The organism is Pseudomonas sp. NFACC43, from assembly GCF_900119645.1.
Lineage (GTDB): Bacteria > Pseudomonadota > Gammaproteobacteria > Pseudomonadales > Pseudomonadaceae > Aquipseudomonas.
In genome coordinates, this window is record NZ_FPKK01000009.1 from 113,463 (window position 1) to 171,133 (window position 57,671).

General features: G+C 62.1%; 48 protein-coding genes, 2 tRNA genes and 1 pseudogene (2 of these 51 cut by a window edge). 11 read left to right on the forward strand and 40 right to left on the reverse strand.

What is annotated here, in order from left to right; all coding sequences use genetic code 11:
- Positions 1-985, forward strand: the 3' portion of a protein-coding gene (locus tag BT179_RS17000) for an AGE family epimerase/isomerase (protein WP_072431703.1). The gene continues 149 nt to the left of window position 1, outside the view; the window shows 985 of its 1,134 coding nt (coding positions 150-1,134); its start codon lies off the left edge, out of view; it ends in the stop codon at positions 983-985.
- A 285-nt stretch (positions 986-1,270) separates the two neighbouring features.
- Here BT179_RS17000 and BT179_RS17005 read toward each other — a convergent pair whose 3' ends face one another.
- The 8 genes from BT179_RS17005 to BT179_RS17045 all read right to left on the reverse strand — a co-directional run bounded on the left by BT179_RS17005 (position 1,271) and on the right by BT179_RS17045 (position 11,247).
- Positions 1,271-2,035, reverse strand: coding sequence for an SDR family oxidoreductase (locus BT179_RS17005; protein WP_072397881.1), 765 nt, complete (start codon positions 2,033-2,035; stop codon positions 1,271-1,273).
- Between the two features lie 826 nt (positions 2,036-2,861).
- Entirely contained in the window at positions 2,862-3,578 is a 717-nt protein-coding gene (locus BT179_RS17015; protein WP_072397882.1) for an ABC transporter ATP-binding protein, read from the reverse strand.
- On the reverse strand, positions 3,575-4,447 hold the full coding sequence (locus BT179_RS17020) for an ATP-binding cassette domain-containing protein (protein ID WP_072431702.1): 873 nt from the start codon (positions 4,445-4,447) through the stop codon (positions 3,575-3,577). Before BT179_RS17020 ends, BT179_RS17015 begins: the two co-directional genes overlap by 4 nt.
- Positions 4,444-5,724 carry a high-affinity branched-chain amino acid ABC transporter permease LivM gene (gene livM, locus BT179_RS17025; protein WP_072397884.1) on the reverse strand — a complete coding sequence of 427 codons (1,281 nt, stop codon included), beginning with the start codon at positions 5,722-5,724 and terminating at the stop codon, positions 4,444-4,446. Before livM ends, BT179_RS17020 begins: the two co-directional genes overlap by 4 nt.
- Positions 5,725-5,726: 2 nt before the next feature.
- Positions 5,727-6,641, reverse strand: coding sequence for an ABC transporter permease subunit (locus BT179_RS17030; protein ID WP_072397885.1), 915 nt, complete (start codon positions 6,639-6,641; stop codon positions 5,727-5,729).
- A 161-nt stretch (positions 6,642-6,802) separates the two neighbouring features.
- The gene (locus tag BT179_RS17035) at positions 6,803-7,939 is read right to left on the reverse strand and encodes an ABC transporter substrate-binding protein (RefSeq protein WP_072397886.1); all 1,137 of its coding nucleotides are present in this window, start codon (positions 7,937-7,939) and stop codon (positions 6,803-6,805) included.
- A gap of 364 nt (positions 7,940-8,303) precedes the next feature.
- Positions 8,304-9,587 carry an L-pipecolate oxidase gene (locus BT179_RS17040; protein WP_072397887.1) on the reverse strand — a complete coding sequence of 428 codons (1,284 nt, stop codon included), beginning with the start codon at positions 9,585-9,587 and terminating at the stop codon, positions 8,304-8,306.
- A 169-nt stretch (positions 9,588-9,756) separates the two neighbouring features.
- Positions 9,757-11,247 (reverse strand): L-piperidine-6-carboxylate dehydrogenase, encoded by a 1,491-nt coding sequence (locus BT179_RS17045; protein WP_072431701.1) that lies wholly within the window; start codon positions 11,245-11,247, stop codon positions 9,757-9,759.
- A 175-nt stretch (positions 11,248-11,422) separates the two neighbouring features.
- On the opposite strand from BT179_RS17045, the gene BT179_RS17050 reads away from it, so the two are divergent.
- From BT179_RS17050 to nadE, 3 genes are all read left to right on the forward strand, one after another.
- Complete coding sequence (locus BT179_RS17050) at positions 11,423-12,331, forward strand: LysR family transcriptional regulator (protein WP_072397889.1); 909 nt, start codon at positions 11,423-11,425, stop codon at positions 12,329-12,331.
- Between the two features lie 236 nt (positions 12,332-12,567).
- Positions 12,568-13,794 carry a nicotinate phosphoribosyltransferase gene (pncB, locus tag BT179_RS17055; RefSeq protein ID WP_072431700.1) on the forward strand — a complete coding sequence of 409 codons (1,227 nt, stop codon included), beginning with the start codon at positions 12,568-12,570 and terminating at the stop codon, positions 13,792-13,794.
- A 4-nt stretch (positions 13,795-13,798) separates the two neighbouring features.
- Positions 13,799-14,626, forward strand: coding sequence for an ammonia-dependent NAD(+) synthetase (nadE, locus tag BT179_RS17060; RefSeq protein WP_072397891.1), 828 nt, complete (start codon positions 13,799-13,801; stop codon positions 14,624-14,626).
- Positions 14,627-14,727: 101 nt separating this feature from the next.
- On the opposite strand, the gene azu is transcribed toward nadE, so the two are convergent.
- Entirely contained in the window at positions 14,728-15,174 is a 447-nt protein-coding gene (gene azu / locus BT179_RS17065; protein ID WP_072397892.1) for an azurin, read from the reverse strand.
- A 342-nt stretch (positions 15,175-15,516) separates the two neighbouring features.
- On the opposite strand from azu, the gene BT179_RS17070 reads away from it, so the two are divergent.
- Positions 15,517-16,104: an LOG family protein gene (locus BT179_RS17070; RefSeq protein WP_072397893.1), complete on the forward strand. Its 588-nt coding sequence runs from the start codon at positions 15,517-15,519 to the stop codon at positions 16,102-16,104.
- Positions 16,105-16,172: 68 nt separating this feature from the next.
- Positions 16,173-16,358, forward strand: a complete 186-nt coding sequence (locus BT179_RS17075; protein ID WP_072431699.1) for a hypothetical protein — start codon at positions 16,173-16,175, stop codon at positions 16,356-16,358.
- Between the two features lie 73 nt (positions 16,359-16,431).
- Here the strand turns inward: BT179_RS17075 and BT179_RS17080 are convergent, their stop codons facing one another.
- The 14 genes from BT179_RS17080 to rnr form a co-directional block, all read right to left on the reverse strand.
- The gene (locus BT179_RS17080; protein ID WP_072397895.1) at positions 16,432-16,809 is read right to left on the reverse strand and encodes an NUDIX hydrolase; all 378 of its coding nucleotides are present in this window, start codon (positions 16,807-16,809) and stop codon (positions 16,432-16,434) included.
- 62 nt (positions 16,810-16,871) lie between these two features.
- Entirely contained in the window at positions 16,872-17,765 is an 894-nt protein-coding gene (locus BT179_RS17085) for a transglutaminase family protein (protein WP_072397896.1), read from the reverse strand.
- Positions 17,765-20,251: a circularly permuted type 2 ATP-grasp protein gene (locus BT179_RS17090; protein WP_072431698.1), complete on the reverse strand. Its 2,487-nt coding sequence runs from the start codon at positions 20,249-20,251 to the stop codon at positions 17,765-17,767. Before BT179_RS17090 ends, BT179_RS17085 begins: the two co-directional genes overlap by 1 nt.
- 270 nt (positions 20,252-20,521) lie before the next feature.
- Positions 20,522-23,815, reverse strand: a complete 3,294-nt coding sequence (locus BT179_RS17095; protein ID WP_072431697.1) for a transglutaminase family protein — start codon at positions 23,813-23,815, stop codon at positions 20,522-20,524.
- A gap of 170 nt (positions 23,816-23,985) precedes the next feature.
- Positions 23,986-24,447, reverse strand: coding sequence for a hypothetical protein (locus BT179_RS17100; protein WP_072397899.1), 462 nt, complete (start codon positions 24,445-24,447; stop codon positions 23,986-23,988).
- The gene (locus tag BT179_RS17105; protein ID WP_072397900.1) at positions 24,444-25,370 is read right to left on the reverse strand and encodes an Ssp4 family T6SS effector; all 927 of its coding nucleotides are present in this window, start codon (positions 25,368-25,370) and stop codon (positions 24,444-24,446) included. The genes BT179_RS17100 and BT179_RS17105 overlap by 4 nt, the downstream gene beginning before the upstream one ends.
- 169 nt (positions 25,371-25,539) lie before the next feature.
- Positions 25,540-27,840 (reverse strand): YgiQ family radical SAM protein, encoded by a 2,301-nt coding sequence (locus BT179_RS17110; protein WP_072397901.1) that lies wholly within the window; start codon positions 27,838-27,840, stop codon positions 25,540-25,542.
- A gap of 203 nt (positions 27,841-28,043) precedes the next feature.
- Positions 28,044-29,441 carry a replicative DNA helicase gene (dnaB, locus tag BT179_RS17115; protein WP_072397902.1) on the reverse strand — a complete coding sequence of 466 codons (1,398 nt, stop codon included), beginning with the start codon at positions 29,439-29,441 and terminating at the stop codon, positions 28,044-28,046.
- Positions 29,442-29,562: 121 nt separating this feature from the next.
- Positions 29,563-30,009, reverse strand: a complete 447-nt coding sequence (gene rplI / locus BT179_RS17120) for a 50S ribosomal protein L9 (protein ID WP_072397903.1) — start codon at positions 30,007-30,009, stop codon at positions 29,563-29,565.
- A gap of 22 nt (positions 30,010-30,031) precedes the next feature.
- Positions 30,032-30,925, reverse strand: coding sequence for a YybS family protein (locus BT179_RS17125; RefSeq protein ID WP_072397904.1), 894 nt, complete (start codon positions 30,923-30,925; stop codon positions 30,032-30,034).
- A gap of 36 nt (positions 30,926-30,961) precedes the next feature.
- Positions 30,962-31,192 carry a 30S ribosomal protein S18 gene (gene rpsR / locus BT179_RS17130; RefSeq protein WP_002551829.1) on the reverse strand — a complete coding sequence of 77 codons (231 nt, stop codon included), beginning with the start codon at positions 31,190-31,192 and terminating at the stop codon, positions 30,962-30,964.
- Positions 31,193-31,220: 28 nt separating this feature from the next.
- On the reverse strand, positions 31,221-31,649 hold the full coding sequence (gene rpsF, locus BT179_RS17135; RefSeq protein ID WP_053155628.1) for a 30S ribosomal protein S6: 429 nt from the start codon (positions 31,647-31,649) through the stop codon (positions 31,221-31,223).
- Between the two features lie 303 nt (positions 31,650-31,952).
- Positions 31,953-32,714 carry a 23S rRNA (guanosine(2251)-2'-O)-methyltransferase RlmB gene (gene rlmB, locus BT179_RS17140; RefSeq protein ID WP_072431696.1) on the reverse strand — a complete coding sequence of 254 codons (762 nt, stop codon included), beginning with the start codon at positions 32,712-32,714 and terminating at the stop codon, positions 31,953-31,955.
- Positions 32,711-35,311 carry a ribonuclease R gene (gene rnr, locus BT179_RS17145; protein WP_072397906.1) on the reverse strand — a complete coding sequence of 867 codons (2,601 nt, stop codon included), beginning with the start codon at positions 35,309-35,311 and terminating at the stop codon, positions 32,711-32,713. The genes rlmB and rnr overlap by 4 nt, the downstream gene beginning before the upstream one ends.
- 225 nt (positions 35,312-35,536) lie before the next feature.
- Between rnr and BT179_RS17150 the strand changes: the two genes are divergently transcribed.
- A tRNA-Leu gene (locus BT179_RS17150) sits at positions 35,537-35,623 on the forward strand.
- A 177-nt stretch (positions 35,624-35,800) separates the two neighbouring features.
- Positions 35,801-35,887: transfer RNA gene (locus BT179_RS17155), tRNA-Leu, on the forward strand.
- A 187-nt stretch (positions 35,888-36,074) separates the two neighbouring features.
- On the opposite strand, the gene BT179_RS27235 is transcribed toward BT179_RS17155, so the two are convergent.
- From BT179_RS27235 to BT179_RS17215, 13 genes and pseudogenes are all read right to left on the reverse strand, one after another.
- Positions 36,075-36,959 carry a methyl-accepting chemotaxis protein gene (locus BT179_RS27235; protein ID WP_371264407.1) on the reverse strand — a complete coding sequence of 295 codons (885 nt, stop codon included), beginning with the start codon at positions 36,957-36,959 and terminating at the stop codon, positions 36,075-36,077.
- 21 nt (positions 36,960-36,980) lie between these two features.
- Positions 36,981-38,078: pseudogene (locus tag BT179_RS27240) on the reverse strand (methyl-accepting chemotaxis protein); the annotation flags it as partial.
- 80 nt (positions 38,079-38,158) lie between these two features.
- Positions 38,159-39,451: an adenylosuccinate synthase gene (locus BT179_RS17165; RefSeq protein WP_072398497.1), complete on the reverse strand. Its 1,293-nt coding sequence runs from the start codon at positions 39,449-39,451 to the stop codon at positions 38,159-38,161.
- Between the two features lie 54 nt (positions 39,452-39,505).
- Entirely contained in the window at positions 39,506-40,693 is a 1,188-nt protein-coding gene (locus BT179_RS17170) for an ATP phosphoribosyltransferase regulatory subunit (RefSeq protein ID WP_072398498.1), read from the reverse strand.
- A 314-nt stretch (positions 40,694-41,007) separates the two neighbouring features.
- Complete coding sequence (gene hflC, locus BT179_RS17175; protein ID WP_072398499.1) at positions 41,008-41,877, reverse strand: protease modulator HflC; 870 nt, start codon at positions 41,875-41,877, stop codon at positions 41,008-41,010.
- Positions 41,877-43,043, reverse strand: coding sequence for an FtsH protease activity modulator HflK (hflK, locus tag BT179_RS17180; RefSeq protein WP_072398500.1), 1,167 nt, complete (start codon positions 43,041-43,043; stop codon positions 41,877-41,879). Before hflK ends, hflC begins: the two co-directional genes overlap by 1 nt.
- Before the next feature lie 85 nt (positions 43,044-43,128).
- Positions 43,129-44,430 carry a ribosome rescue GTPase HflX gene (hflX, locus tag BT179_RS17185; protein ID WP_072398501.1) on the reverse strand — a complete coding sequence of 434 codons (1,302 nt, stop codon included), beginning with the start codon at positions 44,428-44,430 and terminating at the stop codon, positions 43,129-43,131.
- A gap of 12 nt (positions 44,431-44,442) precedes the next feature.
- Positions 44,443-44,703, reverse strand: a complete 261-nt coding sequence (gene hfq / locus BT179_RS17190; RefSeq protein WP_072398502.1) for an RNA chaperone Hfq — start codon at positions 44,701-44,703, stop codon at positions 44,443-44,445.
- Between the two features lie 91 nt (positions 44,704-44,794).
- The gene (miaA, locus tag BT179_RS17195; protein ID WP_072398503.1) at positions 44,795-45,766 is read right to left on the reverse strand and encodes a tRNA (adenosine(37)-N6)-dimethylallyltransferase MiaA; all 972 of its coding nucleotides are present in this window, start codon (positions 45,764-45,766) and stop codon (positions 44,795-44,797) included.
- A complete protein-coding gene (gene mutL / locus BT179_RS17200; RefSeq protein ID WP_072432314.1) occupies positions 45,766-47,676 on the reverse strand; it encodes a DNA mismatch repair endonuclease MutL in 1,911 nt (636 codons plus the stop codon). Before mutL ends, miaA begins: the two co-directional genes overlap by 1 nt.
- A complete protein-coding gene (locus BT179_RS17205) occupies positions 47,673-49,103 on the reverse strand; it encodes an N-acetylmuramoyl-L-alanine amidase (RefSeq protein ID WP_072398505.1) in 1,431 nt (476 codons plus the stop codon). The genes mutL and BT179_RS17205 overlap by 4 nt, the downstream gene beginning before the upstream one ends.
- Positions 49,103-49,573: a tRNA (adenosine(37)-N6)-threonylcarbamoyltransferase complex ATPase subunit type 1 TsaE gene (tsaE, locus tag BT179_RS17210; protein WP_072398506.1), complete on the reverse strand. Its 471-nt coding sequence runs from the start codon at positions 49,571-49,573 to the stop codon at positions 49,103-49,105. The genes BT179_RS17205 and tsaE overlap by 1 nt, the downstream gene beginning before the upstream one ends.
- Positions 49,561-51,060: a bifunctional ADP-dependent NAD(P)H-hydrate dehydratase/NAD(P)H-hydrate epimerase gene (locus tag BT179_RS17215; protein WP_072398507.1), complete on the reverse strand. Its 1,500-nt coding sequence runs from the start codon at positions 51,058-51,060 to the stop codon at positions 49,561-49,563. Before BT179_RS17215 ends, tsaE begins: the two co-directional genes overlap by 13 nt.
- Positions 51,061-51,123: 63 nt before the next feature.
- Between BT179_RS17215 and queG the strand changes: the two genes are divergently transcribed.
- Positions 51,124-52,203, forward strand: coding sequence for a tRNA epoxyqueuosine(34) reductase QueG (gene queG, locus BT179_RS17220; protein WP_072432313.1), 1,080 nt, complete (start codon positions 51,124-51,126; stop codon positions 52,201-52,203).
- Here queG and BT179_RS17225 read toward each other — a convergent pair.
- Both BT179_RS17225 and orn read right to left on the reverse strand, forming a co-directional pair.
- Positions 52,185-52,796 carry a trimeric intracellular cation channel family protein gene (locus BT179_RS17225; protein ID WP_072398509.1) on the reverse strand — a complete coding sequence of 204 codons (612 nt, stop codon included), beginning with the start codon at positions 52,794-52,796 and terminating at the stop codon, positions 52,185-52,187. The two genes, queG and BT179_RS17225, sit on opposite strands and share 19 nt — an antisense overlap.
- A gap of 136 nt (positions 52,797-52,932) precedes the next feature.
- Positions 52,933-53,475: an oligoribonuclease gene (gene orn, locus BT179_RS17230; RefSeq protein WP_072398510.1), complete on the reverse strand. Its 543-nt coding sequence runs from the start codon at positions 53,473-53,475 to the stop codon at positions 52,933-52,935.
- A 108-nt stretch (positions 53,476-53,583) separates the two neighbouring features.
- Between orn and rsgA the strand changes: the two genes are divergently transcribed.
- The gene (rsgA, locus tag BT179_RS17235) at positions 53,584-54,615 is read left to right on the forward strand and encodes a small ribosomal subunit biogenesis GTPase RsgA (protein ID WP_072398511.1); all 1,032 of its coding nucleotides are present in this window, start codon (positions 53,584-53,586) and stop codon (positions 54,613-54,615) included.
- A 170-nt stretch (positions 54,616-54,785) separates the two neighbouring features.
- Here the strand turns inward: rsgA and motB are convergent, their stop codons facing one another.
- The gene (motB, locus tag BT179_RS17240; protein ID WP_072398512.1) at positions 54,786-55,826 is read right to left on the reverse strand and encodes a flagellar motor protein MotB; all 1,041 of its coding nucleotides are present in this window, start codon (positions 55,824-55,826) and stop codon (positions 54,786-54,788) included.
- A 164-nt stretch (positions 55,827-55,990) separates the two neighbouring features.
- A complete protein-coding gene (gene motA / locus BT179_RS17245) occupies positions 55,991-56,842 on the reverse strand; it encodes a flagellar motor stator protein MotA (protein WP_072398513.1) in 852 nt (283 codons plus the stop codon).
- Between the two features lie 154 nt (positions 56,843-56,996).
- Between motA and BT179_RS17250 the strand changes: the two genes are divergently transcribed.
- Positions 56,997-57,671 carry the 5' end (the start) of an HDOD domain-containing protein gene (locus BT179_RS17250; RefSeq protein WP_072432312.1) on the forward strand. Its footprint extends 864 nt past the window's final position, so 675 of the gene's 1,539 nt are visible here — the first part of the coding sequence; its start codon is at positions 56,997-56,999; its stop codon lies beyond the right edge, outside the window.

The window sequence follows — 57,671 nt, forward strand, 5'->3', positions numbered from 1 at the left end:
CGGACATGCGCCGCTGCCACCCCAGCGCTACCGCGCCATGGCCTGTGCGCGACAGTTGTATGTGTTCTCCAGTCTGATGGGCGAGGTGCCAGGCGCCGCAGAACGTGCCTCTGCACTGTTTCGCTCGTTGCAGCGGCACTTCCACGATGCCGAACACGGCGGCTGGTTCTACAGCATCGACCCGCAAGGCGCGCCGCTGGATTCAACCAAGGACCTCTACACCCACGCCTTCATCCTTTTCGCCTGTGCCCATTACTGGGCCAAGGTTGGCGAGCCGCTGGTGGAGTCGGTACTCAACGCCGCCCTGCAAGTCATCGCCCAGCGCTTCGCCAGCCACGACGGGCTCTATGAGGCCAGCCTCGGGCGCGACTGGTCCGAGCTCGGAACAGGCCCCCTGCAGAACCCCCTGATGCATCTGGCCGAAGCGTTCCTCGCCGTGCTTTCTGTGCGTGACGACGCCACTGTCCGACAGGCATTGCTGGCGTTGTGTGATGGGATGTCCGAGCGTTTCATTGACCCGCAGCAGCGCGTCATGATGGAGAAGCCCCTCGGGGCTGTGGATAACTGGTACGAGCCGGGCCACCAGTTCGAATGGTATTACCTGCTGGCCTCGTCGCCCTTGTTGCGTGGCGGCACGTTGCACACGGCCCTGGAGCACAGCTTCGATCAGAGCGAACGACAGGGCGTGGACATGAAATCCGGGGCGGTGTGCGCCATGCTCGACCCGCAACCGCAAGCGACGCCACGGGACGCGACCCAACGCATCTGGGCCCAGGCCGAATACCTGCGGGCACTCACGTTACGCCCGGGGAACCAGGGGGCTTTGCTGCGTCAGTTGCAGGCGTTGCAGCAACATTTCCTGCATAACAGAGGCTGGAACGAATGCCTGGATGCCGACGGCGTCGTCAGCCGTCGGGACATGCCCTCCACCACGCCGTATCACCTGCTGACCTGCTATCGCGGACTTGCCGAGTACCTGGCATAGCGCCTCTGTGGCGAGGGATCTAGCGAAACGTCGCACCGCTCGCAGGGCTGCGCAGCAGCCCTGAAAAAGATAGATCGCAGGCTCAGGTCTTAGGCTCTGCACGAAATTGCTTTAAACGCAGGTTGGGCAAGGCAAAAACCGGCGAGGAAGCGGAGTTGACTGGCTGTCAATGAGCATTCCGAGCCGGTTTTTAACGCCGCATAACCAAGTTCCAAACAATTTCGTACATAGCCTAGGGGAACTACGCTCAGCTACGGGGATACCCCCTCGCCACAGAATCTCCCGCTACGCCTTGTTTCGCTCGATGGCGAATCCGGCCCAGGTCTGGCTCACCGGCATCAGCTCCAGGCTGTTGATGTTGATGTGCGCCGGGACATTGAGCACCCAGAAGATGGTTTGCGCGATGTCCTGTGGCTGGATCGGCTCGGCGCCGGCGTAAGTCGCGTTGTAACGCTCCTGATCGCCACCGAAGCGCACCAGGGAAAACTCGCTTTCACACAGGCCTGGCTCGATATTACTCACTCGCACACCGGTGCCTTGCAGATCGCAGCGCAGGTTCAGCGAGAACTGTTTGACGAACGCCTTGCTCGCGCCATACACGTGACTGCCCGGGTATGGATAGTTACCGGCGATGGAGCCCAGGTTGATGATCCCCGCGCCACGACCGTGGGCGATCAGGCGCGGCAACAGCAGGCGAGTGCTGTAGATCAGGCCCTTCACATTGGTATCGACCATCGTGTCCCAATCATCGAGGTCGCACTTGGGCGCCGGGTCGACGCCCAGGGCCAGGCCGGCGTTGTTGATCAGCCCTCGCAGGGTGGCGAAGGACGGGGGAAGATTGGCGATGGCTTCCTCCATGGCCTTGCGGTCACGCACATCCAGCACCAGGCCATGCACTTCGGTCTGCTTCGACAATTCGGCACACAGGGCATTGAGGCGCTCTTCACGACGACCGGTCAGCACCAGTTTCCAGCCGGCCTCGGCGAAACGACGGGCACAGGCTTCACCAAAACCGGACGTGGCGCCGGTGATAAACAGGGTGTTGGACATCGTGTTCTCCTTGCTAAGGCCAATGGATGAAATGGGTCCATAGGATGCCCGGCCTGATGAGGAGCGGCAACTGAACGCCGCTCATGTTCTTCCTCGGCGCACTGCTCAAAAAACAACCAATCGGCTACAAGCCTTGCAGGACAAGCGATGCAGCAGATTGCCCGCACCTTATCCACAGGCACGTCCACAGTAATCGGGGGCAAGTACAAACGCTGCAGGCCGCTGTGCATAAGGCTTTGCGGGACATCTGGAAAATTTTTTCCCTTGACCCTGCGACGCAGGTTGTGCACATCAGGTTATCTGCTATGAGCAGGCACAAGGCTAGGCGATGGCTCGAAGCCAGTAACGACGGCCCTCAGCGCAGTCTTTCCAGTGTTTAATCACAGAGTTATCCACAGGCTTGCCCACCGATTTTCCGAACGCTTTGCGAGGCTACAAAAGTGTTGACAATAGCCAATGACTCTAAGCAAAAAATCCCTGATCAAAAAACAATCACACGTCTGCAAGCCACGTAAACAAAGGCTTTCAGACAGCTACTCCCACGTTACCCACAGCCAGTTCCACAGCAAACGGGGACAAGTCAAAACCGTGACAAAACAACTGTTTGCGGCGACTTTATGTCGCGGTTTGGCAAGCCTTCAGGATTGTTGTCCACAATTCCCGCCATGGCCCAAAACCCCGTGGGAGCGAGCTTGCTCGCGATAGCGGTCTACCTGTCATTTCTGTATTGAATGTGCCGCCGTCATCGCGAGCAAGGATGGGTGCATTGTGAAGGGATAAAAAAACCGGCGATCACTCGCCGGTTCCTGTTACAGCAACAGCAGCCTCAATGCCCGCCCAGGTAGGCGTTGCGCACTTCCTCGTTGGCGAGCAATTCCTTGCCGGTGCCGGTCATGCGGATTTCGCCGTTGACCATGACATAGGCCCGATCCGACAGCCTCAGCGCGTGGTTGGCGTTCTGCTCCACCAGGAAGATGGTCATGCCGGTGGACGCCAGTTCACGCAGGGTGGCGAAGATCTGCTTCACCACGATCGGCGCCAACCCCAGGCTCGGCTCATCGAGCAGCAGCAACTTCGGTCGGCTCATCAACGCCCGGGCAATGGCGAGCATTTGCTGCTCGCCACCAGACATGGTCATGGCCCGCTGGTTGCGCCGCTCCTTGAGCCGGGGAAACAGCTCGAACATGCGCTGCATGTCTTCACTGGCGAACTTGTCACCGATGGGAATGGTGCCCATCAGCAGGTTTTCCTCGACGGTCATGTCGGGGAACACCCGCCGCCCTTCCGGCGACTGGGCGATGCCGTTGGAGGCGATGTAGTGGGACGACTTGTGCGTGATGTCCACGCCCCGGTAAACGATCTGCCCACTCGCCGCCCGCGGCTGGCCGAAGATCGACATCAGCAGTGTGGACTTGCCGGCGCCGTTGGAGCCGATCAGGCTCACGGTCTCGCCTTCGCCAATGTGCAGCGAGACTTTCTTCAGGGCCTGGATCGGTCCGTAGAAAACGTCCAGCTCCTTGAGCTCGAGGATAGGTCCACTCATACCAGCTCCTCTTCATCGGCACCCAGGTAGGCCGCGATCACTTTCGGATCGTTGCGGATCGCCTCGGGGCCGCCCTCGGCGATGACGTTGCCGTGGTCCAGCACCACGATGTGGTCGGAAATGCTCATTACCATGCCCATGTCGTGTTCGATCAGCACCACGGTCAGATCGTGCTCGTCGCGCAGCAGCCGGATCATCGCGCTCAGCGCTTCGGTTTCCTGAGGGTTGAGGCCGGCGGCCGGTTCGTCCAGGCAGATGATCTTCGGACGGGTACACATGGCCCGGGCGATTTCCAGACGCCGTTGCTGGCCGTAGGAAAGCTCGCCGGCCAGGCGGTTGGCGCAATCCACCAGGTCCACCACTTCCAGCCAGTAGAACGCGTGATCCAGGGCATCGCTTTCCGCCTTGCGGTAGCCCTTGGTATTGAGAACACCAGCCACCAGGCTGCGGTTGACCCACATGTGCTGGGCCACCAACAGGTTTTCCAGCACCGACATTTCCTTGAACAGGCGAATGTTCTGGAAAGTACGGGCCAGGCCGGCACGGTTCACCAGGTGGGTGCCGCCGAACATCTTGTAATACAGCCGGCTGGCGAAGGCTTTCGGCGACACGAAATCGGTAGGACGGAACGGTTCGCCCAGCAGCTTGATGACGTTGGTATGTTCGCCGCGCACATTGAGTTCGATCTTGCCGCCAGAAGCCTTGTAGAAACCGGTCAGGCAGTTGAACACCGTGGTCTTGCCCGCACCGTTGGGGCCGATCAGGGCGAAGATCGAGTTACGCTTGACTTGCAGGCTGACGTCGCTGAGGGCCTTGATCCCACCGAACTGCATCATCAGGTTTTCAACCTGGAGTACGACTTCACTCATGGCGCTACTCCTTTACGCGGCGTCACACCGGTACGACTGATGCGAATCAGGCCACGAGGCCGCCAGATCATCATCAACACCATCAGCACTCCGAACAGCAGCACGCGGTATTCGGAGAAGCTGCGCAGCAGCTCCGGTGCCACAGTGAGCACGAACGCGGCGATCACCACGCCGACGGTCGAGCCCATGCCCCCCAGGACCACGATCGCCAGGATCAGCGCCGACTCGAAGAAGGTGAACGAAGATGGGTTGACGAAGCCCTGGTAGCTGGCGAAGAACACCCCGGCCAGGCCGGCCGTGGAAGCGCCAATGGTGAACGCCGAGAGCTTGACCAGCACGTGGTTCAACCCCATGGAACGACAGGCGATCTCGTCCTCGCGCAGCGCTTCCCAGGCCCGGCCGACCGGCATGCGGGTCAGGCGATGCTTGATGTAGAGCACCAGCAGCACGGTGATGAACAGCACGATGTAGATGAACAGGAATTTCAGGTTGGGGTTGTAGTCGATGCCGAAGAACTCATGGAAGGGCACCCCTCCCTCCTTCGCCCTGCGGCCGAACTCCAGGCCGAGGAAGGTCGGCGACGGGACCGGCATGCCGTTCGGGCCGCCGGTGAAGGACAGCCAGTTGTTCAGCACCAGACGGATGATCTCGCCGAAGCCCAGGGTCACGATGGCCAGGTAGTCACCGTGCATTCGCAACACCGGGAACCCCAATATGCATCCGGCCAACGCCGCCGCGATGGCCGCCAGCGGCAGCACCGTCCAGAAACCCAGCCCCAGGTACTGATAGCCCAGCGCCAGGCCATAGGCGCCGATGGCGTAGAACGCCACGTAGCCCAGGTCGAGCAAGCCGGCCAGGCCGACCACGATGTTCAGTCCCAGTCCCAGCAAGACGTAGATCAACCCGAGGATGACCACGGTAAGCACGTATTTGTTGGCGAAGAACGGGAACACGATGGCGATCACGATCAGCGCGGGGATGATCCAGCGCAGGCGTGACTTGTAGTCCGGCGGCAGCACATGCACGCCGGAACCCGTGGTCTCGAAACCCTGGAGGATCTTCAGCCCCCGGGGGGTCTGCAGGAACAGGCTCAGGGCGAAACGCCCGGCCATCACCACGGCCACCAGCCAGCCGACGCGGGCCGGCTGCAAGTTGAAGCTGTAGCCATCGAGCACCACGCCGACAATCGGCCCGAACACGATCAGCGAGATCAGGCCGGCCAGGATCGCGTCGATGACGCTCTGTTTGATATCAAGCGGTTTATTGGCAGCAGACATACTTATACCTTCGCCACGAGTGGGCGACCCAACAGGCCTTGGGGACGGAAAATCAGAATCAGCACCAGCAGCGAGAAACTGAACACGTCTTTGTAGTCGGAGTTGATCAGACCGGAGAACAGCGACTCGGAGATCCCGAGGATGATGCCGCCGAGCATGGCCCCAGGCAGGGAGCCGATGCCGCCGAGTACCGCCGCAGTGAACGCCTTGATGCCGATGATGAAGCCGGCATAGAAGTCGAACGTGCCGTAGTTCATGGTGATCAGCACGCCGGCCAGGGCCGCCATGGCTGCACCGATGATGAACACGTAGGAAATCACCCGGTCGGTATTGATCCCCAGGATGGAGGCCATCTTGCGGTCTTGCTGGGTGGCGCGGCACATGCGGCCGAGCTTGGTGTACTTGATGATGTAGGTCAGCAAGGCCATCCCGGCGAAAGCCGCCACCAGGATGAAGATCTTGGTGTAGGTGAGCTGGACGAAGCCGGTGCCGATATCCACGCGCATGGCGCCTTCGAGCAGTGTTGGCACGCCCTGTTGGCGGGCGCCCTGGCTGATCTGTGCATAGTTCTGCAGGATCAGCGAAATACCGATGGCACTGATCAACGGTGCCAGCCGGGTGGAGTTGCGCAGGGGTTTGTAGGCGACGCGTTCGATGACCCAGCCGTATACCCCGGTGACCACGATCGTGAACACGAGAGTGCCAAGGATCATTAGCGGGAAGGATTCGATACCGAAGTAAGCCAGCAGAGCCAGACTGATTGCCGCGAGGTAAGCGGAAATCATGTAAACCTCGCCGTGGGCGAAGTTGATCATGCCGATGATGCCATAGACCATTGTGTAGCCGATGGCGATCAGACCATAGACCGACCCGAGGGTCAGGCCGTTGATCAGTTGCTGCAGGAAAATACCATCCATAACGCAATCTCACGCAGTGAGAACCTGCACACCCTTGGGGCGTGCGGTTCTTCTAAGGAAAATACAGATTTACGTCGGAGCGATGTCAGGCGCGACCGGCGAGCGCCTTGGGAACCGGGACGAACCCGTTCCCAAGGAAGCCTGGACGGCCGCTTGAGTCCTTACTTCTGTTTTTCCAACTGGTGATACTTGCCGTTCTTGTCCCACTGGTAGACCACGTAGTCGGAGACTTTCAGGTCGCCCTTGCTGTCCCACTCCTTCTTGCCCATCACGGTCTGGACCGGATTGGCCTTGAGCCACTTGGACGCATCTTCGCCCTTGTTGGACTTGGCACCGTTGAAGCCGGCAGCCAGGGTCTGGACCGAAGCATAGGCGTACAGGGTGTAGCCCTCAGGTTCCGTGCCCTTGGCACGGAACGCATCCACCACGGCCTTGCTGTCCGGCAGCAGGCGCGGGTCGGCACCGAAGGTCATGTAGACGCCGTCGACGTATTGCGCGCCGCCAGCGGTGGTGACCAGTTCGTCGGTCACGATGCCGTCGTCGGACATGAATTTCACGTCCTTGAGGCCTTGTTCGCGCAGTTGGCGAACCAGTGGACCGGCTTCCGGGTGCAGGCCGCCGAAGTAGACCACGTCGGCACCGGCCGAGCGGATCTTGGTAACCACGGCGCTGAAATCTTTTTCGCCGCGGGTCAGGCCTTCGTACAGCACCGGGGTCACGCCACGCTTGGCCAGCTGGGCCTTGGTGGCATCCGCCAGGCCTTGGCCATAGGTGTCCTTGTCGTGCAGGACAACGACTTTCTTGCCCTTGAGCACGTCGACGATGTAGTCACCGGCCACGATACCCTGCTGGTCGTCACGACCGCACATGCGGAACATCGCGCTCAGGCCCCGCTCGGTGACCTGCGGGTTGGTGGAACCCGGGGTGATGGCGATGACGCCGGCTTCATCGTAGACCTCGGAGGCCGGGATGGTGGACGAAGAGCAGAAGTGACCGACCACGCCGGCGACTTTCTCCTGGTCTACCAGGCGGTTGGCCACGGCCACGGCCTGCTTCGGTTCGCACGCATCGTCACCGGCCACCAGCACGATCTTCTCGCCGTTCACGCCGCCCTTGGCGTTGATCTCGTCCGCCGCTGCCTGAGCCCCTTTCATGTATTGCTCGCCAAATGCGGCGTTGGCGCCAGTCATGGGACCCGCTACGCCGATCTTGATGTCGGCCTGAGCAAACGCAGAAACACCCATCGCAGTAGCGACTGCGAGGGCCAGAAAGCCTTTCTTGTAAAACGTCTGGGACATGAGGTGGTGCTCCAAGGTTTTTTTAGTTGGCACTGCGACTTCACATAGAAGCTCTGAGCAAGGGCCGTGCCATCGGTTTTTTATTCTTCAAAAAGTCGCTGCTTTATTGTTATTTCGACTGTTTCGGGCCCTTTTTCACAGGGCGTGCAACCGTCTAAACCGCACAAGGTGCAACCTTCGATTCAAATGAGTACAACCCTCCCTGAGCCATCATTGCAACCAGTGCGCGAAACGACGTGCAACCTGCCTGTAACAACCTGCGTCACCGAACTGCACACTACCGGTGCGCGTTTGCTACAACCCGCACCATAACAGGCTAGACCCTGCGCCGGAAAACGCCGGTCTGTGCAACACTTTTCAACACTCAAATGACGATCCGCAGGCACTGGCCCGCGTGATACAGGGAGAATCCCGCCTCGTACAGGCAACTGCGCAAGCCTGCGCCAGTCACCGGCTGCATGGGTGCGAACGGAATCGGCAGTGCCTTCGCATCGCCGTGGCACAGGTAGTCGGCGAAGGCTTTGCCCACCACCGTACCGGTGGTCACGCCCCGACCGTTGTAACCGGTGACAGCCACGAGGCCGGGAGCCGGCTCGAACAGACGCATCAGGTGGTCAGGCGTGAAGGCTATGCAGCCGGTCCAGGTGCACTCCCACTCCACCGACTTGAGGTAAGGGAAATAATATTGCTGGACCCGGTCGGCCCAGGCCTTGAGAAACCAGGCAGGCTTGCGATTGCCATTACCCAGGCTGCCCAGCAGCAGGCGACCGTCCTTGTCCCGGCGAATACTGCTCAACACCTGGCGGGTATCCCAAGACCCCTGGCCGCCCGGCAATATGCGAGCAGCCGCCTCGTCAGCCAGTGGAACAGAAGCGACCTGGTAGTAATAACCGGGGAAGAAATTGCGCCGCAGCGCAGTCCAGTCGCCCTCGGTGTAGGCGTTGGAGGCGATCACCACCTGCTCGGCCAGGACGCAGCCCTGGGCGGTCTGCACCGACCAGCGCTGGCCCTGGCGTTCCAGGCGTGTCACCGGCGAATGGTCGAACAGCCGGCCGCCCAGGTCCGTGGCGGCCTTGGCCAATCCGCTGGTGTAGGCCATCGGATTGAGTGTGCCGGCGCGGCGGTCGAGCAGTGCCGCGGCGATCCTGGAAGTACCGGTGGCTTGCACACAGGCCTCGCCGGTAAGCAATTGCACCGGGGCGCCACGACGCTTCCATTGCGCCTCGCGACTACGCAGGTCAGCCTCGCCCCGGGCGTTATGGGCCATGTGCAAGGTGCCTTCACGGCGCAATTGGCAATCGATGCCATATTTGTCGACAAGACTGAACACCAGGGCCGGCGCCGCCCCCAGCATGCGGTTGAGCTGGCTGCCCACCGCTTCGCCGAACCCGGCTTCGATATCGTCCGGCGGGATCCACAGGCCGGCATTCACCAGCCCGACGTTGCGCCCCGAACCGCCCTGCCCGGCCCGGTGGGCTTCCAGCACCGCGACGCGCTTGCCCTGCTCCAGCAAATGCACCGCCGCCGACAACCCCGTGAAACCTGCACCGATGACACAGACGTCGGCGCTGATTTCGCCAGTGAGCGAGGGGTGCTCAGGTCTTTGCGGCGTCAGTTTTTCCCATAGACATTCTTCGCGTAACGGCATTGCCAGACTCCGGAAATGAAACCCAACCATCACACTATTCAGTGTGGGAGCGAGCTTGCTCGCGATAGCGATTCCCCAGTCATTCCCCTGTTGAATGTGCCGCCGTCATCGCCAGCAAGCTCGCTCCCACGAGGGACCTTCACGAATCGAAGATCCGGCCCAGGCGACCTCAGTCGAAAGTGATCCCCTGCGCCAGGGGCAACTCCAGCGAGTAGTTCACCGTATTGGTCTGGCGGCGCATATAGGCACGCCAGGCGTCGGAACCGGATTCGCGGCCACCGCCGGTCTCTTTCTCGCCGCCGAAGGCCCCGCCGATTTCCGCACCGCTCGGGCCGATGTTGACGTTGGCGATGCCGCAGTCGCTGCCCACGGCCGACATGAACTGCTCGGCTTCACGCACATCGGTGGTGAAAATGCAGGACGACAGGCCCTGGGGCACGGCATTGTTCAGGTGCAGTGCCTCGGCGAAGTCCTTGTAGCCGACCACGTACAGGATCGGCGCGAAGGTCTCGTGGCGAACCACATCGCTCTGTTCCGGCATCTCGACGATGGCCGGAGACACGTAGTAGGCATCCGGGAACTGGTCTTCGAGCTGGCGCTCGCCGCCAAACACCCGGCCTCCCTCGCTCAACGCCTGTTCCAGTGCATCCTGCATGTTGTCGAAGCTTTGCTTGTCGATCAGCGGCCCCACGAGGTTGCCTTCCAGCGGATGGCCGATGCGGACCTTCGAATAGGCGGCCTTGAGGCGGGTGACGATTTCCTCTTTCACCGATTCGTGGGCGATCAGCCGGCGCAGAGTCGTGCACCGCTGGCCGGCGGTGCCGACAGCGCTGAACAGGATCGCACGTACCGCCATGTCCAGGTCGGCGCTCGGGGCGAGGATCATGGCGTTGTTACCGCCCAGTTCCAGGATGCTGCGGGCGAAACGCGCCGCGACTTTTGGCGCCACTTCCCGGCCCATGCGGGTGCTGCCGGTGGCGCTGATCAGCGCCACGCGAGGATCGTCCACCAGTGCTTCACCGGCATCGCGGCCGCCGATGATCACCTGGCTCAGGTAGGGTGGCGCATCGCTGAAGTTCTTCAGCACGCGCTCGAACAGCGCCTGGCAAGCCAGGGCGGTGAGCGGGGTCTTTTCCGAAGGCTTCCAGATCACCGGGTTGCCGCAGACCAGCGCCAGCGTGGTGTTCCAGGCCCAGACGGCCACAGGAAAGTTGAAGGCGCTGATGACGCCGACCACGCCCAGTGGATGCCAGGTCTCGCGCATGTGGTGGCCCGGACGCTCGGAAGCGATGGTCAGGCCATACAACTGCCGGGACAGGCCGACGGCGAAGTCGCAGATGTCGATCATCTCCTGCACTTCGCCCAGGCCTTCCTGGGTGATCTTGCCGGCTTCCCAGGACACCAGTTCGCCGAGATCGGCCTTGTACTCACGCAACAGGTCGCCGAACTGACGCACCAGTTCGCCACGACGCGGGGCGGGCACCTGGCGCCACAGGTCGAAGGCATGCTGGGCGCGGCTGACCTGCTGCTCGACTTCGGCGGCGCCTTCCCAATTCACGGCGCCGATGCGACTGCCGTCGATGGGCGAATGCACCGCCTGCGTGCCGTTCTGGTACAGGGCCAGGGCGACGCCCAGACGATCGAGCAATGCAGCAACCATGATTAATTCCTCAAGCGAAAGACAAAGGATTGGCAGCCGGATTTCCGACTGAACAGACCTGTAGTTGTAGCTGGCCCGAGACTTGCCAACAAACGACCTTTAAGCGAGATATCATTCCGTTTATTCATGCTGCCCGTCACGGGACATACCGAGCGACAGGAAACAAGGCCTCATCATGCTCAACAAACGCTATTTGCCGTCGATCACGGCGCTGCAGTGCTTCGAAGCAGTGACTCGCCACCTGAGTTTCACCCGGGCCGCCGAAGAACTCCACCTGACCCAGAGCGCCGTCAGCAAACAGGTCGCGCAACTCGAGGAGTTGCTGCAGCACCTGCTGTTTCGCCGCGTGCGCCGCCGCCTGCAACTGACGCCGGCGGGCGACCTGTACCTGGGGGAGGTACGCAAGATCCTTTCCCAGGTGGAGATGTCCACCCATTACCTGCGCTCCTACGGCGGCGATACCGAGGTGCTCAGGGTCTCGGCCCCTCCGACCTTCGGCGCCCGCTGGCTGGTCCCACGGCTCAAGGGCTGGCGCCTGCGGCATCCGAAGATTCATCTGGACGTCTGCAGCGAACAGGAGGCCGATGACCTGCTGCAGGGGCGCAGCGACCTGGCATTCTATTTCGGCCAGGGCTCGCGGCCCGGTACCGAATCCCTGCGGCTGTTCGACGAGGAGCTGGTGCCGGTCTGCGCACCGTCCAGCCTTCCGGAGAAACCCTTCACCGACCCGACACAACTGGCGGACCTGGTCTTGCTGCAGAATGCCTCGCGGCCCCAGGCCTGGCACGACTGGTTCGACAGCCAGGGCTACCACACCGAACACAGCTACCACGGCCCGCGCTTCGAAACCTTCTATATGTGCATCCGCGCGGCCCAGGTTGGTTGCGGCGTAGCCCTGCTGCCGCGTTTCCTGGTGGAAGAAGAACTGGCCGACGGCAAGCTGGTCATCCCCTGGGAACATGCCATGCCCAGCACCAGCGCCTACTACCTGGCCTACCCCGAACACTCGGCGGAAGTGCCCAAGGTGAAGTATTTCGTGGAATGGATGCTGGAGCAGCTCGGCAATCCGGGTACGCCGCAATAGCCATTGGCTTGCCCCCGTGGCGAGGGGACTTATTCCCGCCGGACTGCGCAGCAGGCCCAATAATTGATGGGGCGCCAGGCGCCCAGCGGGGATAAATTCCCCTGCCACAGTAGAGAGACCTTTGCCACAGAAAAATCGGTGACCAAAAATCTCTGGCAATACCCACCCAGGTTATGCGCCACTAACCCACTCATCCCAAACCGCTGCCCGCCGCAGTGACCTGTCTGGAGAACCCTATGAGCGAGAGCGTATTTGCCGATCGCATCGTGCAGAACCTGCTCGACACCGACTTCTACAAACTGACGATGATGCAGGCGGTACTGCACAACTACCCCAACGTTGAAGTCGAATGGGAGTTCCGTTGCCGCAACAGTGAAGACCTGCGCCCGTATCTGGCGGAGATCCGCTTCCAGATCGAACGGCTGGCCGAGTTGAGCCTGAGCGCCGACCAGTTGAGTTTCCTGGAGCGCATCAGCTTCCTCAAGCCGGACTTCCTGCGTTTCCTCGGGCTGTTCCGCTTCAATCTGCGCTACGTGCACACCGGCATCGAAAATGGCGAGCTGTTCATCCGCCTGCGCGGGCCGTGGCTGCACGTGATCCTGTTCGAAGTACCGCTGCTGGCCATCGTCAGCGAAGTGCGCAACCGCTATCGCTACCGCGAAATCATCCTGGAACAGGCCCGGGAGCAGTTGTATCGCAAGTTCGACTGGCTGGCCGCCAACGCCAGCGCGGACGAACTGTGCGAACTGCAAGTGGCCGACTTCGGCACCCGTCGACGGTTTTCCTACCGCACCCAGGAAGAAGTGGTGAACGTGCTCAAGCATGATTTCCCCGGGCGCTTCGTCGGCACCAGCAACGTGCACCTGTCCCGGGAGCTGGACATGAAACCCCTGGGCACCATGGCCCACGAGTGGATCATGGCCCACCAGCAACTCGGCCCGCGACTGATCGACAGCCAGATCGCCGCCCTCGATTGCTGGGTCCGCGAATACCGGGGCCTGCTGGGAATCGCGCTGACGGACTGCATTACCATGGACGCGTTCCTGAACGACTTCGATCTGTTCTTCGCCAAGCTGTTCGATGGCCTGCGCCATGACTCGGGCGACCCGGTACTGTGGGCCGAGAAAGCCATCGCCCATTACCACAAGCTCGGTATCGACCCCATGAGCAAGACGCTGGTGTTCTCCGATAGCCTGACATTGCCCAAGTGCCTGGAGATTTTTCGCGCATTGCGTGGTCGCATCAATGTGAGCTTCGGAATTGGCACCAACCTGACCTGTGACATTCCAGGCGTGGAGCCCATGAGCATCGTGCTTAAAATGATCAGCTGTGACGGGCAACCCGTGGCCAAGATTTCAGACGAGCCCGGCAAGACCCACTGCAAGGATCCGAATTTCGTCGCCTACATGCGACACGTTTTCCAAGTACCTGCCGCCCTTTCTGACACATCAAGCAAGGAGTGAATTCATGCAAGCCGTACAGCGTGAGATTGCTGAACAGCTCAAGGTCCAGCCACCGTTCGCCGATGACGCCGCCCTCAAGGCAGAGATCGCCCGGCGAGTGAGCTTCATCCAGGACTGCCTGGTCAATTCCGGGCTCAAGAGCCTCGTACTGGGCATCAGCGGCGGGGTCGACTCGTTGACCGCCGGCTTGCTGGCCCAGCGTGCCGTGCGCGAACTGCGGGAAAAAACCGGTAACGCGGCCTACAAGTTCATTGCCGTGCGCCTGCCGTACGAAACCCAGTTCGATGAGCATGAAGCGCAGGCCTGCGTCGACTTCATCGAGCCTGACGAGCGCCACACCGTCAACATCGGCCCGGCGGTCAAGGCCCTGGCCAAGGAAATCCTGGCGTTCGAAGGCAAGGGGCCCGGCTCGCGGGACTTCGTGCTGGGCAATACCAAGGCGCGGATGCGCATGGTGGCGCAATACACCATCGCCGGCGCCGAGCAAGGCCTGGTGATCGGTACCGACCATGCGGCCGAAGCGGTCATGGGGTTCTTTACCAAGTTCGGTGACGGTGCCTGCGACCTGGCGCCGCTGAGCGGCCTGGTGAAGAACCAGGTCCGGGCGATTGCCCGTGACTTCGGCGCGCCGGAATCGCTGGTGGAAAAGGTCCCCACGGCCGACCTGGAAGACCTCTCCCCGGGCAAGCCCGACGAAGCGGCCCATGGCGTGACCTATGGCGAGATCGACGACTTCCTGCATGGCAAGACGATACGGGAAGAAGCGGCCAGGATCATCTGCGAGACCTATCGCAAGACCGAGCACAAGCGGGTATTGCCCTACGCCCCGTGACAGCCGGAAGCCTGATCTGGCGTCATCGCGAGCAGGCTCGCTCCTCGATTGCCAGGCATAAAAAAGCGCCCTGCATGGGCGCTTTTTTGTGCCTGAAGGTATTACTTCAGGGTAACGGTGCCTTTCATCATCGAGATGTGGCCCGGGAACGAGCAGAAGAAGCCGTATTTCTCGTCCGCCTTGAGTTTCGAGACATCGAAGGTGACCGAATCGGTCTCGCCACCGCCAATGAGCTTGGTGTGGGCGATGATGCGAGCGTCGCCATCCTTGAGGTAGTTCTTGTCGACACCCGCGCTCAGGCCGTCAGTGGCAATCGGCTGCATGTCGGTATCTTTGCTCAGCACCCAGTTATGGCCCATGACGTTTTTCGGCAATTTACCGGTGTGCTTCAATTCGACGGTGAACGTCTTGCAGCTCTTGTCGATCTCGATGGCCTTGGTGCTGAAGGACATCTGGTCGGTCGAGTCGACGGTGGTCTTGCACTCCGCTGCCATCAGTTGGCTGCTAGCCAGTGTCAACAGGGATACTGCTACAAGTTTGGCAAACATCGTGAATCTCCAAGGCATGGTTAAGAAAAATTCCCTCGTCGGGGAAGACTGCCTGAATTTCAGACAAGTTCCTATGACCTGAGTCAAAAATTGTATACAACTTAAGGCTATCAGCCTGATGGATACAATCAACCGGCCATACGTACTGCACCGCTCTATGATCGGCCTCATCACCTTCGAGGCGCGACCACCATGAATTTCAACAGCCTGATATGCAGCCTGCTCGCCGCGTACGCTTGTGGCGCCAGTGGCACCTACGAAAAACCCCGGCGCGAGATCTAAGCCTTCGCAATCTTCAGCCCAGGCTTTACTCTGGAGCGGTTATCGATTCTGGAGTAAAGCATGTCCTTAGCTTCTGTTTGTATTTTCTGCGGTGCCAGCACCGGTGCCAACCCGGCCTATCGCGAAGCGGCACAGGCCCTGGGCCGAGCCTTGGCGGAACGAAAGCTGACGCTGGTCTATGGTGGCGGCGCCGTCGGCCTGATGGGCATCGTCGCCGATGCGGCCCTGGCGGCGGGTGGTGAAGTCATCGGAATCATCCCGCAAAGCCTCAAGGACAAGGAAATCGGCCACAGTGGCCTGACCCGCCTGGAAGTGGTCGATGGCATGCATGCGCGCAAGGCCCGCATGGCCGAACTCAGCGATGCCTTCATCGCGCTGCCCGGTGGCCTGGGCACGCTGGAAGAACTGTTCGAAGTGTGGACCTGGGGCCAACTCGGCTACCACGGCAAACCGCTGGGGCTGCTGGAAGTGAATGGTTTCTACAGCAAGCTCACCGGCTTTCTCGATCATATCGTCGAGGAAGGCTTCGTCCGCCCCCCTCATCGCGACATGCTGCAAGTCAGCGAGTCGCCACACAACCTGCTCGATGCACTGGCGCAATGGCGGCCCTCGGTGCAGCCAAAATGGGAACAGCAAAAAGCCAGCTAACGGCTCGGTCCCGATACAGGGCAGAATATGTGCCGCTCAACCTCACCTTCGACCCCAGAGGATTGCCCATGGCCAAACCCAATTATTCCTTCGCCAAACGTCAGAGAGACCTGGCCAAGGAGCAGAAGAAAGAGGAAAAGCTCCAGCGCAAGAAAGCTACAGCAGAAGAAGCGGCACTGATCCCGGATACCGAAGGCGACGTGACGGCACAACAGGATGCCGATACACCGAAAGATCAGGCGCCCGACGCCTGATACCCCCCGGGCCCGATGATCCGATCCGGCCCCTCGATTCCGTGTCCCGGGCTGGCAGCCCCACTGCCGGCCCTCACGACGCCAGGGCCTTGATGATCGACTGGCGATAACCCGTCGGCAGATTCGCCGGCAACCGTTGCGGCTCGAACAGGCCGATTTCCTTGTGCTCATGACTGATCGCCGGCACGAAGCCCCCCTGCAACTGGCAGCGGTAAGTGGCGATGAAGACGTGCTTGCCGGGGATGACCTCGAACAGATACGAATCCAGCGGTTCTCCCACGCTCACCTCGACGGCCAGCTCCTCGGCAATTTCCCGCGCCAGGCATTGAGGCGCCGTCTCACCCAGCTCGATGCGTCCACCCGGCAGCTCCCACTCGTCCCGTTCGTTGAGCATCAGCACGACCAGGCCTTCGGGGGATTGCAGTACGCCTTTGATGGATACCGGGAACATGGGCAAACCTCGTCATCCGATTGAACACAACCTGTGGGAGCAAGCTCGCCCCCACAAGGATTTCATGACTCCAGCGGCATCACTGTCACCCGCACCTCGGGATCATGATTGCCACCTCCCAGGATCACCCCGCGCAGCGGTGACACGTCGGAGAAATCCCGGCCCCAGGCCAGGGTGATGTGCTCCAGGGCAGGCAACACGTTGTTGGTCGGGTCGAAATCCACCCAGCCCAGTACCGGGCAGAACACCGAGACCCAGGCATGGGATGCATCGGCACCGATCAGCCGGGGCTGGCCAGGGGGTGGCTGGGTCAGCAGGTAGCCGCTGACGTACCGTGCCGCCAGTCCACGGGAGCGTACGCAGGCCAGCATCAGGTGGGCGAAGTCCTGGCAAACGCCCCGTCGTCGCTCCAGCACCTCCACCAATGGCGTGGCGACCTGGGTGGCCTCGGCATCGAAGGTGAACTCCTGGAAAATCTTTTCCATCAGCGCCCGGATACAGAGCATCAACGGGCGTCCCGGCGGGAAGCAGCTTTCGGAAAACGCCACGAAGCTGCGCTTGAGATGCACATAGGGCGACTCGAAACGATAGCGGCAGGCATCCAGCAACGGCGAAGCCAGCGGCCGACTGCTGTAGGTCAAGGCGCTACAGGTCGATTCCCAGGCAGGAGACCGCTGGAAGTCCGGCTCGGGGCGGGCCAGCACCTCGACGCTCAGCCGGGCGTTGACCAACAGTTCGTCGTGGGGCCGTTCGAACGCCAGGCGGGTCAGCGGGTTGCCGAAGACATCCTGCTCGTCACGCCGGGTCGTCGGCTCCGGGCTGATGGACAGCTGCCGCTCGGTACACACCTGCCAGTCACAGGAACGCGGCCACAGATGGGCCAGTTGCTGGGCCAGGGATACCGGGCTGTCGTAGTGGTAATGGGTGTCATGGAGAATCTGGTAACGAGCGTTCATCAGACGGACACCGTGCGCTGGCTGATATCATCGACGTGGGCGAAATGACGCAAGGCCAGGCGGTCCGAAACCTGGCCACTGGCGTCCGCCACCTCCTGCAACAGATCGGCCAGCCCATCCAGTGCCGCACGCAGGCTGGCCTCGCCGAACAACGGATCTTCGAGACAGCGCAGGTCAAAACGTGACAGGCGCATCACCAGCCCCGGCAACGCGGTGTCCCTGGGAGCGCCGAAGTCATCGTTAAGGCGCTTGAGGGTGCGGGCCACCAGTTTCAGCTGGAAGAGCACCGCGTGGGGGTTCTGTTCATCCAGCAGCAACAGGTCGAGCACCGGAATCAACTGGGCCACCGCCAGATAACGCGACCGATATGTGATGCTGCTGTTGCCCAGCTCCAGTAGCCACTCCAGCCCGGCCTGGTCGAATACCGCTTCGCCACGCAGGAACGCAGCCAGGCTGCTGCTGAGGAATTGCAGGCGCTCCAGGCGCCGGCCGATCATCAGGAAGCGCCAGCCCTCGTCGCGGGTCATGTCGTCCAGGGCGAAACCGGACAATGCCGCCAGGGACATCACCAGGCGGTTGAGAAAATCCATCAGCTCACCGAAATCCGGCTCCCCGGTCTCCAGCTCCATGGCTTCTCGCTGCAGTTCCACCAAGGCTTGCCAGTTCTCCCGGGACAGCTTGCCGCGCACCTGCGAGGCGGCCCACTGCAGGCGTTGCAGGTTGGAACGCAGGCTGAACGACCAGTCGTCCCCCAGCAGCGCCGTCAGCAGACGCTCGGGCAACTCGCCCTCCTCGGGCAGCAGCATGAGGCTTTCCCCCAGGGCCACGGCCGATTGCAGCGCCTGTGGATCATCGCCGTCGACATAACGTGCCAGCATGATCCGCAGCAGTCGCGCGCTGTCATCGCAGCGCTCGCAATAGCGACCGAACCAGAACAGGTTTTCCACGACCCGGGACGGCAGGTAGGGATCGCGCCGGACCAGATCGTGTACGCCCACGGTTCGCTGGGCCTTCCACTGCTCGCTACCCGGGGCCTGTTCTCCCAGCACCCAGGTGTCCTTGCTGGCGCCGCCCCGCTGCATCGACACCACTTCGGCGTGGGCATCGGCCGCCACGCGTGTCAGGCCGCCCGGCAACACCCGATAACCGTCTGCGCCGGATACCGCGTACACCCGCATGCCGATGGCCCGCGGCTGCAGTTGACCGTCCTCGGCCTGCCATACCGGCGCCTGGGACAGGTGCGCCAGCTCCTGGGCGACATACGCATAGGGTCGCGCCCGGATACGCGCCGCCAACAGGTCGCGCTGCTCGTCGTCCAGGTCGCGGCCGAACACCGGGCTGAAACTCTGGGAAGGAAAGGCCGGCCTGATCAGCAACTGAGGCAGTTTCTCCAGGGCCTGGGCCAGCACTGGCGGCTCGCCGCACCACCAGGTGGCGATGGACGGCAATATGAGCGTCTCGCCGAACAGGAACTCGCAGATCCTCGGCAGGAATCCCAGCAGCCCCGGAGACTCCAGTACGCCGCTGCCCAGGGCATTGGCCACCAGCACCCGGCCCTGGCGCACCGCCTCCAGCAAGCCCGGCACGCCCAGGGCCGAGTCGGTGCGCAGCTCCAGGGGGTCGCAGAAGTCGTCGTCGAGCCGGCGCATGATGGCGTGGACCCGGCGCAACCCGCTAAGCGTCTTGAGGAAGACCGTGGCGTCCCGCACGGTCAGGTCGCCGCCTTCCACCAGCGGATAGCCCAACTGGCGTGCCAGGTAAAGATGTTCGAAGTAGCTCTCATTGAACCGCCCCGGCGTCAACAGCACCACCAGGGGCGGCTCGCCATCGCTGGGGGCCTGGCGCGCGAGGGTTTCCTGCAAGGTGCGGAAGAAGCCGGACAGATGCTGGACCTTGAGGTCGCGATACAGGTCGGGAAAGGCGCGGGACACGATCATGCGGTTTTCCAACGCATAACCGGCCCCGGAGGGCGCCTGTGTCCGATCCGCCGTGACCCACCAGCGACCGTCGGGCGCGCGGGCCAGGTCCACGGCATACAGATGCAGGAAGTTGCCATCCGGCGGCGTGATGCCCTGGCAGGGCCAGAGAAAGTTGTTGTGTCCGAATACCAGCTCCGCCGGCAACAGCCCTTCACTGATCAGCCGCTGCGGCCCGTACAGGTCGGCCAGCACCGCATTGAGCAATCGCGCACGCTGGGCGATACCCGCCGACAGCTGCTTCCATTCCCCGGCGTCGAGCACGTGGGGCAGCAGGTCCAGCTCCCACGGCCGGTCGGCCCCCTTCGGATCCGCATAGACGTTATAGGTGACGCCGTTCTCCTGGATCTGTCGCGCCAGCAAGGCCTGACGCTGGACCAACTGGGCCGGCGTGCTGCGCTGCAACTGATCGAACAGACGCCGCCAATGCGGGCGTACCGCGCCACTATCGTCCAGCAATTCATGATAGGTGCCCGGCGTCAGCGGGTAACAGTCAAGCAGGTCAGGCATGGAAAGCTCGGCAGGACGGCAATGAAAGGTGAGACCAGGCTCTGTTTGAAAAGCCTCGAGACGAAGGTCAGGCAAGGCGAAAACCGGCGAGCATGCGGAGTTTACTGGAGTAAATGAGCATTCCGAGCAGGTTTTCAACGCAGCATGAACGAGTCTCAAGGCTTCTCAGACAGAGCCTAGCGCAAGCGCATGATGCCCGGATAGAGACAATCTGTCCGGACTGAAACCAGATATGGCGAGCAAGGCTCCTCCCCTCGCCACAGGTCCAGATTACAGGCTTGTCGCCCCCTGGACACGTCGCAGATCGAGGGTGAAAGGAAACTCGTCATCCACGGTCAGGCTGGGTGTCGCAAGTTTCCCCGGTGTGTGTCCGAGACGGAAGAAACGCGCCATTCGCCGACTCTCGGCCTCGTTGGCGTTCACCGGCAGGCTGTCGTAGTTGCGTCCGCCCGGATGAGCCACATGGTACTGGCAACCGCCCACGGAGCGCTGGCCCCAGGTGTCGAGCAAGTCGAAGACCAGTGGCGCATGGACCGGGATGGTGGGTTGCAGGCAACTGGCCGGCTGCCAGGCCCGGAAACGCACCCCGGCGACGAACTCTCCGACCCGGCCGGTGGGTTGCAGCGGTACCGGTACGCCATTGCAGGTCAACACATAACGTTGCGGCGCCATGCCAGTGAGCTTGACCTGCAGGCGCTCCAGGGACGAATCCACGTAGCGTACGGTCCCACCCGCCGAACCTTCTTCCCCCAGCACATGCCAGGGCTCCAGGGCCTGGCGCAGTTGCAACTCGATGCCACCCACCGCATAGTCGCCCACCTTGGGAAAACGGAACTCCAGATGGGCGGCGAACCACTCGGCCCGCAACGGATAACCGGCGGCGTTCAGCTCGACAATCACGTCGGCGAAATCCTGTTCGATAAAGTGCGGCAGCAGGAAGCGATCGTGCAGCTCGGTGCCCCAGCGCGCCAGTTTCGCCGGCGCATAGGGCTCGCGCCAGAACCGCGCCACCAGCGCCCGCAACAGCAGTTGCTGGGCCAGGCTCATGCGGGCATGAGGCGGCATTTCGAACGCACGCAACTCCAACAGACCGAGCCGGCCGGTGGCACCGTCCGGCGAATAAAGCTTGTCGATGCAGAATTCGGCGCGGTGGGTGTTGCCGGTCACGTCGATCAACAGGTTGCGCAACAGCCGGTCGACCAACCATGGCGGGCACTCCTCGCCAGGCGCGGGCATCTGGGCAAACGCGATTTCCAGTTCATACAATGCGTCGTTACGCGCTTCGTCCACCCGCGGCGCCTGGGACGTCGGACCGATGAACAATCCGGAAAACAGGTAGGACAACGATGGGTGGTTATGCCAGTAGCTGATCAGACTGCGCAGCAGGTCAGGACGCCGCAGAAAAGGTGAGTCAGCCGGAGTCGCGCCGCCCAGGACGAAATGATTACCGCCGCCCGTGCCGGTGTGGCGGCCATCGATCATGAATTTTTCGGTCGTCAGCCGCGTCAGCCGTGCCTGCTCGTAGAGAAACTCGGTGCGCTCCACCAGCTCATCCCAGCTCGCCGAAGGCTGTACGTTCACCTCGATCACACCTGGGTCGGGCGTGATGCGCAAATGGCTCAGGCGCGGATCGCTCGGCGGTTCGTAACCCTCCAACAGCAGCGGGCAATGCAGCTCCTGCGCCGTGGCCTCGATGGCGGCCACCAGTTCCAGGTAATCCTCGACCCGCTCCAATGGCGGCATGAACACATACAACCGCCCTTCCCGCGCCTCGGCACACAGCGCCGTGCGGGTCAGCCAGTCGGCGGACTCGTCGATGGCTGGCGCGTGGTCCTGGTCGATGGCCGGCTCGCCATGCTGGGCCAATCGCTCGGCATCCGGCAGCCCGGGCAGGTCCTGGTTCGGATCGGTGGGATGGATGAACGGATACTCCGCCGCCGTGACCCACGGCTGGGACGCCAGCGGCAGGCGATAGCCCAAGGGCGAGTCCCCCGGCACCAGTCGACAATGTTCGTCGCGCAGGTACCACCGGCCGCTTTGCCATTGATCGCCCTTGGCGGTACGCGCCAATGGCAGGACCTGGCCGATCACCTTGTCCAGGCCCTGGTTGAAGACCTTGCGCAGCCTGGCCCGCTCCAGGGCATCTTCCAGCCGCGCATCCTGGGCCGTGACGTTCGAGGGCAGCGCGCCCTCGCGCCAGAGGTAGTAGAGATTGTCTTCGTAGGCTGGGAACACGAAGCGCGCAGGAATCTTCAGACGTTCGGCAACGCTCTTCAGGAAGCGCCCGGCCAGCTCGCCATCGGCGCCGTAGTCCTGTTGCTCATCCGCGAACAGGGCGGCGTTGCGCCAGATCGGCACCCCGTCACGCCGCCAATAGCAATTGAGCGACCAGCGCGGCAGCGGTTCACCGGGGTACCACTTGCCCTGGCCGAAGTGCACCAGCCCCTGGGGCGCGTAGTGCTTGCGCATGCGCTCGAACAGCTCGGCCGAGAGCCGACGCTTGTCCGGACCGAGCGCTGCGGTATTCCATTCGGCGCCATCCGGATCATCGATGGACACGAATGTCGGCTCGCCGCCCATGGTCAGCCGTACATCGCCCTCCAGCAGGTCGGTATCGATCTGTCGCCCCAGCGCCTGGATCGCCAACCATTGCTCGTCGGTGTAAGGCTTGGTCACCCGCGGCGCTTCCCAGATCCGTTCCACGACCATTTCGTGGCTGAATTCGCATTCACAAGGCTCCACCAGCCCGGTGATGGGCGCCGCCGAGGACGGATCGGGACTGCAAGCCAAGGGGATATGGCCTTCCCCAGCGAACAAACCTGAAGTGGCATCCAGGCCGATCCAGCCGGCGCCGGGCAGGTAAACCTCGCACCAGGCATGCAAATCGGTGAAATCCACCTCCGTGCCGGAAGGTCCGTCGAGGCTTTTCACATCGGCGGTCAACTGGATCAGATAGCCCGAGACGAAACGCGCGGCCAGGCCCAGGTGACGCAACAGCTGCACCAGCAGCCAGGCGGAATCGCGACAGGAACCGGATGCCTGCTCCAGAGTGTGCTCCGGCGTCTGGACACCCGGCTCCATGCGGATCAGGTAATTGATGTCTTCGCTCAGGCGCTGGTTGAGCGCCACCAGGAAATCCACCGTGGGCAACGGCGTGCGTTCGATACTGTCCAGGTAGGCCTGGAACCTGGGGGTCAGCGGCAGCTTTTCCAGGTAAGGCATCAACTCGTGTTTTTCATCGGGCGCGTAGGCAAAAGGAATCTGCTCGGCATAAGGCTCGAGAAAGAAGTCGAACGGATTGAACACCGCCATTTCCGCCAACAGATCGACTTCGATCCGCAGCTCTTGGGTTTTCTGCGCAAACACCAGCCGCGCCAGGTAATTGCCCTGGGGGTCCTGCTGCCAGTTGATGAAGTGCTGGTCGGGCGAGACTTTCAAGGCATACGACAGGATGCGCGTACGGCTATGGGGCGCCGGACGCAGGCGGACAATCTGCGGACCGAGCTCCACGGCGCGGTCGTAGCGGTAGTGCGTGACGTGATGCAAAGCAACATGGATCGACACGGCGGTCTCCTGCGGGCCTGGGCATTATCGAAAGCGGCGCAAGACTTATGCCATGCAGGCAAGCCGGGCACTTCCTTCTTCCACACAGGGCAGTAGAGCACTAAAACCGCGCGGTGCCCGCATTTGTGTGCAAAGGCACGCACATAAACAAGGCGAACAGGCCGCTCGCCTCAGCGTCGCTTGTGAGAAGCCCTGGCTGCCTGGACGATCAGTTCGCGCTGCCGACGGATGTCCACCAGCTTGCCGCGCATCTCACGATGGCGCTTGCTGTTGAGCAGCAACAGTCCCAGCAACGGGAACAGAACGGCGAACAGATAGACTCCCTGATGGGGCCGATAGGCGATCATCGGCAAGACGACGGCCAGACACGCCAGGAAATAACCTGCCACGCCCCAGACGGCCCAGGCCCGCCCGCGCGCGATCATGAGATTGGCCAGCACCAGCACGACCACCAGCGCCAATGCCCCGAGCCCCACATAGTCGCTCCTGACCGAAGGCTCCAAGGCACGCCAGTAAGTGGCTCCGGCCAAGGCAAGCAGGCTGGATCCGGAAAAGCAGCCCAGCAGGATGGTACCCATGAACACCGGGAAATACCGGGCCAGAAAGTCCTTCAGCGAGCCGCCCCCGATCATTCGGTGAACTCCTCGTACAGGCCGACGGCGACGGTTTTCACATGACCGCCGCCGGTGTAACTGCCGATCACGCCCAGGGCGCCACCCAGGGAGTCCTGGATCTGGGTCAGGGTAGCGTGCCGGATTTGGGCCGAAGAATAACGCTTGGGCAAGGCCCCGGCGCGCTGCTGCAACTTGAGCAGCTTGGCGGTCAGGCTCGGGTCCTTGAGCGTCAACAGCTCCCGCGTCAACTTGGACCGCTCCTGGCGGCTCAGCCCCTTGAGCAGCTGGTACCAGCTTTTTCCGGTGTTGGCCGCCTTGTTGGCCTTGAGCAGGCGAACCGTCGTGAGAGCCGACCCGCCGACGCCCACCAGGGAAACCGCATCCAGGATCGGGGATACGATGTTGTACCAATCGGCGTCGTTCATCTCATCGTTGCCAGTAGGATTGGTCAGTTCGTTGGCCACCCGCGCGCCTCCGATGACACACTGGGCAGTACTCGCGGTCGCGGCAGCGGCGCCCAGGGCCACCAGCCAGGCGCTGGCGCCAGCGGTGAAAGGCACGGCAACGCTGCCACTGAACACCACCACCCAACCGATCACGGCGGCGACGCAAGACAAGCCGGCATTGGTCGCTTCAAGGCCAAGCTTCGACTCCCGCGGGCTGCTTTTCACCTGGTCGACGAACTGCTGTGGCGCGATGTATCGCTTTGCCTCACGCAGGATCACGCGCTTGGGCGCGATGCTGCAGATCGGCTTGAATTCCCGCAGGGTCACCACGTTGTAGTCGGCATCGACATACACCACCCCCGCCCCGGCAATATTCGGATCGGCATCGATGGCAGCGAACAGGCGCGGCAGGTTGATCTGGCTTTCGATGCGTTGGCGGGCCATGTACTGGGAGAACGTGAAGTCCATGCCGATGGCCGTTGTAGCGCTGCTCATATGAATCGTCCTTGAGAATCGAAGATGAATCTTTTATCCACACGCAACCCTGTGGCGAGGGATGCCTGCTGGCTGGCATTGGCGGCCGCCACGATAACAAACGGCCACCACCCCCGCTAGAAAGCAAAACGCCAGCACTCAGGCTGGCGTTTGCGATACGACTCCAGGGTCAGCGCGGTACCACGGGCTTGCGGGCCGGTTTCGGCCCCTTACCCTTGGCGGCGTCCTTGCGCTCCTTGGCGGCCTTCTGGTTGCGGGCGAATGCCTCGGCCTTGGCCTTCTCACGCTTGTCCCACGGATTGCCGCCGTCGCTGGCACGCGGCGGCAGGCCCGTGTGCTGGGTCAGGATCCGGGTGGTTTCCTTGCCCACCTTGTGGCTGCCGGCCGGTGTCGAGTTCTTGCGACGGGCGCTCTGGTAGCTGTCGGTGGCCGGCTGGTGCAACGGGATCAACTGATGCTTGCCCGGCCCGATCAGGTCGGCGCGGCCCATGCGGGTCAACGCCTCGCGCAGCATCGGCCAGCCCTTGGGATCGTGATAACGCAGGAAGGCCTTGTGCAGGCGGCGCTGCTCCTCGCTCTTGACGATGGTCACCGCATCGCTCTTGTAGGTGACCTTGCGCAGCGGGTTCTTGCCCGAGTGGTACATGGCGGTGGCCGTGGCCATCGGCGACGGATAGAAGGCCTGGACCTGGTCGGCGCGGAAGCCGTTGCTCTTGAGCCACAGCGCCAGGTTCATCATGTCTTCGTCGGTGGTGCCCGGATGCGCAGCGATGAAGTACGGGATCAGGTACTGCTCCTTGCCCGCCTCCCGGGTGTATTTCTCGAACATCCGCTTGAATCGGTCATAGGTGCCGATGCCCGGCTTCATCATCTGGTTGAGCGGACCTTCCTCGGTGTGCTCCGGCGCGATCTTCAGGTAACCGCCGACGTGGTGGGTCACCAGCTCCTTGACGTATTCCGGGGATTCGACCGCCAGGTCGTAGCGCAGGCCGGACGCGATCAGGATCTTCTTCACCCCTGGCAATGCCCGGGCGCTGCGATACAGCTGGATCAGCGAAGAATGGTCGGTGTTCAGGTTCGGGCAGATGCCCGGGAACACGCAGGACGGCTTGCGGCACGCGGACTCGATTTCCGGGCTCTTGCAGGCGATGCGATACATGTTCGCGGTGGGTCCGCCGAGGTCGGAAATGACCCCGGTGAAGCCTGGGACCTTGTCGCGGATCTCTTCGATCTCGCGAATGATCGACTCTTCGGAACGGTTCTGGATGATCCGGCCTTCGTGCTCGGTGATCGAGCAGAAGGTGCAGCCGCCGAAGCAGCCACGCATGATGTTCACCGAGAAGCGGATCATTTCGTAGGCAGGGATCTTTTCCTTGCCGTACGCCGGGTGTGGGACACGTGCGTAAGGCATACCGAACACGTAGTCCATTTCCTCGGTGGTCATCGGAATCGGTGGCGGGTTGAACCAGACATCTACATCGCCATGCTTCTGCACCAGCGCGCGGGCGTTGCCCGGGTTGGTTTCCAGGTGCAGCACGCGGTTGGCGTGGGCATAGAGCACCGGGTCGTTACGGACCTTTTCCACCGACGGCAGGCGGATCACGGTTTTGTCGCGGGTCATTTTCGGGCTCGCCAGGATCTGCACGACCTTGGCTTCGCTCGGGTCCTCCACCGGCCCTTTCTCCTGCTCGATGGCGCAGGCGGCGGTGTCCTGGGTGTTCACGTACGGATTGATGATCTTGTCGATCTTGCCCGGACGGTCGATACGCGTGGAATCGACTTCGTACCAGCCTTCGGGTGTGTCGCGGCGAATGAACGCGGTGCCGCGCACATCGGTGATGTCCTCGATCCTGTGGCCGTAGGACAGACGCTGGGCGACTTCGACAATGGCTCGCTCTGCGTTGCCGTAGAGCAGGATATCGGCACTGGCGTCGATCAGGATCGAGTTGCGCACCCGGTCCTGCCAGTAATCGTAATGGGCGATGCGGCGCAGGGAGGCCTCGATGCCACCGAGCACGATCGGCACATGCTTGTAGGCTTCCTTGCAGCGCTGGCTGTAGACCAGGCTCGCACGGTCCGGCCGCTTGCCCGCCAGGCCACCGGGGGTATAGGCGTCATCGGAACGGATTTTCTTGTCAGCGGTGTAGCGGTTGATCATCGAGTCCATGTTGCCGGCCGCGACACCGAAAAACAGGTTGGGCTCGCCAAGCTTCATGAAGTCGTCCTTGGACTGCCAGTTCGGCTGGGCAATGATCCCCACGCGAAAGCCTTGGGCTTCCAGCAAACGGCCAATGATCGCCATGCCGAACGAAGGATGGTCGACGTAGGCATCACCGGTCACGATGATAATGTCGCACGAATCCCAGCCGAGCTGATCCATCTCCTCCCTGCTCATGGGCAGGAACGGCGCGGGGCCGAAACATTCGGCCCAGTACTTGGGATAGTCAAATAACGGCTTGGCTGCTTGCATGTCGATGACCGGTATAGAAGATGAAAAATCGCGGGCGCGGAATATAGCACAAAAAATAACCAATTCCGACGGCTATGGTCGGAAATCGGCGGCGCACCTATCGCGAGCAAACTCGCTCCCACAGAGAGGATGCATTCCAGGGTGGGAGCGAGCTTGCTGCGGGCAGCGATCCGACGATGAGGCCGGATCAGACGACGAAGAACTTACTCGTCGTCATCGAAATTGTAGCTGCCCGGCGCGAGGTTCTCGAAACGCGTGTACTTGCCGATGAATGCCAGGCGGACAAAACCGATCGGACCGTTCCGCTGCTTGCCGATGATGATTTCCGCGATGCCCTTGTGTTCCGTCTCGGGGTGATAGACCTCGTCGCGGTATACGAACATGATCACGTCGGCGTCCTGCTCGATCGCTCCGGATTCCCGCAGGTCGGAGTTCACCGGGCGCTTGTTCGGACGCTGTTCCAGGGAGCGGTTCAACTGGGAAAGCGCCACCACCGGACAGTTGAATTCCTTGGCCAGGGCCTTGAGGGAACGGGAGATCTCGGAAATCTCGTTGGTCCGGTTATCGCCACTGGAGCCCGGAATCTGCATCAGCTGCAGGTAGTCGATCATGATCAGGCCGATATCGCCATGCTCGCGCACCAGGCGGCGGGTTCGGGCGCGCATTTCCGAAGGGCTGATACCGGCGGTGTCGTCGATGAACAGCTTGCGGTCGTTGAGCAGGTTCACCGCCGAGGTCAGGCGAGGCCAGTCGTCGTCTTCCAGTTGGCCGGAACGGACCTTGGTCTGGTCGATCCGCCCCAGGGAAGAAAGCATACGCATGATCAGCGACTCACCTGGCATCTCCAGGGAGTAGACCAGGACGACCTTGTCGCTGCGCAGCACGGCGTTTTCCACCAGGTTCATCGCAAAGGTGGTCTTGCCCATGGAAGGACGGCCGGCAACGATGATCAGGTCGGCCGGTTGCAGTCCACTGGTCTTCTCGTCGAGATCGGTATAGCCGGTGGACAGGCCGGTGATCGCGTCGGATGTATTGAACAGGGTATCGATACGATCGATGGCCTTGGTCAGCAGGTCGTTGACACTGACCGGCCCGCCGGTCTTCGGCCGGGCCTCGGCGATCTGGAAGATCTGCCGCTCGGCCTCATCGAGGATTTCCTCAGCCGTACGGCCTTCAGGGTTGAAGGCGCTGTCGGCAATTTCGTTACTGATGCCGATCAACTGGCGCAAGGTCGCCCGCTGGCGGACGATCTGCGCATAAGCCTTGATGTTGGCGACGGACGGCGTGTTTTTCGCCAGCTCGCCCAGGTAACCGAGGCCACCGACCTGGGACGTCTGGCCTTCCTTGTCCAGTTGCTCGGCCAGGGTCACGACGTCGATCGGCATGTTCTGGTCGGCCAGCCTGGCGATCGCGCGGAAAATCAAGCGGTGGTCATGCCGGTAGAAATCGCCATCGGAGACTTGATCGAGCACACGCTCCCAGGCGTTGTTGTCCAGCATCAGGCCACCGAGTACAGCCTGTTCGGCCTCGATGGAATGCGGCGGCACCTTCAGGGCAGCGGTTTGCAGATCATATTGCTCTGGAGCGGTAATTTCGTTCATGGCCACAAGGATTCTGGTGATAGAAGCAGGAGTTGCAGAAAGACAAAGGGCACGACCTGTAAACAGGATCGTGCCCGATGTTACCGGCTCGCACCCGAGGGTGCCAGCCGACAGGTGCTGCTTAGGCTGCTACCACGACAACGCGTACGGTGGCTTCGACTTCGGCGTGCAGGTGCACGGCTACGTCGAATTCGCCTACGTTGCGGATGGTGCCGTTCGGCAGACGAACTTCGCTCTTGGCCACTTCAACGCCGGAGGCGGTCAGTGCGTCAGCGATGTCGTGAGTACCGATCGAACCGAACAGCTTGCCTTCGTCGCCAGCGGTGGCAGTGATGGTCACTTCCAGCTCGGCCAGTTGGGCAGCGCGGCTTTCGGCCGAGGCCTTGCGGTCTGCGGCGGCTTTTTCCAGCTCAGCGCGACGCTCTTCGAACGCGGCCAGGTTGGCAGCGGTCGCAGCGGTGGCTTTGCCAAAAGGCAGCAGGTAGTTACGACCGTAACCGGACTTAACTTTTACTTTGTCGCCCAGGTTGCCCAGGTTGGCGATTTTTTCCAGCAGGATCAGTTCCATTTGGGTATTAACCTCTTAACTTTTAACCTTCACCGTTCGCGTTGTCGGCGTCTTTCGGCGCCATACGACCGCGAAAATCAATCAGGCTGTCGACGATGGCCAGGACCACCAGCAACGGATAGATCAGCTGCATGAACAGCAACAACGTGACGTACAGCCCCACCAGCCAGAACCTGGCCAGTCGCTTCTGCGCCACCAGCCCGTGAATCAGGGCCAGGGCCGCGAACACCAGCGGTACGCTGCACAACGGCGTGAGCATGGCCATCTGCGGACCGAAGTTCGGTCCCAGAAGCATGCCCGCCAGCAGCAACATCGCCAGTCCAAGCGGGAAACGGATGGCGCGAAATTCGCGACCAAAACCACCCGGGTTGTACAACAACGCCTGCCAGTAGCGCCCGATAATCAGGCTCAGCACACTGACGATCTGCAACAAGGCCGCAATCAGGCCGGTCAGGACCGGTGCGATCAGTGACGCGAAACGCGCTTGCTCCTCAGCCGACATCTGCCGGTAGAGATCACCGAGGGCTTCGGGCAGGATTTTTATCAAAGCCTGCGACAGCATCTCGATCTGGGGCGCGAAAGCCACCCCGAGCACCACTGAAAACACCACGCCCAGCGCTATGCTGACCAGCAGCACGCGGTTCCAGGATTCGCTTGCGCGCAACACCAACGCCAGCGCCGAAGACCCCAGCAGCACCATCAGTGCCCGCGGGTCAGCGGTACTCAACCACCAGAGCAAGGCCGGCAGCAGTCCCAGAGCAAGAACGCCAACGGCGTCCCTCAATCCGCGCCGCAGGAGTACGAGACTTCCCGCGGCAGCGCCCAACCAATACAACAACGGCAATGCCGCACATCCAGCCACTACCAGAGTGGCCTGCATACGACCTCGCATGATGAACTCAGCTATGGCGCGCATGCATTCAATCCTTTGCTACGTGTCGACTGCCCGGTCTCAGCGGCCGTGGCTGTCGGTGTAGGCCAGCAGGGCCAGGAAGCGGGCGCGCTTGATAGCGGTGGCCAGCTGACGCTGATAACGAGCTTTGGTACCGGTGATACGGCTTGGAACGATTTTGCCGGTCTCGGATACGTAGGCTTTCAGAGTGTTGAGATCTTTGTAATCGATCTCTTTCACGTCTTCAGCGGTGAAGCGGCAGAATTTACGACGACGGAAGAAACGTGCCATGTGATTGGCTCCTTAGGAAGTCCGTGGATTACTCGTCAGCGTTGTCGCTGTTGTCGCTGTCGCTATCGCTGTCATCGCCTTCGGCGCTGTCAGCATGCTCAGGACGGTCGCGACGCTCACGGCGCTCACTGCGGTTTTCTTCAGCCTTGAGCATCTCGGATTGGCCAGTGATGGCTTCTTCGCGACGGATGACCAGGTTACGGATCACTGCATCGTTGTAGCGGAAGTTGTCTTCCAGCTCGGCCAGGGCCTTGCCGGTGCACTCAACGTTCAGCATCACGTAGTGAGCCTTGTGAACATTGTTGATTGCGTAGGCCAGTTGACGACGGCCCCAGTCTTCCAGACGGTGGATCTTGCCGCCGTCTTCTTCGATCAGCTTGGTGTAACGCTCAACCATGCCGCCGACTTGCTCGCTTTGATCCGGGTGGACCAAAAAGATGATTTCGTAATGACGCATGAATGCTCCTTACGGGTTGTAGCCTGCCGCTTAAAAACGGTCAGACAAGGAGTGAATGACACTTATGGACTTGTGGACGCTAGACACATAAGTGCCTGCCATCACAGCAAGGGGCGCAATTGTAGAGAAGGGTCGAGGGAGGCGCAAGGTAATTGGTGATTATTTGAACAACCGCCAGATTTGCCCAAATACAAAACGCTGTGGGAGCGAGCCTGCTCGATAGCGGCGTGCCCGTCGACTTTTGCGTCCCTGCGACACCGTCATCGCGAGCAAGCTCGCTCCCACATTTGATACGCGTCTGGATCAGGGCTTTTTGGCGACAGCCTTGACGCTCCGCTGGCGCTGGGCCTCGAACAGGCAGACACCGGTGGCGACCGAGACATTGAGGCTGCTGACGCTACCGGCCATCGGCAGCTTGACCAGGTAATCGCAATGCTCGCGTGTCAAGCGGCGCATGCCCTTGCCCTCGGCGCCCATGATCAGGATCGTCGGACCGGTGAGGTCCTGGTCATAGAGGCTGACCTCGGCCTCGCCCGCCGTGCCCACCACCCACAAGCCACGCTGCTGGAGTTTCTCCAGGGTGCGCGCCAGGTTGGTCACGGCCACCAGGGGCATGACCTCCGCCGCACCGCAAGCGACCTTGCGCACCACAGGCGTCAGGGTCGCCGACTTGTCCTTGGGAACAATCACCGCCAGCGCGCCGGCTGCATCCGCCGAGCGCAGGCAGGCGCCGAGGTTGTGAGGGTCGGTCACGCCGTCCAGGACCAGCAGCAGGGGCGAGCCCTCGGTGCGATCGAGCAACTCGTCGAGCATCGCCTCGCCCCAGACCTGGCTCGGGCTCACCTCGGCCACCACGCCCTGGTGCACACCCTCGACCCAGGCATCCATCTCACGACGTTCGGCCTGGCCCACCGCCACACGGTTTTCGCTGGCCAGTTCGATCAAGGTCTGGACCCGCGGGTCGCTACGCCCCTCGGCCAGCCAGATCTGCTTGACCCGCTTGGGATGATGGCGCAGCAGCGCCTCCACGGCATGCAGGCCGTAGATTTTTTCCAACTGACTCATGACTTGGCCTTGGGTTTACGCGCCCCGCCACTCTTGGCCGGGGCCGAGCCCGCTTTTGGCGGACCCTTGCGATGTTTGCTCGGTTTGCTGGCAGCCTTCTCCGGAGCCGACCGTCCAGCCTTGCCGCCTGCCTTGGCCTCTGCCAGCAACGCTTTTTTCATCTCACGGCTTTTGCGCACTTCAGCGTTCTTCGCCGCCGCATCGCTCGGACGATAGGCCTCGACGGCTTTTTCCTTGGCCGCACCGCGCCGACCGGACTTGCTCGGCGCCGGCTCGGCTGGGGCCTTGGTCACAGGCGCAGCGGTTTCGGCACCGCGTTTCTTGCGACCGATCGGCGCGCTGATGGTTTTTTCCGCCATCTCGAAATCGATCTTGCGCTCGTCCAGGTCGACACGCATCACCCGTACTTCAACGGTATCGCCCAGGCGGAAGCTACGACCGGTGCGCTCACCCGCCAGGCGGTGATGGACAGGGTCGAAGTGGTAGTAATCCCCCGGCAGCGCGGTGACATGCACCAGGCCTTCGACGTAGATGTCGGTCAGCTCGACGAACAGGCCGAAACCGGTCACGGCGGTGATCACACCCGGGAACGATTCGCCCACGCGGTCTTTCATGTACTCGCACTTGAGCCAGTTCACCACGTCGCGGGTGGCTTCGTCGGCGCGTCGCTCGCTCATCGAACATTGTTCGCCGAGCTGCTCCAGGGCCGCCTCGTCGTACGGATAAATGCGCGCCTTGGGAATGGTCATCGCGCCGGCCCGCTTGACGTGCGGGGTGTTCATCTTGGAGTGGATCACACTGCGGATCGCCCGGTGCGTGAGCAGGTCGGGATAACGGCGGATCGGCGAAGTGAAGTGGGTATAGGCTTCGTAATTGAGGCCAAAGTGCCCCTGGTTGTCGGCGCTGTACACCGCCTGGCTCAGCGAGCGCAGCATGACGGTCTGGATGAGATGGAAATCCGGACGATCCTTGATACTGGCCAGCAATGCCTGGTAGTCCTTGGGCGTAGGACCTTCCTTGCCCTTGTGCAGGGACAGGCCCAGCTCGCCGAGGAAGGCGCGCAGTTTTTCCAGGCGCTCCGGCGGAGGACCGTCATGGACCCGATACAGTGCAGGGATTTCGTGCTTCTTCAGGAACTCGGCGGTGGCCACGTTGGCCGCCAGCATGCATTCCTCGATCAGCTTGTGCGCGTCGTTGCGCACGGTCGGACGGATTTCGGCGATCTTGCGCTCGGAGCCGAAGATGATCCGGGTTTCCTGGGTTTCGAAATCAATGGCGCCGCGCACGTGACGGGCCGCCAGCAGCACTTTGTACAATGCATAGAGCTGCTTGAGGTGCGGCAGTACGTCGTTATATTCACCCCGCAGCTTGCGCGCCTCGGCCAGCTTCGGCGTCTCCAGCATCGCGCTGACCTTGTTGTAGGTCAGGCGGGCGTGGGAATGGATCACCGCTTCGTAGAAGCAGTAGTCGGTCATTTCGCCGGTCTTGGAGATGGTCATCTCGCAGACCATGGCCAGGCGATCGACATGAGGGTTGAGCGAGCACAGCCCGTTGGACAACTGCTCGGGCAGCATCGGCACGACACGCTCGGGGAAGTAAACCGAGTTGCCACGCACCTGGGCTTCGGCATCCAGCGCCGAACCGAGCTTCACATAGCTGGAAACGTCGGCGATGGCGACGTAAAGCTTCCAGCCACCGGAGAACAGCCGCAGCTTGCCCGGCCGGGCTTCGCAGTAGACCGCATCGTCGAAGTCCCGTGCGTCCTCGCCATCGATGGTCACGAACGGCAGGTGGCGCAGGTCGATGCGTTTCTCTTTGTCCTTTTCTTCGACTTCCGGCTTGAGCTTGGCCGCTTCCTTCAGCACAGCCTCAGGCCAGACATGAGGAATGTCATAGGTGCGCAGGGCGACATCGATTTCCATGCCCGGCGCCATGTAGTTGCCGACCACTTCCACCACATCCCCCTGCGGCTGGAAGCGAGGGGTTGGCCAGTGGGTGATCTTCACCTCGACGAACTGGCCGATCTTGGCATTGGCGTTGCGGCCCGGGGTGACCAGCACTTCCTGCTGGATCTTGGGATTGTCCGCGACGACGAAGCCGATGCCGCCTTCCTCGAAATAACGGCCGACGATGCTTTCGTGGGCGCGCGATACCACCTCCACAATCACACCCTCACGGCGACCGCGACGGTCCAGGCCGGACACCCGAGCCAGGGCCCGGTCGCCGTCGAACACCAGGCGCATCTGGGCCGGGCTCATGAACAGGTCGTCGCTGCCGTCATCGGGAATCAGGAAACCGAAGCCATCGCGATGGCCGGCGATACGTCCCAGGATGAGGTCGAGCTTGTCCACCGGCGCATAGGTGCCACGGCGGGTATAGATCAGTTGGGCGTCGCGCTCCATGGCACGCAGACGGCGGCGCAGGGCTTCGAGCTGGTCTTCGGTAGTCAGACCGAACTCTTCGACCAACTGTTCACGGCTGGCGGGCGAGCCCCTGTCGGCGAGATGCGCCAGGATCAGTTCGCGGCTGGGAATAGGGTTTTCGTATTTTTCCGCTTCACGAGCGGCCTCGGGATCGAGGGATTGCCAATCGGCCATTAGAGAGTTTTCACCTTGTCTATATGCGGTTAGTTTGGCATAGGCGTAATGAAACGGGAAATTTCAAGCATAAGGAGCCCTTTCTGGAATCTTTTGACCCGCCTTTGAAGCCTCGGATCGCACCACTCGTGAAAATTACCGGTTTTTTTCTCGAAGGGGGTTTACAGTTAAAAACACGCTCCGTATAGTGCGCGCCATCGACGACGCACACACGTTGCCGAGACTGCCCAGATGGTGAAATTGGTAGACACGCCAGCTTCAGGTGCTGGTGACCGCAAGGTCGTGGAAGTTCGAGTCTTCTTCTGGGCACCAATTTCAAGCGACAGATCAATGGTCTGCCAGCTTCACAAGAACCCGCGAAAGCGGGTTTTTGCATTTCTCCTCCCCTGAAAAGCCAGTCAGCAATTACTAAAACAAAAACAGGGGTTTACAGATCAAAACGCGCTCCGTATAGTGCGCCACATCAACAGCGGCAACGCTGAAGATGCTGCCCAGATGGTGAAATTGGTAGACACGCCAGCTTCAGGTGCTGGTGACCGCAAGGTCGTGGAAGTTCGAGTCTTCTTCTGGGCACCAATTTCAAGCTTCAAGGTTTTGCCTTGAACCTCACAGAAACCCGCGAAAGCGGGTTTTTGCGTTTCTGCCTCCTTTACTTTCCCGACCACAGCAATCGCAGGCTCGCCCTCATCCGGACAAAGCCGGAAGATCCCCGGACGCAACCCAAGCTCGTGGTCGCGTCCGGACGAATGCCCGGTCAGCCGGATCAGGCCCGGAACTGTCCCAGGCTCGCCTTCAATTGCGCCGCCAGGCTGTCCAGCACCTTACCGCTGGCGGTGGTCTCGACCACAGCCTGGGCCGCCTTCTCGGCCTGGGCATGAATGGTTTCTACCCGCCCGCGAACCGCCTGGGCACCCTGGGCCTGATGAGCTGCCGCCTGGGTCGCCAGGCCGATGGCCGCGTGCACCTGCTCCACAGAGGCCTGCACCGACTGCTGCAGACGAGCACTGTCACGCAATACCAGCAATCCTTCGCTGGCCTGGCGCCCGGCCTGGCCGATTGCAGCCACCGCTTCCCGGGCCCCTTGCTGCAACGCCACGATATGGGCCTGGATATCGCCCGTGGAACTCTGGGTCTTGCTTGCCAGAGCCCGTACCTCATCCGCCACCACCGCAAAGCCGCGCCCGGTCTCCCCGGCCCGCGCAGCCTCGATAGCCGCGTTCAAGGCCAACAGGTTGGTCTGCTCGGCAATACCGTGGATAACCGTCAGCACCACTTCGATCTGCTCGCTCTGCTGGGCCAGCCGCTCGATGACTTTCGCCCCGGTATCCACCTGCCCGGCCAACGCCTCGATCAGGCTGCCTACCTTGGCCGATGTGCGAGTGTTCTCATCGGTGGCCTGGCGAATCTCCACCACCTGCTGCAAGGCCGCCTGCATCGCCTGGCTTTCCGATTGCGCCTCATCAGCCATCTGCGACAAGGCCCGCAGGCTCTCGGCCACTTCATCGCGCTGCATCCCGGCTGCCGCATCGGCACCGGAATTTCGCAAGGTCATCGCACCGATCTCCAGGCCCGTGCGCTGGGCCACGTCACCCGCTTCCCGCACGATGGGCTGCAACTTATCCACAAAGCGATTGACGGCCGATGCCATGTCGCCAATTTCATCCTTGCTGTTGATTTGCACGCGTTTGGTCAGGTCCCCCTCACCCGCCGCCAGGTCATTCATCGCCGCGATCAGCAGCCTCAGGCGATTGACGACCCGGCGCCCCAGCACCACCGCCAACAACACCAGCACGCCGAGGCCCACCAGCGCCAGGCCCAGGCCAATGCGCCAGCGCAAGGTACTCGCGGCCTCTTGCACGGTGCTGGCAGTATTGGTCTGCATTTGGGTAGCAGTGGCCTGGGCCGACTGCAGCCGGCCACGCATGGCAGTGGCACTGTCAGCCGCAGCCCCCTTGAGACTGTCCCCCACCAGCTGGTCGCTGCTGGCGATCAACGCCGAGAATCTCTGGTCCAGCGCCTTCAGGTCGCTTTCCACGGATGCGGTGGAGACCCCCATGAGCACTTTGCCGATTTCCACCCCGTTGGGGCTGATGGAAGCCTCGAGGTAATAGACGGAAGGATCGTTTTTCGCCGCATCCAGGACCTTGTCCAGCGCCCGCTCACCCTTGCCCTTCTCCAGCAGCGCTTTGTTGACCGGATTTTCCCGGTTCAAATAACGGGTCAGGTGTTCGCCATTGGCATCGTCATAAATGACGAAGAGCACATTGGGATTGCGCTGGGCCCGGCGAGCGAATTCGGAAAGCGTCGGAATGTCGCTGTCCCACATGGCACGAGGGGCAACGGAGGCCAGGAGTTGCGCCATATCATTGGCCGACTCCCTCAAGTCTTTTTCCAGAGCGCCCCGCAGCTGTGCCTGCTCTTCCTTCAGGCGCGCGGACAAGCCGGCATTCAGGCGCTGGCGCGTACTGGCAGACAGGCTATCCAGGCTGGAGGTCACCTCGCGCCCGGCCTGCTCCAACTCACCGGAAAGTTTCTGGCTATCAGCCCCCAGGCCCGCACTCAGGTCGGCCTCCAGCGCCGTGACTGTGCTCCGGGTCAGCGCCACAGCCACCAGCACCTGCACCAAAAGGGCGATACCAAGCGTAACGAACACAGGCCGCAGCAAACGGCTTTGTAACAGTGAGAGAACGGCCGACACGTGAAATCCCTCTACCAACGCCATTAATTTGATGGCACCGCTGAACGGGCGCCGATAATGGAGATTCATAGCAAGTGTCGTGCCGCACGGCGACCAGGAACGACAAAGGACCCTAATGAGGGTCCTTTGTTTTGTGCATCAATGACTTATCAGCCAAACGGATGACGCAGAACGATGGTTTCGTTGCGGTCCGGCCCCGTCGAAATAATGTCGATCGGCGCGCCGACCAGCTCTTCGAGACGCTTGATGTAGTTGCGGGCCGCCACAGGCAGCTCTTCCAGGGTCTTGGCACCCACGGTGGACTCGGTCCAGCCCGGCATCTGCTCGTACACCGGCTCCAGGCCGATGTAGCTGTCGGCGTCGGTCGGAGCGTCGATGACAGCGCCGTTCTGGTTCTTGTAGCCCACGCAGATGTTGATGGTCTCCAGACCATCCAGCACGTCCAGCTTGGTCAGGCACAAGCCAGAAATGCTGTTGACGTCGATGGCGCGACGCAGGATCACCGCATCGAACCAGCCGCAACGACGGGCACGCCCGGTAGTGGCACCGAACTCATGCCCGCGCTTGGCCAGGAACGCACCGACGTCATCGAACAGTTCGGTCGGGAACGGACCCGAGCCCACGCGCGTGGTGTAGGCCTTGGTGATGCCCAGGATGTAGTCCACGTACATCGGACCGAAACCCGACCCGGTGGCGATGCCGCCGGCGGTGGTGTTGGAGCTGGTCACGTACGGGTAGGTGCCATGGTCGATGTCCAGCAACGAACCCTGGGCGCCTTCGAACATGATGTCCTTGCCGGCACGACGCAACTCATGCAGCTCAGCGGTGACGTCGAGCATCATCGGCTTGAGCAGCTCGGCGTATTCCATGCACTCGTCCAGCGTCTTCTGGAAATCGATGGCAGGTTCTTTGTAGTAATTGACCAGGACAAAGTTGTGGTAGTCCAGCAACTCACCCAGTTTGGCGGCGAAACGCTCGCGGTGGAACAGATCGCCGATGCGCAGGCCGCGGCGCGCCACCTTGTCTTCGTAGGCAGGGCCGATACCACGACCGGTGGTACCGATCTTCATCTCGCCACGAGCCTTTTCACGGGCCTGGTCCAGCGCAACGTGATAGGACAGGATCAACGGGCAGGACGGGCTGATACGCAGACGCTCGCGCACCGGTACGCCTTTCTCTTCCAGCTTGACGATTTCCCGCAGCAACGCGTCGGGAGCCACCACGACACCGTTGCCGATCAGGCACTGCACGCCTTCACGCAGCACGCCCGACGGAATCAGGTGCAGGACGGTCTTCTCACCGTCGATCACCAGGGTGTGACCTGCGTTGTGGCCACCCTGATAGCGCACTACGGCGGCAGCATGTTCGGTCAGCAGATCGACGATCTTGCCTTTGCCCTCATCACCCCACTGGGTGCCCAGGACTACGACATTCTTACCCATAACACTTGTCCTCATTCGCGCAAACTTGGTGCCGGCCGCAGCCGGCAGGAAAACTCAAGAAGCCAGCGGCAATACCTGCCAAAGCCCGTTGTGCTGAATCAATTGCCGGTCGCAGTCCGCTTCGCGGGCGGCGGCCAAAGGCTGCCCGGGCAATGCCTGGACGACTCGCTGACCCTCACTGCGCAACTGGCAGACTGCTTGCCAGAGTGCCGCATCCGTACTGTCAGGCATCCAGATACCGCCAGACGGTAACTCGACCTCAGCACGCCCCAGGGTCACCAGGGTTTTCAAATCGGTAGAAAAGCCGGTCGCCGGACGAGCACGACCGAAATCGGCGCCGATGTCATCGTAACGACCGCCCTGGGCGATGGACTGGCCCACGCCCGGTACGAACACCGCGAACACCACGCCGGTGTGGTAGTGATAACCGCGCAACTCACCCAGGTCGAAATACAACGGCAGCTCCGGGAAACGCACCGACAACCGCTCGGCTATTGCCAGCAGGTCGTCCAGGGCCGCCAGCACGGGGGCCGGCGCATTCGCCAGGCGATCCCGGGCCGCAACCAGCACCTCACGACCGCCACACAGGCCCACCAGCGCCCGCAGCATGTCGGACAGATCGCTCGGCAAGCCTTCGGTCAGGCTGACGACCTCGTCGATGGCCTTGCGCTGCAAGGCATCGAACAACTGCTGCTCCACTTCGCCGGACAGGCCGGCGGCGCGGGCCAGGCCGCGATAGATGCCGACATGACCCAGGTCCATGTGGACATCCGGTACGTCAGCCAGTTGCAGCATCGCCAACATCAAGCTGATGACTTCCACGTCGCTGCTGGGGCTGGCGTCTCCATACAACTCGGCACCCAGCTGGATGGGGCTGCGAGAAGAAGACAAGGCACGAGGCTGGGCGTGCAGCACGCTGCCGGCATAGCACAGGCGATTAGGGCCTTCCCGGCGCAACGTGTGGGCGTCGATTCGCGCCACTTGCGGCGTGATGTCGGCGCGGAAGCCCATCTGCCGGCCCGACTGCGGGTCGACGACCTTGAAGGTACGCAGGTCCAGGTCCTGGCCCGCGCCGGTCAGCAGGGATTCCAGGTACTCGATATGAGGGGTGACGACAAATTCGTAACCCCAGCTCTGGAACAGATCCAACACCTGCCGACGCGCCACTTCGATACGCGCAGCTTCCGGTGGCAGTACTTCTTCGATGCCATCTGGCAGCAGCCAGCGGTCTACCGTTGCCATTACGCCATTCCCCTATGGTCCGGGCGGCCAGCCTTCGGGCAAGCCTTGAGTGAAGCAGAAAACACCTGTGCCTTTGCACAAACAACGCGCAAGGGCGACGTGACGAAGGGCCAGGAATCGGCCTCGTCCAGCGCTTTCCTCGAAAAACCTGTCGAGTCGTTCAACCCGACGTCTGCAAGCAAAACCACAATCGAACGTGCAGACGCAAAAAAGCCGGGAATTTCCCGGCTGCCGCATCATACACTCGTTTTCCCAAAGGATCACCCCGCCCGACGCTTTAGCCGCCAGGCGGAGTGTTTCAGGTCAACGCTGCATCAAGGCTTGGCCTGTTCCAGGTAGCGGAAAAAGTCGCTGCTCGGATCCAGCACCAGCACATCGGATTTACGCCCGAAGCTTTCACGGTAGGCATGCAGGCTGCGGTAGAACGCGTAGAACTCCTGGTCCTGGCCGTAGGCCTTGGCGTAGATCGCAGCGGCCTGGGCATCGCCATCACCGCGAACCTCTTCCGACTCACGATAAGCCTCGGCCAGCAACACGCGGCGCTGACGATCGGCATCGGCACGGATACCTTCCGCCAGCTCATTACCCTTGGCGCGATGCTCCCGGGCTTCACGCTCACGCTCGGTGCTCATCCGCTCGAAGACGCTGCGATTGACTTCCTTGGGCAGGTCGATGGCCTTGACCCGGACATCGACCACTTCGATACCCAGCTCTTTTTCCGCCATGGTGTTCAAGGAGCGGGTGATATCGGCCATGAGCGCGTCACGCTCACCGGACACCACCTCATGCAGGGTACGCTTACCGAACTGGTCACGCAGGCCCGACTCCAGGCGGCGGGACAAACGTTCGTCGGCGATCTGCTTGAGACCCGAGGTCGCGGTATAGAAACGCTCGGCGTCCTTCACACGCCACTTGGCATAGGCATCCACCATCACGGCTTTCTTTTCCAGCGTCAGGAAGCGTTGCGTCGGCGCATCGAGCGTCATCAGGCGAGCGTCGAACTTGCGCACCTTGTTGACGTACGGCACCTTCACATGCAGCCCTGGCTGGACATCCGCCTCGACCACGCGACCAAATTGCAGCAATACCGCACGTTCGGTCTGGGACACGATGTAGAAGCAGTTCCAGGCAGCGATCGCCACGACGACGCCGACAATAAGGGCGATCAGCGATTTATTGCTCATCAGCGACTCTCCCTGGTACGTGCTTGCTGTTGTTGCTCCACCGCCGCGCGAGTATTCGCTTCAGTGCTGGCGGGTGCCATGCTGGTCGGCGGCGCACTGGTGGCACGACCGCTCTCGATCATCTTGTCCAGCGGCAGGTACAGCAGATTGCTCTGGCCGTTCTTGTTACCGGTCACGAGGACCTTGCTGGTATTGCTGAAGACTTCCTGCATGGTGTCCAGGTAAAGACGCTGACGGGTCACTTCGGGCGCCTTGCGATACTCGGCCACCAGCTTGGTGAAGCGGTCGGCCTCACCCTTGGCGCGGGAGACCACTTCGTCGCGATAACCGTTGGCGTCCTCGATGATGCGCTGGGCCTGGCCACGGGCTTCCGGCACGACGCCGTTGGCGTAGGTTTCGGCCTGGTTTCGCGAGCGCTGCTCGTCTTCACGGGCACGGATCACATCGTCGAAGGCTTCCTGGACTTCACGCGGCGCCGCGGCGCTCTGGACGTTGACCTGAGTGACGGTGATGCCGGTGCGATAGGTATCGAGGAACCGCTGCAGGCGCTCCTTGATCTCGCTGGCCATCAGCTCACGCCCTTCGGTCAGCACCTGATCCATGGCGGTGGAACCCACCACGTGACGCAGGGCACTTTCGGTCGCGTGCTGCAGGCTCACTTCCGGCTGGTCGACGTTCAGCACGAAGTCCTGCAGGTTGGTGATCTTGTACTGCACGGTCAGCGGCACTTCGACGATGTTCTCGTCTTCCGTGAGCATCTGCCCCTGCTTGGTGTAGGCACGCTCACGCGTGACGTTTTCCATGTATTTCTGATCGATCGGCGGGAAATAGATGTTCAGGCCCGGGCCGACAGTCTCGTAGTACTTGCCGAAGCGCAGCACCACGGCCTGCTCCTGCTCGTCCACGACATAGACCGCGCTGTACAGCCAGACGGCGGCGAGCACGACCAGGCCGATGCCGAGCAGGCCGAAACCACCGCCCTTGCCCGGACGACCGCCGTCGTCACCGCGTTTCTTACCACCACCGAACAAACCGTTCAGGCTTTCCTGCAGCTTGCGGAAGGCCTCGTCGAGATCCGGCGGTCCCTTGCGGTCGCCGTTGTTACGACGCTTGCCACCCCAGGGATCCTGATTATTCGAGTTGCCACCCGGCTCATTCCAAGCCATAGCGCTCTCCATCTGATAAAGCAAAGACGCACCCACGGCGCGCCGACCAATGCTACAGAATGCCTGACACAGCGTTCTCAGGCTTTTATTGCAAAGTGTGTTGCTCGATGAACTCCATCGGTCGCAGCCCTTCGCGACTGACCAATCGATTCAACTCAGCACGAGGCAGACGCACCGCCAGCAGGCAGGTACCTTCTTCGTCGTGTTCTTCTTTCTGCACCGCCCCCAGCTCAAAGAACTGGGCACGGAGCCGGGCGAACCGTTGCGGCAGCTTCAGGGTGCCGACAAACAGATCGTTGCCCAGCAACTCCGCCACGGCCTGCTTGAGCAGGTCGAGGCCGGTACCGTCCTGGGCCGACAACCAGACCCGCTGCGGCTTGCCGTCGGCATCGCGCTGGATCTGCGGCTCCACCCCTTCGAGCAAATCGAGTTTGTTGTATACCTCGAGGATCGGCAAGTCCTGGGCCCCGATCTCGCCCAGCACCACCATGACCTGCTCGATCTGCAGCATCCGGTCGGGCTCGGCGGCATCGATCACATGCAGCAGCAGGTCGGAGTTGCTCGACTCTTCGAGCGTAGCCCGGAAAGCCTCGACCAGCTTATGCGGCAAGTGTCGAATGAAACCCACGGTATCGGCCAGCACGATCGGCCCCAGGTCGTCCAGGTCGAGTCGGCGCAGGGTCGGGTCGAGGGTGGCGAACAGCTGGTCGGCGGCGTAGACGTCCGATTGGGTCACGTTATTGAACAGTGTCGACTTGCCGGCGTTGGTATAGCCCACCAGCGAAACCGTCGGGATATCCGCGCGCTTGCGTCCGCGGCGCGACTGCTCGCGCTGGCTGCGGACCTTCTCCAGGCGCCCCTTGATCTGGCGCAGGCGGACCCGCAACAGGCGCCGGTCGGTTTCCAGCTGGGTTTCACCCGGGCCGCGCAGGCCGATACCCCCCTTCTGCCGCTCAAGGTGAGTCCAGCCACGAACCAGACGCGTACTCATGTGCTCGAGCTGGGCCAGTTCGACCTGGAGCTTGCCTTCATGGGTGCGGGCGCGTTGGGCGAAGATATCGAGAATCAGCCCGGTACGGTCGATCACGCGACACTCGAAGACACGTTCGAGGTTACGTTCCTGACTGGGCGTGAGGATGTGATTGAAAATCACCAGATCGACCTGCTCGGCCTTGACCAGGTCGCGCAACTCCTCGACCTTGCCACTGCCGATCAGGAACTTGGCGGTTGGCCGATGACGCGGCACGTTGAAGAACGCGACGGTCTCGGCGCCGGCCGAAAGAGCCAATTCCTGAAACTCCTGCGGATCTTCGCGCGCCTCAGGGTCCTGTCCATCCAAGTGAACGAGAATAGTCCGCTCACCACCACCGTGGCGCTCAAAGAACAAAGGAGACTCCTATCAGGCGTTACCCGGCTCAGCGTCACCGCCATCGGATTCGGTTGCGCTTGGCAGACGAATTGGACGGACCGGCACGACTGTAGAGATAGCGTGTTTGTAGACCATCTGGCTGACGGTGTTTTTCAGAAGGATGACGAACTGGTCGAAAGACTCGATCGTGCCTTGCAGTTTGATCCCGTTGACCAGATAGATGGACACCCCAACTTTCTCTTTACGTAAAGTGTTCAAGTAAGGGTCTTGTAGCGAATGCCCTTTTGACATGTGCCGCACTCCTTTAAGGATCAATAATAAAAATCGGAATCAGATGGCTTGGGCCGTCACACCCCCAAGGATAGACGGCAATTGCAAGGACTCAGCTCAATATGGAGACGGTCCCAAGGTATTTCAAGGCGCGTGGCAGATTGTCGCAATCGAGGCTGTCAAGCCAATGCAGGTCAGTCCAGCTGCGCAACCAGGTGAACTGGCGTTTCGCCAGTTGGCGCGTGGCAATAATCCCACGCTCGCGCATCTCGGCTGACGTCAGCTTGCCGTCCAGGTAGTCCCAGACCTGTCGATAACCCACCGCACGTATAGACGGCAACCCGGCATGCAGGTCACTTCGCTCACGCAGGGCTACGACCTCGTCTATGAATCCCTGTTCCAACATCAATGTGAATCTTTGTTCAATTCGCCGATGCAGCACTTGCCGGTTCGCCGGAGCGATGGCCAGATTCGCGACAGTATAGGGCAATTGTTGCAGTCCCGAAGCGGCTGCTTCAGTACTTTGCGCAGATTGTTGTCGGCGCAGGGCCGTCATGCTCTGGCCACTGACCCGATAAACCTCCAGCGCCCGGCTGAGCCGCTGTGGGTCATTGGGATGGATGCGCGCCGCCGACTCAGGGTCGATGACCGCCAATTGCTCGTGCAGGGCATGCCAGCCAAGGCGCGCGGCTTCTTCTTCGATCTGCGCGCGCACCTCGGGATCGGCCGCCGGCATGTCCGCCAACCCATCGACCAGGGCCTTGTAATACAGCATCGTGCCGCCCACCAGCAGCGGGATGTTGCCCCGTGCAGTGATTTCGGCCATGGCCTGGAGCGCATCACGCCGGAAATCGGCCGCCGAATAAGCCTCGACCGGGTCCAGGATGTCGATCAGGCGGTGGGGAAATTCGGCCAGCAGTTCTTTTGACGGCTTGGCGGTGCCGATGTCCATGCCCCGATAGACCAGGGCCGAATCGACACTGATCAACTCGCAGGGCAGGACCTTGGTCAATTCGATGGCCAGGTCGGTCTTGCCAGCGGCAGTCGGCCCCATCAGGAAAATCGCAGGTGGCAACTGGCTCATCAACGACCGCGCAAAAACAGTTTGTCCAGGTCGTCCAGGCCCAGTTGGGTCCAGGTCGGCCGGCCATGGTTGCATTGGCCGCTGCGCTCGGTGTTCTCCATGTCCCGCAGCAAGCCGTTCATTTCCGGCAAGGCCAGGCGCCGGTTGGCGCGGACCGCGCCATGGCAGGCCATGGTGCCCAGCAGCTCGTTCAGATGCGCCTGGATCCGGTCGCTGGTGCCGTACTCCATCAGATCCGCCAGCACGTCGCTGACCAACCGATTGGCCTCGGCCTGCTTCAGCAGCGCCGGGATCTGCCGGATCGCCAGGGTTTCCGGGCCCAGTCGCTGCAGCTCGAAGCCCAGGCGCTGGAACCAGCCCACATGTTCTTCTGCGCAATCGGCTTCGCGATGGCTGACAGCCAGTGACTCAGGCACCAGCAGCGGCTGGCCGCTGAGCCCTTCGCTGGCCATGGCGATTTTCAGCCGCTCGTACATGATTCGCTCATGAGCGGCATGCATATCCACCAGGACCAGGCCCTGGGCATTTTCCGCCAGGATATAGATGCCCTTGAGCTGCGCCAGGGCGTAGCCCAGCGGCGGGATATCGCCCTGGCCGTCGGGCAACGCCACTGCGCCGGTTTCAGGCAACGGCTTGAAGAATTCCCGATAGGCCGCCTGGGCCTCGGCCGCCGGCACGCTCGATTGCGGGCGCGGGGTGTATTGATACTGATAGCCACCTGCGCCGGAACTCGCCGAGGTGTAGCTCGGTTGCGCCTGGGGCTGCTCCAGCAGGGTATTGGCCGCCAGGCGCATTTCGCCCTGGGGTCCGAATTCGCCGGCTTCCAGTCCGGTTGGACGAACCATCCCGGCCACGGTGGCCGGTGCTGCCAACTGGTCTTCCGGACGCACGTCGCCCAAGGCGCGGTGCAAGGTGCCATAGAGGAAATCGTGCACCATGCGCCCGTCGCGGAAGCGCACCTCATGCTTGGTGGGGTGCACGTTGACGTCCACCACTGAAGGGTCGACCTCGAAAAACAGCACGAAGGTCGGATGCCGACCGTTGAACAACACATCGCGATAGGCCTGGCGCACCGCGTGGGCGACCAGCTTGTCCCGTACCGCCCGGCCGTTCACATAGAAATATTGCAGATCCGCCTGGCTGCGGGAGAAGGTTGGCAACCCGACCCAGCCCCACAGGTGCAGGCCATTGCGCTCGACCTCGATGGGCAAGGCCTGTTCCAGGAAACCCGAGCCGCACACCGCCGCCACGCGCCGGGCACGGGCCGCGTCGTCACGGGCCTCGTGCAGACTGAGAATGGTCTTGCCGTTATGGCGCAAGTGGAACGCCACGTCGAACCGCGCCAGGGCCAGGCGCTTGATGACTTCCTGCAGATGATCGAACTCGGTCTTCTCGGCCTTGAGAAACTTGCGCCGTGCCGGCGTATTGAAAAACAGGTCACGCACTTCCACCGACGTGCCCACCGGATGGGCCGCAGGCTGCACACGAGAGGCCATGTCCCGCCCCTCGGTCTCGACCTGCCAGGCCTGTTCGGCGTCGCGGGTGCGGGAGGTCAGCGTCAGGCGCGACACCGAGCTGATGGAGGCCAGCGCTTCGCCACGAAACCCCAGGCTCATGACCCGTTCGAGATCTTCCAGATCGCGGATCTTGCTGGTGGCATGGCGCGCCAGTGCCAGCGGCAGGTCGTCGGCGGGAATACCGCCACCGTCGTCACGCACCCGCAGCAGCTTGACGCCACCCTGCTCGACGTCCACATCGATGCGCCGGGCACCGGAGTCCAGGCTGTTCTCCAGCAGTTCCTTGATGACCGAAGCCGGGCGCTCGACCACCTCGCCGGCGGCGATCTGGTTCGCCAGCCGGGGACTGAGCAGCTCGATACGGGCGTTGCTGCCGATCACTTCATCGCTCATTGCTTGGACGCCACTTCATTGCCCGGAATGGTCAGGGTCTGGCCGATCTTGAGCTCGTCGCTCTTGAGATTGTTGGCGCTGCGCAAGGTGGCGGGCGACACCTGGTAGCGCACGGCAATCATTGCCAGGGTTTCACCGGGACTGACCCTATGGTCCCGCGGGCCTTGGGCGATCTTGCCGGAGTCACGCAGCCAGGCGATGTAGGTGCCCGGCGGCGGGTTCTGCTGGAAGAACTGGCGTACACCGCTGCTGATGGACCGGGCCAGGGCCTGCTGGTGGCTGGAAGACGTCAGCTTGGAGGCTTCGTTGGCGTTGGAGATGAATCCGGTTTCCACCAGGATCGACGGGATGTCCGGCGACTTGAGCACCATGAAGCCGGCCTGTTCGACACGCTGCTTGTGCAGGGGCGTGACGCGGCCGATATTGCTCAGGACCTTCTGGCCGACATTCAGGCTGGAGGTCAGCGAGGCGGTCATCGACAAATCGAGCAACACACCGGCCAGCATGCGGTCCTTGTCGTCAAGGCTGACGTTGCCGGCACCGCCGATCAGGTCGGAACGGTTTTCGCTGTCGGCCAGCCAGCGAGCAGTCTCGGAGGTGGCGCCCCGGTCGGACAGGGCGAACACCGAGGCCCCGAAGGCCGCGGTCGAAGGTGCCGCGTCGGCATGGATCGAGACGAACAGGTCGGCGCCTTTCTTGCGGGCGATTTCGGTACGACCGCGCAACGGGATGAAATAGTCGCCGGTACGGGTCAGTTCGGCGCGGAAGCCCTTCATGCCGTTGACCTGGCGCTGCAGCTCCCGGGCGATGGACAACACCACGTCTTTTTCGCGCTGCCCACGCGAGCCCGAGGCCCCTGGGTCTTCCCCGCCATGACCGGCATCGATGACCACAATGATATCGCGCTTGCCGGCCGGGGCCGGTGGCAGCTTGATCGCCGGCTCGGTCGGCGTGACCGGCACCGCCGGCACCGTGGCGACATTGGCAGGAGGCGGCGGCGGTGGCGCGGCGTCGGCCGGGTTGTCGAACAGGTCCACCACCAGGCGGTTGCCGTACTGGGCATTGGGCGCCAGGGTGAAGCTTTTCGGGGTGACGGTTTTTTTCAGGTCGATGACCACCCGCAGGTCGGTCGGCGTACGCTGGGCCGAACGCATGGCGGTAATCGGCGTATTGGCGGTGGGCACGTTCAGCGGCGCGCCCAGGGAGGCGCCGTTGATGTCGATCACCAGGCGGTCCGGGGCCGTGAGGGTGAACACGCTGTGCTGCACCGGCCCCGTCAGGTCGAACACCAGTCGCGTGTTGTCCGGCGCCCGCCACAGGCGAACGCTGTTGACCTTTGTCTCAGCCACAGCATCGACGGCCAGTGCCGTAAGCAACAGTCCTACGACAGCAGCCACCGCGCGAAAGCGCATACCAAACCCCATCATCAAATAGTTTCCAGTGCCAATGCGGCACACCACGACTCGCCGCGCGAGCCTTGCGGCGTCAGTTTCAGCGAACGCCCGCCATTCTGCGCGCCAATGGTAATGGTCAGGTCAGGCTTTGGCAAAAAGCCTGCACCCTTGCAGGGCCATTCGATCAGGCACAAGGCATCGTCTTCGAAATAATCACGGATACCGAGAAACTCCAGCTCTTCCGGATCCACCAGTCGATACAAATCGAAATGAAACGCTCGGATATCACCGATCTCGTAGGGCTCCACCAAGGTGAACGTAGGGCTTTTCACCGCGCCGACATGCCCCAGGCCGCGAATGATGCCGCGGGACAAGGTGGTCTTGCCCGCGCCGAGATCGCCTTCCAGGAAGATCAGGCCGTGGCCTGCGGTGACCTGCGCAATGCGAGCACCGAATTGCGTCATGGCCTGCTCGTCGGCCACGTACAGGGTTACTTCAGACAAGGTGACTGCTCCTCCAGCAACTGACGAATGGCCGGAATCAGGTCGGTCGCCGCCAGCCCCCGGCCCGAGCGCCCGACCTGTGCGCCGGCATTGGCGTGCAACCAGACAGCCAGGCAGGCGGCCTCGAAGCCATCCATGCCCTGGGCGAGCAAGGCGCCGATCACCCCGGCCAATACATCTCCGAGGCCGGCCGTGGCCATGGCCGGATGGCCCTGGCCGCAAACCGCCAGGCGACCGTCCGGGCCGGCAACCAGGCTGCCAGCGCCCTTGAGGATTACCGTGGCGGCGTATTTCCTGCTCAGTGCCCGGGCCGCCGCCGGACGATCGGCCTGCACCTGTGCCGTGGAAATATCCAGGAGCCGGGCCGCTTCACCCGGATGCGGAGTGATCACACAGCCCTCGGGCAAACCGACGGCGCCCGCGCTCAGCAGGTTCAGGGCGTCGGCGTCCCATACCTGCGGCACGGAAACGTTGGCCGCCGCCGACAGCAAACTGCGCCCCCAGGCGGCCTGGCCCAACCCGGGGCCCACCACCAGCACGTCCGCCCGCTCCAGCAGGCCCATCAGCTGGTTCGCCGAATGAGTGCCTTGCACCATGACCTCAGGTAAACGCGTCAGCGCAGCCGATACGTGTTCGCTGCGGGTCGCCATGGAAACCATTCCGGCACCGCAACGCAGGGCGCTTTCGGCACTCATCTGGATCGCACCGCCAAATCCCCGGTCGCCGCCGATCAACAGGACGTGCCCGAACGAGCCTTTGTGGGAAGTGGGCGCGCGAGGCGTCAGACGCGGAAGATTTTTTGGTAAGAGCAATCGTGCAGTGGACGGCGCCGATTCAACGATATCCGCATCGGCGTGCAGGTCATCGAAGACCAGCTCACCGACGCGGTCCGCCGCGTCGCCCGTGAACAGGCCCAGCTTCAGACCAATGAAGGTCACCGTCAGGTCGGCCGCGACCGCCGTGCCCAGGACCCGTCCGGTGTCGCTGCACAGGCCGGAAGGAATATCCACCGCGGCGACCGGCAGCCCGCTGACATTGATCGTGTCGATCGCCCGGATATAGGGTTCGCGCACATCACCGCTCAAGCCCGTGCCAAGCAAGGCATCCAGCAGCACCCCTCGCAATTCGGATTCGTCGTTCCACGTCTCCAGCGGCACCCCCACTGCCACGGCCTCGGCATGGGCAATGGCGGCGTCCCCCTGCAGGCGACGAGGCTCACCCACGGTCAGTACCCGCACCGACCAGCCGGCACGGCGGGCCAGGGTCGCCACCAGGAAACCGTCGCCGGCATTATTGCCATGACCGGTCATCACGGTCAGCTCGCCGGCCTGTGGCCAGCGCCGGACGATCGCCCGCCAGGTGGCACGGGCTGCGCGCTGCATCAATTCGAAGCCGGTGGTCCCCGCCGCGATCAGTTGTGCGTCGAGGGCCCGGACCTGCGCGGCACTGTACAGCGCGTCGGGAAAATCATCTTTAGTGTGCGGCATGCGTCTTCAGGCTCCGATGTCTGGCAGAATTATACGCATCTCAGCTCCGGTTTCTCTTGCCACATGCCTGTCATTCCAACCGACCTCCCCGCCCTCGCCCAATCCATCAAGGACTGGGGCCGCGAGCTGGGCTTCCAGCAAGTCGGCATCAGCGGCCTGGACCTCGCCGAACATGAGCAGCATTTGCAACGCTGGCTCGACGCCGGCTACCACGGCGAAATGGACTATATGGGCGCCCATGGCAGCAAACGTTCCCACCCCGAGGAGCTGGTGCCGGGAACATTGCGCGTGGTGTCCCTGCGCATGGATTACCTGCCGGGCGACACCGAGATGGCCCACAGGCTCGCCCAACCGGAAAAAGCCTACGTCTCGCGTTATGCGTTGGGCCGCGATTACCACAAATTGATCCGTAAACGCGTGCAACAATTAGCCGAAAAAATCCAGGCGGTCATCGGCCCCTTCGGTTATCGCGCTTTTGTCGACAGCGCCCCGGTACTGGAAAAAGCCATTGCCGAACAGGCCGGGCTCGGCTGGATCGGCAAGAACACCCTGGTACTGAACCGCAAGGCCGGCAGTTATTTCTTCCTGAGCGAGCTGTTTGTCGACCTGCCGCTGCCCGTGGACCCGCCCCACGCCACGGAGCACTGCGGCAAATGCACGGCCTGCCTGGATATCTGTCCTACGAAGGCATTCGCAGGGCCCTACCTGCTGGACGCCCGCCGTTGCATTTCCTACCTCACCATCGAACTGAAGAACGCCATCCCCGAAGAACTGCGTCCCTTGATCGGCAATCGAGTGTTCGGCTGCGACGATTGCCAGATCGTCTGCCCATGGAACCGCTTCGCCCGGCCCACCGGGGAAAGCGATTTCAAACCCAGGCATAACCTGGACAACGCCGGCCTGGCCGAATTGTTCCTGTGGGACGAGGACACCTTCCTCAGGAGCACCGAAGGCTCGCCACTGCGCCGAGCCGGCTACGAACGCTGGCTGCGCAACCTGGCGGTGGGCCTTGGCAATGCCCCTTCGACCATTCCCGTACTGCAGGCCTTGCACGCGCGACGCGACTATCCGTCGGAACTGGTGCGCGAGCATGTGAAATGGGCGCTGCGCCAGCACGCCGAGCGTCAAACCTCGTCGTTATAGACGAACTTGGGCATTTCCCAGTGAAAGCGGATCGCCAGGAGGCGTAGCAGGAAACCACCGAACAACGTGATGAGGATTGCCTGTTCGCTTGGCAGCTGCAGATAGACACAGAGCAGATAACACCACGCCGCGGCAAACGACACGCTGGCATAGAGCTCACGGCGGAAGATCAGGGGAATATCGTTGCAGAATATATCCCGCAGGATGCCGCCGAACACCCCGGTGATCACGCCACTGACCGACGCCACCAGCATGCCATGGCCCATCTCAAGGGCGGTCATGCAACCGATCAGGGTAAACGCCACCAGGCCCACGGCGTCGAGTACCAGGAACATCGAACGCAGGTGACGCATCCAGCGCGCCAGGAACACCGTCAGCATCGCCGCCGCAGTGGTCAGCACCAGGTATTCCGGATGCTTGACCCAGGTGAGGGGATAATGACCGAGCAGCACATCGCGCACCGAGCCGCCCCCCAGCGCGGTGACACAGGCGATCAGCACCACGCCGAACCAGTCCATGCCACGCCGTCCGGCGGACAAGGCGCCGGTCATCGCTTCGGCGGTGATGGCGATCAGATAAAGCATCAGCAACATGTTGGCGGTCCTTGCGGGAAGGCGCGCAGTCTAGCCATTTCAGGCAAGCACCAAAAGAGGGCGGTTGCGCATGTCCAGCGCAGAACCCGTGGCGAGGGGATTTATCCCCTCGTCACAAGAGCGCCGCGCGCTTCAATCAGAACTTGATGAAATGCTTGCGGTAGTGCTGCAGCTCGGCGATGGATTCGCGGATATCGTCCAGCGCCAGGTGGCTGCCGCCCTTCTGGAAGCTGTCGCGAACCTGCGGCGCCCAGCGGGCGGCCAGTTCCTTGAGGGTGGAGACATCCAGGTTGCGGTAATGGAAATAGCTTTCCAGGGATTTCATGTGGGTATAGAGAAAGCGTCGATCCTGGCAAATGCTGTTGCCGCAGATGGGCGACTTGCCCCGGGGCACCCATTGCTCCAGGAAGGCGATGGTCTGGGCTTCGGCCTCGGCCATGCTGATCTTGCTGTCGCGTACCCGTTGAGTCAGGCCCGAGCCACCATGCTGGCGAGTGTTCCACTCGTCCATGCCGGCGAGGACTTCATCGCTGTGGTGGATCGCGATCACCGGGCCTTCGGCCAGGGTGTTGAGGTCACTGTCGGTGACAATGGTGGCCATTTCGATAATGACGTCGGTGTCGGGGTTCAGACCGGTCATTTCCAGGTCGATCCAGATCAGGTTCTGCGGATTTTGCATGGGGGGGGCTCCTCGGCGTAGCTGCGCAGTTTAGCCTAGGCCGGCTCCTGGGCGTGCTAAACTCGCCGCCGTTTTATCTAATCGCTGCATTCTTCATACGGAACACCCATGGCCAAACGCCAACTCAATCGCCGCCAGAACTGGCGTATCGAAAAGATCCAGGGCGAGCGCGCCGCCCGCGCCGCCAAACGCGAATCCAGTGCGGTGCAAGCCCTGGAGGGTGGTGACCTGGGTCCCGAACAGACCGGCCTGGTGATCGCCCACTTCGGCGTGCAGGTCGAGGTCGAAGCCTGTGAAGGCGAGCTGGCTGGCCAGGTCTTCCGCTGCCATCTGCGGGCCAACCTGCCGGCGCTGGTCACTGGCGACCGAGTGGTGTGGCGCGCCGGCAACCAGGGTATCGGCGTGATTGTCGCGCAATTGCCACGTCACACCGAGCTGTGCCGTCCGGACAGCCGGGGCCAGCTCAAGCCGGTGGCGGCGAACGTCGACATGATCGTCATTGTGTTCGCCCCGCTGCCAGAACCTCACGCCAACCTCATCGACCGTTACCTGGTCGCGGCCGAACATGCGGGTATCCGCCCGCTGTTGCTGCTCAACAAATTCGACCTGATCGACGAGCATAACGCCCCGGCGCTGAACGCCTTGCTGTCGGTCTATCGGCAATTGGGTTATCCGGTACTGGAAGTCTCCGCCCATCACGGCAACGGCATGGAGCAATTGCAACAGCAACTGGACGGGCGCATCAGCGTGTTCGTCGGACAGTCGGGTGTCGGCAAGTCGTCATTGGTCAACAGCCTGCTTCCGGAGGTCGACACCCGTGTCGGGCCTTTGTCCGAGCTGTCCGGCCAGGGCACCCACACCACCACCACCGCCCGGCTGTTCCATTTCCCTGGCGGCGGTGAGCTGATCGACTCCCCGGGCATTCGCGAGTTCGGCCTGGGTCATGTCAGCCGGGCCGATGTGGAAGCCGGGTTCATCGAGTTCAACGACCTGATCGGCACGTGCCGCTTCCGCGACTGCAAGCATGACCGCGAACCCGGTTGCGCCCTGCTCAAGGCACTGGAAGAAGGCCGTGTGCACCAGCAACGGATGAACAGCTACCGCTCGATCATCGCCAGCCTGCCGGAAAACAGCTACTGACTCGAAAGGAAGGGAAGCCGCACGCAGTTGTGGCGAGGGGTTTGATCCACGCCGGGGCACGAAACGCCCCCTCCCCTTCGTACTTTTGGATAAAAGCCAGGTACAGGGGCGGCTGCGCAGCCCGGCGGGGATAAATCCCCTCGCCACGGGTCCATCGACAAATCTTCAGGTCACTGCCCAGGCGTTTCGGCAGGCTTGGGCGCGACCTCGTCGAACAGGTTCAAGCGCTCGCGCAACTCATGGGCGGGCACCGGCTGCTGATCCGGTGGCAAGGCATTCGGGTCAGCCGCGGCGCCCGACGGCGTCGCCGGTGTCTCTGCGGGCGTGCCCTGATCCTGAGCTGGATCTGGCGCAGGGTCATCGGTCTGCGAACCCTCGATGGCTTTCTGCGCCTTCTTGGTCAACACGACGATGTCGATGCGTCGGTTGACCGGGTTGAACGGGTCCTTGCGGTCGAACAGCGCCGACGAGGCGTAACCGACCACCCGCGCCACCTGCTCGTCCGGGTAGCTGCCGGCCACCAGGGCACGCCGTGCCGCGTTGGCGCGGTTGGCGGAGAGCTCCCAGTTACCGAAGTCACCCTTGCCGATGTAGGGCTTGGCATCGGTATGACCGCTGATGCTGATCTTGTTCGGCACCGCCTTGATGGTGTCGGCCATGGCCAGCAGGATGTCTTCGAAATAGGGCTTGAGCCGCGCGCTGCCGGAGTCGAACATCGGCCGGTTCTCGGCATCCATGATCTGGATGCGCAAGCCGTTCGGGGTGATTTCGAACAGGATCTGGTCCTTGAACTTCTGCAGCTCCGGGTTCTCTTCGACCTTGTTCTGCAATTCCTGCAGGAGCAACTCCAGGCGTTCGCGCTCGACCTGCTCGGCCATGCCTTCGGCCTCATTGGCATCGACCGTTGCCTTGTCGGGCTGAGGCTGGGATTTGACCTCGGGGTTGAGGGTATTTTCCGGCGCAAGGACCGGAGAACCGCCCAGGTCGATGATGTAGGGCGTGCCGCTTTCGGAAAAACCGACCGGATCCTTGAAGTAACCGGCGATGGCGATCTTCTGCTCCGGGGTCGCGGTGGACAGCAGCCACAACACCAGGAAGAACGCCATCATCGCCGTCGCGAAGTCGGCAAAGGCGATTTTCCAAGCACCGCCATGGTGCCCGCCGGCAATGCGCTTGACGCGCTTTACGATAATCGGCTGATTATTTTCCATGACCTAAGTGCTCTGCTTCACAAATACTGTTCCGTTCTGACGGTGCCTGTTGCTGCCATACTGCGTTGCCGCTCCTCGCCATAGCGGGCTATGACTCGTCGCGGCGCCTTGTCTGGCAGCAACAGTCACTGGCCAAAAAAGGAACGTATTTGCAAAGCAAAGCACTAGCGACCGCGAACCGCTTGTTCCAGCTCGGCGAAGCTTGGACGGTGCGCCGGGTAGAGAACCTTGCGACCGAACTCGACCGCCAGCGATGGCGGCATACCCGAGGCCGAGGCCACCAGGGACGCCTTGATGGCTTCGTAGACGTTGAGCTCTTCCTTGGCATCATGGGCCAGGGAATGGGCCAGCGGGCCGAAGAAACCGTACGCGGCCAAAATACCGAAGAAGGTACCCACCAGGGCCGCACCCACGTGCAGGCCGATGGACTTCTGGTCGCCATCGCCCAGGGAAGCCATGGTCACCACGATACCCAACACCGCGGCGACGATACCGAAGCCGGGCATACCGTCGGCGATACCGTTGACGGCGTGGGACGGGTGCTCCAGGTCTTCCTTGAGGCTGTACAGTTCCATGTCGAACAAGCCTTCCAGCTCATGGGGAGCCATGTTGCCGGACGACATGATGCGCAGGTAGTCACAGATGAACGCCGTCATCCGGGCGTCCTTGAGCACGGCGGGATACTTGGCGAAGATCGGGCTGGCGGCGGCGTCTTCGATGTCGCCTTCGATCGCCATCATGCCTTCACGCCGGCTCTTGTTGAGGATCTCGTAGATCAGCCCCAGCACTTCCAGGTAGAACGTGTGGCTGAAGCGCGAACCGAACATGCTCAGGGATTTCTTGAGCACGTGCATGGTCATGTAGCCAGGGTTGGCCTGCAGGAAAGCGCCAAGGGCCGCACCACCGATGATCAGCACCTCGAAGGGCTGGACCAGGGCGGCGATCTTGCCATGGGAGAGCACGTATCCGCCGAGCACGCTCGCGAACACGACTATGATGCCGATAATTTTAGCCATAGATAGAAAGTACTTATTTAAGTCGGGTTCAAGGTCATATTCGGAAGCTGGAAAATCTCTTCTTCTCCTTATCGGCAAAACTGCGCCAGACTATAGCCAGTTCTGGCGAAAAGCCAATTTGCCACGTTGCAGCATGCGATGATCACCCCCAGCCATGGCTAACGAAACGAAGGTTCCAACTCCACGACCGACCACCCTCGAAGGCTGGGTAAAGCTGCTCGAGGGCGTCCATCTGCCGGTGCCGCAGGCCAGTCACGACCTGGTCTGCAAGGCCATCGCCGACAGCAATCGCTCGTTGCGCGATATCGCCGAGCTGATGCAGGACAGCCCCGCCCTGGCCCTGAGCGTCATCCGGGAAGCCAATCATCACACCCGGGGCAACCTCGCCGAGCCCGCGGAAAATCTCGAAGTGGCCATCAACCGTCTCGGCCTCAAGCGCACCGAGGAACTGCTGGCACGCCTGCCCTCGCTGCCGGAGCAACAGATACCCGTTGCCCTGCGCCAGCTGCAATTGATCAGCCAGCATGCCACGCAACAGGCCAATGGTTTTTTCGCCAGCCGCCTGGCGCGGCTGTGGCAGGACATTCACTGGGGCAGCCTGCTGTTTCTCTCGCCGCTCTGGCCCATGGCGCTGACGCATCCGCGCCTGCTGGGGGAATGGGAGCTGCGGGTCCTCCATCAAGGCCAGCAGGCCAGCAAGGTGGAGCACGAATTGTTCGGCGTCGGCCTGCTGAGCATCTGCCTGGCCCTGGTGGAGACCTGGCGCCTGCCGGTCTGGGTGGCGCAGGGTTACCGACTGTTGCTCAATGAACGTCGCGAACTGGCGAAA

What these genes read in the sequence shown, in the direction of transcription:
- BT179_RS27235 (WP_371264407.1), bottom strand. Translation starts at nt 36,959, where the DNA reads ATGGCATCGGCCGTCAATCGCTTTGTGGATAAGTTGCAGCCCATCGTG.
- BT179_RS17165 (WP_072398497.1), bottom strand. Translation starts at nt 39,451, where the DNA reads ATGGGTAAGAATGTCGTAGTCCTGGGCACCCAGTGGGGTGATGAGGGC.
- BT179_RS17100 (WP_072397899.1), bottom strand. Translation starts at nt 24,447, where the DNA reads ATGATCGGGGGCGGCTCGCTGAAGGACTTTCTGGCCCGGTATTTCCCG.
- BT179_RS17035 (WP_072397886.1), bottom strand. Translation starts at nt 7,939, where the DNA reads ATGTCCCAGACGTTTTACAAGAAAGGCTTTCTGGCCCTCGCAGTCGCT.
- rpsF (WP_053155628.1), bottom strand. Translation starts at nt 31,649, where the DNA reads ATGCGTCATTACGAAATCATCTTTTTGGTCCACCCGGATCAAAGCGAG.
- BT179_RS17050 (WP_072397889.1), top strand. Translation starts at nt 11,423, where the DNA reads ATGCTCAACAAACGCTATTTGCCGTCGATCACGGCGCTGCAGTGCTTC.
- BT179_RS17045 (WP_072431701.1), bottom strand. Translation starts at nt 11,247, where the DNA reads ATGGTTGCTGCATTGCTCGATCGTCTGGGCGTCGCCCTGGCCCTGTAC.
- queG (WP_072432313.1), top strand. Translation starts at nt 51,124, where the DNA reads ATGCCTGTCATTCCAACCGACCTCCCCGCCCTCGCCCAATCCATCAAG.
- BT179_RS17170 (WP_072398498.1), bottom strand. Translation starts at nt 40,693, where the DNA reads ATGGCAACGGTAGACCGCTGGCTGCTGCCAGATGGCATCGAAGAAGTA.
- nadE (WP_072397891.1), top strand. Translation starts at nt 13,799, where the DNA reads ATGCAAGCCGTACAGCGTGAGATTGCTGAACAGCTCAAGGTCCAGCCA.
- BT179_RS17125 (WP_072397904.1), bottom strand. Translation starts at nt 30,925, where the DNA reads ATGCGCGCCATAGCTGAGTTCATCATGCGAGGTCGTATGCAGGCCACT.
- livM (WP_072397884.1), bottom strand. Translation starts at nt 5,724, where the DNA reads ATGTCTGCTGCCAATAAACCGCTTGATATCAAACAGAGCGTCATCGAC.
- hflK (WP_072398500.1), bottom strand. Translation starts at nt 43,043, where the DNA reads ATGGCTTGGAATGAGCCGGGTGGCAACTCGAATAATCAGGATCCCTGG.
- BT179_RS17040 (WP_072397887.1), bottom strand. Translation starts at nt 9,587, where the DNA reads ATGCCGTTACGCGAAGAATGTCTATGGGAAAAACTGACGCCGCAAAGA.
- BT179_RS17080 (WP_072397895.1), bottom strand. Translation starts at nt 16,809, where the DNA reads ATGTTCCCGGTATCCATCAAAGGCGTACTGCAATCCCCCGAAGGCCTG.
- mutL (WP_072432314.1), bottom strand. Translation starts at nt 47,676, where the DNA reads ATGAGCGATGAAGTGATCGGCAGCAACGCCCGTATCGAGCTGCTCAGT.
- hflC (WP_072398499.1), bottom strand. Translation starts at nt 41,877, where the DNA reads ATGAGCAATAAATCGCTGATCGCCCTTATTGTCGGCGTCGTCGTGGCG.
- BT179_RS17090 (WP_072431698.1), bottom strand. Translation starts at nt 20,251, where the DNA reads ATGCCTGACCTGCTTGACTGTTACCCGCTGACGCCGGGCACCTATCAT.
- BT179_RS17205 (WP_072398505.1), bottom strand. Translation starts at nt 49,103, where the DNA reads ATGATGGGGTTTGGTATGCGCTTTCGCGCGGTGGCTGCTGTCGTAGGA.
- motA (WP_072398513.1), bottom strand. Translation starts at nt 56,842, where the DNA reads ATGGCTAAAATTATCGGCATCATAGTCGTGTTCGCGAGCGTGCTCGGC.
- miaA (WP_072398503.1), bottom strand. Translation starts at nt 45,766, where the DNA reads ATGAGCCAGTTGCCACCTGCGATTTTCCTGATGGGGCCGACTGCCGCT.
- orn (WP_072398510.1), bottom strand. Translation starts at nt 53,475, where the DNA reads ATGCAAAATCCGCAGAACCTGATCTGGATCGACCTGGAAATGACCGGT.
- BT179_RS17085 (WP_072397896.1), bottom strand. Translation starts at nt 17,765, where the DNA reads ATGAACGCTCGTTACCAGATTCTCCATGACACCCATTACCACTACGAC.
- BT179_RS17215 (WP_072398507.1), bottom strand. Translation starts at nt 51,060, where the DNA reads ATGCCGCACACTAAAGATGATTTTCCCGACGCGCTGTACAGTGCCGCG.
- BT179_RS17225 (WP_072398509.1), bottom strand. Translation starts at nt 52,796, where the DNA reads ATGTTGCTGATGCTTTATCTGATCGCCATCACCGCCGAAGCGATGACC.
- rplI (WP_072397903.1), bottom strand. Translation starts at nt 30,009, where the DNA reads ATGGAACTGATCCTGCTGGAAAAAATCGCCAACCTGGGCAACCTGGGC.
- BT179_RS17020 (WP_072431702.1), bottom strand. Translation starts at nt 4,447, where the DNA reads ATGAGTGAAGTCGTACTCCAGGTTGAAAACCTGATGATGCAGTTCGGT.
- BT179_RS17075 (WP_072431699.1), top strand. Translation starts at nt 16,173, where the DNA reads ATGGCCAAACCCAATTATTCCTTCGCCAAACGTCAGAGAGACCTGGCC.
- BT179_RS17030 (WP_072397885.1), bottom strand. Translation starts at nt 6,641, where the DNA reads ATGGATGGTATTTTCCTGCAGCAACTGATCAACGGCCTGACCCTCGGG.
- BT179_RS17015 (WP_072397882.1), bottom strand. Translation starts at nt 3,578, where the DNA reads ATGAGTGGACCTATCCTCGAGCTCAAGGAGCTGGACGTTTTCTACGGA.
- BT179_RS17105 (WP_072397900.1), bottom strand. Translation starts at nt 25,370, where the DNA reads ATGAGCAGCGCTACAACGGCCATCGGCATGGACTTCACGTTCTCCCAG.
- dnaB (WP_072397902.1), bottom strand. Translation starts at nt 29,441, where the DNA reads ATGAACGAAATTACCGCTCCAGAGCAATATGATCTGCAAACCGCTGCC.
- pncB (WP_072431700.1), top strand. Translation starts at nt 12,568, where the DNA reads ATGAGCGAGAGCGTATTTGCCGATCGCATCGTGCAGAACCTGCTCGAC.
- rsgA (WP_072398511.1), top strand. Translation starts at nt 53,584, where the DNA reads ATGGCCAAACGCCAACTCAATCGCCGCCAGAACTGGCGTATCGAAAAG.
- rnr (WP_072397906.1), bottom strand. Translation starts at nt 35,311, where the DNA reads ATGGCCGATTGGCAATCCCTCGATCCCGAGGCCGCTCGTGAAGCGGAA.
- rlmB (WP_072431696.1), bottom strand. Translation starts at nt 32,714, where the DNA reads ATGAGTCAGTTGGAAAAAATCTACGGCCTGCATGCCGTGGAGGCGCTG.
- hfq (WP_072398502.1), bottom strand. Translation starts at nt 44,703, where the DNA reads ATGTCAAAAGGGCATTCGCTACAAGACCCTTACTTGAACACTTTACGT.
- BT179_RS17005 (WP_072397881.1), bottom strand. Translation starts at nt 2,035, where the DNA reads ATGTCCAACACCCTGTTTATCACCGGCGCCACGTCCGGTTTTGGTGAA.
- rpsR (WP_002551829.1), bottom strand. Translation starts at nt 31,192, where the DNA reads ATGGCACGTTTCTTCCGTCGTCGTAAATTCTGCCGCTTCACCGCTGAA.
- BT179_RS17070 (WP_072397893.1), top strand. Translation starts at nt 15,517, where the DNA reads ATGTCCTTAGCTTCTGTTTGTATTTTCTGCGGTGCCAGCACCGGTGCC.
- BT179_RS17110 (WP_072397901.1), bottom strand. Translation starts at nt 27,840, where the DNA reads ATGCAAGCAGCCAAGCCGTTATTTGACTATCCCAAGTACTGGGCCGAA.
- azu (WP_072397892.1), bottom strand. Translation starts at nt 15,174, where the DNA reads ATGTTTGCCAAACTTGTAGCAGTATCCCTGTTGACACTGGCTAGCAGC.
- motB (WP_072398512.1), bottom strand. Translation starts at nt 55,826, where the DNA reads ATGGAAAATAATCAGCCGATTATCGTAAAGCGCGTCAAGCGCATTGCC.